This is a genomic window from Candidatus Poribacteria bacterium (assembly GCA_028820845.1).
Classification (GTDB): domain Bacteria; phylum Poribacteria; class WGA-4E; order WGA-4E; family WGA-3G; genus WGA-3G.
Map to the genome: position 1 here is coordinate 1 of JAPPII010000123.1, position 57,671 is coordinate 57,671.

General features: G+C 48.3%; 47 protein-coding genes and 1 pseudogene (1 of these 48 running past the window's edge). 26 read left to right on the top strand and 22 right to left on the bottom strand.

The window, feature by feature from the left end:
- The first annotated feature begins 233 nt into the window (after positions 1–233).
- Together OXN25_23550 and OXN25_23555 are read left to right on the top strand one after the other, a co-directional pair.
- Positions 234–437: a type II toxin-antitoxin system HicB family antitoxin gene (locus tag OXN25_23550; GenBank protein ID MDE0427844.1), complete on the top strand. Its 204-nt coding sequence runs from the start codon at positions 234–236 to the stop codon at positions 435–437.
- Positions 434–640 carry a type II toxin-antitoxin system HicA family toxin gene (locus OXN25_23555; protein MDE0427845.1) on the top strand — a complete coding sequence of 69 codons (207 nt, stop codon included), beginning with the start codon at positions 434–436 and terminating at the stop codon, positions 638–640. The genes OXN25_23550 and OXN25_23555 overlap by 4 nt, the downstream gene beginning before the upstream one ends.
- Before the next feature lie 81 nt (positions 641–721).
- Here OXN25_23555 and OXN25_23560 read toward each other — a convergent pair whose 3' ends face one another.
- The 3 genes from OXN25_23560 to OXN25_23570 all read right to left on the bottom strand — a co-directional run bounded on the left by OXN25_23560 (position 722) and on the right by OXN25_23570 (position 3,819).
- Positions 722–1,513, bottom strand: a complete 792-nt coding sequence (locus OXN25_23560; GenBank protein MDE0427846.1) for a LamG domain-containing protein — start codon at positions 1,511–1,513, stop codon at positions 722–724.
- A 13-nt stretch (positions 1,514–1,526) separates the two neighbouring features.
- The gene (locus tag OXN25_23565) at positions 1,527–2,231 is read right to left on the bottom strand and encodes a Uma2 family endonuclease (GenBank protein ID MDE0427847.1); all 705 of its coding nucleotides are present in this window, start codon (positions 2,229–2,231) and stop codon (positions 1,527–1,529) included.
- A 127-nt stretch (positions 2,232–2,358) separates the two neighbouring features.
- Positions 2,359–3,819: a M81 family metallopeptidase gene (locus OXN25_23570; protein MDE0427848.1), complete on the bottom strand. Its 1,461-nt coding sequence runs from the start codon at positions 3,817–3,819 to the stop codon at positions 2,359–2,361.
- 335 nt (positions 3,820–4,154) lie between these two features.
- Between OXN25_23570 and OXN25_23575 the strand changes: the two genes are divergently transcribed.
- The 12 genes from OXN25_23575 to OXN25_23630 all read left to right on the top strand — a co-directional run bounded on the left by OXN25_23575 (position 4,155) and on the right by OXN25_23630 (position 24,391).
- The gene (locus OXN25_23575; protein ID MDE0427849.1) at positions 4,155–4,871 is read left to right on the top strand and encodes an HD domain-containing protein; all 717 of its coding nucleotides are present in this window, start codon (positions 4,155–4,157) and stop codon (positions 4,869–4,871) included.
- On the top strand, positions 4,868–5,767 hold the full coding sequence (locus OXN25_23580; GenBank protein ID MDE0427850.1) for a sugar phosphate isomerase/epimerase: 900 nt from the start codon (positions 4,868–4,870) through the stop codon (positions 5,765–5,767). Before OXN25_23575 ends, OXN25_23580 begins: the two co-directional genes overlap by 4 nt.
- 60 nt (positions 5,768–5,827) lie before the next feature.
- A complete protein-coding gene (selD, locus tag OXN25_23585; protein ID MDE0427851.1) occupies positions 5,828–6,811 on the top strand; it encodes a selenide, water dikinase SelD in 984 nt (327 codons plus the stop codon).
- A gap of 483 nt (positions 6,812–7,294) precedes the next feature.
- Positions 7,295–8,380: a transposase gene (locus OXN25_23590; protein MDE0427852.1), complete on the top strand. Its 1,086-nt coding sequence runs from the start codon at positions 7,295–7,297 to the stop codon at positions 8,378–8,380.
- Between the two features lie 47 nt (positions 8,381–8,427).
- Positions 8,428–9,015, top strand: a complete 588-nt coding sequence (pyrE, locus tag OXN25_23595; GenBank protein ID MDE0427853.1) for an orotate phosphoribosyltransferase — start codon at positions 8,428–8,430, stop codon at positions 9,013–9,015.
- 38 nt (positions 9,016–9,053) lie between these two features.
- Positions 9,054–9,830 carry a TIGR00282 family metallophosphoesterase gene (locus tag OXN25_23600; protein ID MDE0427854.1) on the top strand — a complete coding sequence of 259 codons (777 nt, stop codon included), beginning with the start codon at positions 9,054–9,056 and terminating at the stop codon, positions 9,828–9,830.
- Between the two features lie 203 nt (positions 9,831–10,033).
- Positions 10,034–11,257, top strand: a complete 1,224-nt coding sequence (gene xseA, locus OXN25_23605) for an exodeoxyribonuclease VII large subunit (GenBank protein MDE0427855.1) — start codon at positions 10,034–10,036, stop codon at positions 11,255–11,257.
- A gap of 149 nt (positions 11,258–11,406) precedes the next feature.
- Positions 11,407–11,613 (top strand): exodeoxyribonuclease VII small subunit, encoded by a 207-nt coding sequence (gene xseB, locus OXN25_23610; GenBank protein ID MDE0427856.1) that lies wholly within the window; start codon positions 11,407–11,409, stop codon positions 11,611–11,613.
- Positions 11,614–11,636: 23 nt separating this feature from the next.
- A complete protein-coding gene (gene dxs, locus OXN25_23615; GenBank protein ID MDE0427857.1) occupies positions 11,637–13,490 on the top strand; it encodes a 1-deoxy-D-xylulose-5-phosphate synthase in 1,854 nt (617 codons plus the stop codon).
- Between the two features lies 1 nt (position 13,491).
- Positions 13,492–14,445 (top strand): TlyA family RNA methyltransferase, encoded by a 954-nt coding sequence (locus OXN25_23620; protein ID MDE0427858.1) that lies wholly within the window; start codon positions 13,492–13,494, stop codon positions 14,443–14,445.
- A gap of 135 nt (positions 14,446–14,580) precedes the next feature.
- Positions 14,581–21,180, top strand: a complete 6,600-nt coding sequence (locus OXN25_23625) for a translocation/assembly module TamB domain-containing protein (GenBank protein ID MDE0427859.1) — start codon at positions 14,581–14,583, stop codon at positions 21,178–21,180.
- Positions 21,181–21,307: 127 nt separating this feature from the next.
- Positions 21,308–24,391, top strand: a complete 3,084-nt coding sequence (locus OXN25_23630) for a BamA/TamA family outer membrane protein (protein ID MDE0427860.1) — start codon at positions 21,308–21,310, stop codon at positions 24,389–24,391.
- Between the two features lie 67 nt (positions 24,392–24,458).
- Here OXN25_23630 and OXN25_23635 read toward each other — a convergent pair whose 3' ends face one another.
- The 6 genes from OXN25_23635 to OXN25_23660 all read right to left on the bottom strand — a co-directional run bounded on the left by OXN25_23635 (position 24,459) and on the right by OXN25_23660 (position 30,783).
- Complete coding sequence (locus OXN25_23635) at positions 24,459–25,388, bottom strand: ABC transporter permease (GenBank protein MDE0427861.1); 930 nt, start codon at positions 25,386–25,388, stop codon at positions 24,459–24,461.
- A 4-nt stretch (positions 25,389–25,392) separates the two neighbouring features.
- On the bottom strand, positions 25,393–26,211 hold the full coding sequence (locus tag OXN25_23640) for a Uma2 family endonuclease (GenBank protein ID MDE0427862.1): 819 nt from the start codon (positions 26,209–26,211) through the stop codon (positions 25,393–25,395).
- A 316-nt stretch (positions 26,212–26,527) separates the two neighbouring features.
- On the bottom strand, positions 26,528–27,598 hold the full coding sequence (locus OXN25_23645; protein MDE0427863.1) for an ABC transporter permease: 1,071 nt from the start codon (positions 27,596–27,598) through the stop codon (positions 26,528–26,530).
- Positions 27,595–29,199 carry an ABC transporter ATP-binding protein gene (locus OXN25_23650; protein MDE0427864.1) on the bottom strand — a complete coding sequence of 535 codons (1,605 nt, stop codon included), beginning with the start codon at positions 29,197–29,199 and terminating at the stop codon, positions 27,595–27,597. Before OXN25_23650 ends, OXN25_23645 begins: the two co-directional genes overlap by 4 nt.
- Before the next feature lie 261 nt (positions 29,200–29,460).
- On the bottom strand, positions 29,461–30,315 hold the full coding sequence (locus tag OXN25_23655) for a PmoA family protein (GenBank protein ID MDE0427865.1): 855 nt from the start codon (positions 30,313–30,315) through the stop codon (positions 29,461–29,463).
- A 207-nt stretch (positions 30,316–30,522) separates the two neighbouring features.
- Positions 30,523–30,783, bottom strand: coding sequence for a hypothetical protein (locus tag OXN25_23660; protein MDE0427866.1), 261 nt, complete (start codon positions 30,781–30,783; stop codon positions 30,523–30,525).
- Between the two features lie 270 nt (positions 30,784–31,053).
- On the opposite strand from OXN25_23660, the gene OXN25_23665 reads away from it, so the two are divergent.
- From OXN25_23665 to OXN25_23695, 7 genes and pseudogenes are all read left to right on the top strand, one after another.
- On the top strand, positions 31,054–32,049 hold the full coding sequence (locus OXN25_23665; GenBank protein MDE0427867.1) for a BMP family protein: 996 nt from the start codon (positions 31,054–31,056) through the stop codon (positions 32,047–32,049).
- A gap of 6 nt (positions 32,050–32,055) precedes the next feature.
- Positions 32,056–33,123, top strand: coding sequence for a BMP family protein (locus OXN25_23670; GenBank protein ID MDE0427868.1), 1,068 nt, complete (start codon positions 32,056–32,058; stop codon positions 33,121–33,123).
- A 50-nt stretch (positions 33,124–33,173) separates the two neighbouring features.
- Positions 33,174–33,992 (top strand): annotated as a pseudogene (locus OXN25_23675) (2Fe-2S iron-sulfur cluster-binding protein).
- Complete coding sequence (gene fdhF / locus OXN25_23680) at positions 33,972–35,873, top strand: formate dehydrogenase subunit alpha (protein ID MDE0427869.1); 1,902 nt, start codon at positions 33,972–33,974, stop codon at positions 35,871–35,873. The pseudogene OXN25_23675 and the gene fdhF overlap by 21 nt, the downstream one beginning before the upstream one ends.
- Before the next feature lie 171 nt (positions 35,874–36,044).
- Positions 36,045–36,350, top strand: a complete 306-nt coding sequence (locus OXN25_23685) for a cupin domain-containing protein (GenBank protein ID MDE0427870.1) — start codon at positions 36,045–36,047, stop codon at positions 36,348–36,350.
- 53 nt (positions 36,351–36,403) lie between these two features.
- On the top strand, positions 36,404–36,973 hold the full coding sequence (locus OXN25_23690; protein ID MDE0427871.1) for a Uma2 family endonuclease: 570 nt from the start codon (positions 36,404–36,406) through the stop codon (positions 36,971–36,973).
- A 139-nt stretch (positions 36,974–37,112) separates the two neighbouring features.
- Positions 37,113–38,600, top strand: a complete 1,488-nt coding sequence (locus tag OXN25_23695; protein MDE0427872.1) for a leucyl aminopeptidase — start codon at positions 37,113–37,115, stop codon at positions 38,598–38,600.
- Between the two features lie 55 nt (positions 38,601–38,655).
- Here OXN25_23695 and OXN25_23700 read toward each other — a convergent pair whose 3' ends face one another.
- Both OXN25_23700 and aroF read right to left on the bottom strand, forming a co-directional pair.
- A complete protein-coding gene (locus OXN25_23700; GenBank protein MDE0427873.1) occupies positions 38,656–40,209 on the bottom strand; it encodes a 2-isopropylmalate synthase in 1,554 nt (517 codons plus the stop codon).
- Positions 40,210–40,276: 67 nt separating this feature from the next.
- A complete protein-coding gene (gene aroF, locus OXN25_23705) occupies positions 40,277–41,296 on the bottom strand; it encodes a 3-deoxy-7-phosphoheptulonate synthase (GenBank protein ID MDE0427874.1) in 1,020 nt (339 codons plus the stop codon).
- A gap of 678 nt (positions 41,297–41,974) precedes the next feature.
- Between aroF and OXN25_23710 the strand changes: the two genes are divergently transcribed.
- The 3 genes from OXN25_23710 (at position 41,975) to OXN25_23720 (ending at position 43,955) form a co-directional block, all read left to right on the top strand.
- Positions 41,975–42,628 (top strand): AAA family ATPase, encoded by a 654-nt coding sequence (locus tag OXN25_23710; GenBank protein MDE0427875.1) that lies wholly within the window; start codon positions 41,975–41,977, stop codon positions 42,626–42,628.
- Positions 42,629–42,963: 335 nt separating this feature from the next.
- Positions 42,964–43,419 (top strand): Hsp20/alpha crystallin family protein, encoded by a 456-nt coding sequence (locus tag OXN25_23715; protein ID MDE0427876.1) that lies wholly within the window; start codon positions 42,964–42,966, stop codon positions 43,417–43,419.
- A gap of 104 nt (positions 43,420–43,523) precedes the next feature.
- The gene (locus OXN25_23720; protein ID MDE0427877.1) at positions 43,524–43,955 is read left to right on the top strand and encodes an Hsp20/alpha crystallin family protein; all 432 of its coding nucleotides are present in this window, start codon (positions 43,524–43,526) and stop codon (positions 43,953–43,955) included.
- Between the two features lie 76 nt (positions 43,956–44,031).
- Here OXN25_23720 and OXN25_23725 read toward each other — a convergent pair whose 3' ends face one another.
- A complete protein-coding gene (locus OXN25_23725; protein MDE0427878.1) occupies positions 44,032–44,679 on the bottom strand; it encodes an aquaporin in 648 nt (215 codons plus the stop codon).
- Positions 44,680–45,115: 436 nt separating this feature from the next.
- On the opposite strand from OXN25_23725, the gene OXN25_23730 reads away from it, so the two are divergent.
- Together OXN25_23730 and OXN25_23735 are read left to right on the top strand one after the other, a co-directional pair.
- Complete coding sequence (locus OXN25_23730) at positions 45,116–46,270, top strand: transposase (GenBank protein MDE0427879.1); 1,155 nt, start codon at positions 45,116–45,118, stop codon at positions 46,268–46,270.
- A 145-nt stretch (positions 46,271–46,415) separates the two neighbouring features.
- Entirely contained in the window at positions 46,416–46,721 is a 306-nt protein-coding gene (locus OXN25_23735; protein ID MDE0427880.1) for a cupin domain-containing protein, read from the top strand.
- Positions 46,722–46,767: 46 nt separating this feature from the next.
- Here the strand turns inward: OXN25_23735 and OXN25_23740 are convergent, their stop codons facing one another.
- The 10 genes from OXN25_23740 to OXN25_23785 form a co-directional block, all read right to left on the bottom strand.
- Positions 46,768–47,205, bottom strand: coding sequence for a hypothetical protein (locus tag OXN25_23740; GenBank protein MDE0427881.1), 438 nt, complete (start codon positions 47,203–47,205; stop codon positions 46,768–46,770).
- An 11-nt stretch (positions 47,206–47,216) separates the two neighbouring features.
- A complete protein-coding gene (locus OXN25_23745; GenBank protein MDE0427882.1) occupies positions 47,217–48,197 on the bottom strand; it encodes an ABC transporter permease in 981 nt (326 codons plus the stop codon).
- Positions 48,198–48,247: 50 nt separating this feature from the next.
- The gene (locus OXN25_23750; GenBank protein MDE0427883.1) at positions 48,248–50,371 is read right to left on the bottom strand and encodes an ABC transporter substrate-binding protein; all 2,124 of its coding nucleotides are present in this window, start codon (positions 50,369–50,371) and stop codon (positions 48,248–48,250) included.
- A 192-nt stretch (positions 50,372–50,563) separates the two neighbouring features.
- On the bottom strand, positions 50,564–51,499 hold the full coding sequence (locus tag OXN25_23755) for a hypothetical protein (protein MDE0427884.1): 936 nt from the start codon (positions 51,497–51,499) through the stop codon (positions 50,564–50,566).
- Between the two features lie 146 nt (positions 51,500–51,645).
- Positions 51,646–52,596, bottom strand: a complete 951-nt coding sequence (locus OXN25_23760) for an aldo/keto reductase (GenBank protein ID MDE0427885.1) — start codon at positions 52,594–52,596, stop codon at positions 51,646–51,648.
- 554 nt (positions 52,597–53,150) lie between these two features.
- A complete protein-coding gene (locus OXN25_23765) occupies positions 53,151–53,987 on the bottom strand; it encodes a phytanoyl-CoA dioxygenase family protein (protein MDE0427886.1) in 837 nt (278 codons plus the stop codon).
- A gap of 32 nt (positions 53,988–54,019) precedes the next feature.
- Entirely contained in the window at positions 54,020–54,697 is a 678-nt protein-coding gene (locus tag OXN25_23770) for a hypothetical protein (GenBank protein MDE0427887.1), read from the bottom strand.
- A 58-nt stretch (positions 54,698–54,755) separates the two neighbouring features.
- Entirely contained in the window at positions 54,756–56,228 is a 1,473-nt protein-coding gene (locus tag OXN25_23775) for an arylsulfatase (protein ID MDE0427888.1), read from the bottom strand.
- A gap of 41 nt (positions 56,229–56,269) precedes the next feature.
- Positions 56,270–57,349: a PspA/IM30 family protein gene (locus OXN25_23780; GenBank protein ID MDE0427889.1), complete on the bottom strand. Its 1,080-nt coding sequence runs from the start codon at positions 57,347–57,349 to the stop codon at positions 56,270–56,272.
- 101 nt (positions 57,350–57,450) lie between these two features.
- A protein-coding gene (locus OXN25_23785; protein MDE0427890.1) for a hypothetical protein crosses the window boundary here: on the bottom strand, positions 57,451–57,671 show its final stretch. It continues 385 nt past the right edge of the window; only the last 221 of its 606 coding nucleotides appear in the window; its start codon lies off the right edge, out of view — the gene reads right to left on this strand; the stop codon is at positions 57,451–57,453.

Below are 57,671 nucleotides of genomic sequence, written 5' to 3' on the forward strand. Positions count from 1 at the left end.
GCCCCTGCCTTTTGACGAGGCAGCATAACTTTACAATACAGTCCAAACTTTAGTACGGAACTTAGTAATCTTGACAAAAAAGGCTTCTAATCCGCAATATTTACATGCATGATGGACTGGAAAGGTTTGACATACATATTCAACGATGCTATAATTTTAAAAGTTAATAGACACGTAAGGATGGACATAGTCCCTTATTTTTTCGCACATGAGTAAGGAGAAAGCCTGAAATCATGAAATTAAAGATTATCATTCACGATGCTGAAGAAGGCGGATATTGGGCAGAAGTGCCTGCGATCGCGGGGTGTGCGACACAGGGTGATACGTTTGAAGAGCTGCTTGAAAATATCTATGAAGCGATTGAAGGTTGTTTATCTGTGGATGTTGATGCCATAGAAGTCACTGGAAAAGATAGAGTGATGGAGATAGCGGTTTGAAAGCGTTGACGGGGAAAGCCTTCTGCCGTTTATTGGAGAAACGAAGTTGGCAGCTGAAGCGCATTAGAGGTAGCCACCACATTTATGCTAAAGAAGGAATTCCGGTTCGACTCTCTGTGCCTGTCCATGGGAATAAGACCCTCAAACGTGGATTGCAAAGACACTTTATGAAAATCAGTGGAATTGAGGAAAATGAATTGTAGCAGTTAGGAAAAGGCGAGGTTCCTCAACCTCGCCAACGGCGGGTGTATGGGATTGGATATATTCTCTGAATTCGACAATCACTAACGATAAGATTGTGCGGCTTTAATCCGTCCCCAAGTAAGACTCAACTTTCCGGTGGGTTGGACGGGCAAGCCTTGTGATTCAAAGTTCTGTTCGACTTCTTCTAACGTTAATGCCTTCTTATAGATGCGCACTTCGTCGACCGCGCCGATCAAGTACTCAGCAGTATTGCCGTTTTGGGCGATGTACCAGTTCGTTCCACCGCCGCCTATATCGCCAGCCATCGCTTCTTCCTCTTTGACGAGAGCGCCATCGACGTACAACTTCGCCACATCGGCTTCGCGGGTCGCTATCACATGATGCCATTCGCCATCGGCATAGTCATCATCGGTTACCCACGCTTTCCTGACGTTGTTCGCTTGTTCGGTATAGTATCGGAGTTGCCCGGTGTTCTGATTGAAGCCGAGTCGAAAGAAATGATCGTTGAAATCCGTCTTATTTGTTAGGAGATATTGCCAACCGATGCGACTGTTAGGTTGTTTAAAAAACCAGGCTTCATACGATGCCGGACTTTCCGCGATGTTGAAAATACTTGGTAACTCCACACACTCGGGTTGTCCACCAAACTCGAGTGCTTCACCGAGATGGCCTTCAATAGACTTCGGTTGACCGAGGATTGTGCCATCCTTGCCACCCGCAACATCTTTAACTGTATCACCGGCGATGTCGTCTTCGTCAAGTCTGTAATAACTCACTAACCCATCTGTGACGTAAGCCTCCACCGTCATAATTGTGATGAGAGTAAAGGCAAGCATCATACCCGTTTGAGCGATTAGATGTTGGGATTTCATGATTTTCTCCTTGTTATTCGGTATTGGCTCGCAAGCGGGCGAGTTCTTCTCGGAGCCGTTCGACTTCAGTTTCTGCCTTCTGTCGTGCGGCGGCTTCTTGCTCAACGCGTGCTTCAGCAGCTTCAGCGGCGGTTTGAAGCCACTTCTTTGCAACCGGATCATAAATCTCGAAATGCTCACCCCGTAAATGAAAATCTAATCCGAGTGCACCGGAATGAAGACCCTCATCAACACTGGGTTGAATCTCTACATACACGCCATCAACTAACGTAAAACCCATCAGTGGTGATGGCAGATACTGACGTTCAGCATCGTAGAGGAAATAGTCCTGAATCCCCATTCTGGCATAGTGCTCCATCTTAGTAGTTAGGTCGTTTTCGTAGGTGCTTGCGCTGGAGAGTTCCATCACGAAGTCGGGAGACTTACCTTCTTCCCAGACTTTGTAAGTCCGCCGCTGCTTCCGACCAAGCCCGAAAGCGATAAGGACATCCGGCGAGATTGCTGTCCGACGGGGACCCTCTATATCATACATCATAATATCCCCGGAAATATAGACATCTGGATATTGTTCAAAATGTGCTTCGAGTGTCTGCAGTATTCGTATTAGTATCTCTCTGTGCATGTCACTGGCTGCCATAGGTTTTCCATCCGTTTCGGGGTAAAGTTCCGTGTCCGTAGGCGCATAGGGGATCGGAGGACCCTTTAGATAAGTTTGCATTGGTGTTTCTCCTTTTGGGTAAAATGCATAAAGAACACGTTTTAAGGCTGTGTACCGATATCTGAATTACCTGTTAAGTATAACCGAAAATAAGGGTTGCGTCAAGAAGTTTTCAGGTAATACCCCTTCAATCTAACGGAAATAGGGGGCGGCGGACGTTGTGGTATTCAAAGTGCAACGGATTCACGGCAGTTAATCCGGGTGTATCTACCTCAATAATGTTTCCTGCTATCGGTTCGTACGCTGCGCGATAGGCGACGGCGGCTTTGACGACGATCATCCGCATTGACTTCGGATCAATGCCGAGACTATATAACTGCTGTAGGCTAAACGGGGTCTGCCGTCTACTCGTCAACGCGACCAACGACCCTCCAAGGTCAATCACAGTCGTCAATCCCTGATTGTGGTATCGGGCGCCGCCGTGTCGGGGTTCCGTCTCGATGTATTGACCGTCGTGGATAAGTCGTACCTTCCCATTAATTGCGACTGGATCGCCGTGCAGATTGTCCATCTTCCCACCGACTTGGAGCGAGACTGCTTCTCCGACACCTGCCTGAATGCACGCTTGCACGCCTTCCGGATCGTAGAGGACAACGACGAATCCCGACGCGCCTTGTGCTATCAATTCCGCTAAGATGAAGGTGCTGTCCCCGGGTGAACCGCCGCCGATGTTATCCCCCATCTCGACGAGAATCACAGGTTGTTGGGCGGCGTCAAGAGAGATGGCTTGCTGCACGGCTTGTGCTGCGTCGGGTAAATCGAGGGTGAGCTGCCCGCGGCTTTCCCATAACATGTCGGATAAGCGGTGGGCTTCTGCTTGTGCGAGCTGCGGGTTGTTGTCAGTAACAACGACGAAGGCAGGACCTGCTTCATAGACATCGGCATACGGGTAGCCTACGGAGGCGTTGGTGACAAGGACGTTGGGATCTTGCTCTATCTGTTTTGCGGCGTTCAGAATGGTGCGCATGGGTTCGGCATTCGTGACGTGATACCGGATATTGAGGAGCATCGGCGGTTTGGCGAGTGCTTGGGTTGGATTCACCTCGTCCTTGAGTATCCGCATCATCAGTTCTGCGGCTTGTAGCCCGCGTTGCCGCTGATCGATGTGTGGGGTCGTCTTATAGATGACGAGTGCTGTCGATTCGGCGACCATCTGTTCAGAAACATTGGCGTGTTGGTCGAGGGTAACAACAATGGGTAGGTCTCGACCGAGGGCATCTCGCAGTCGGCGTAGGACTTCACCGTCCCCGTCAGGATAACTTTCGGCGACCATTGCGCCGTGGAGTGCGAGCAAAACGCCTTCATATTGCGGGACGGCTTTGAGGTGCTGGATGAGCATATCGGTAAGTCGGTCGAAAGCGTCGTCCGTCACGGGTCCTGCGGGTGTTGCGGAAGCCATCATCATCGGATACGCTGTGTAATTGTAGTCCGTCGCGCCTTGAATAAAGCCGCCTATTTCGTGATGTGATTCTCCCCACGTTTTAATTATATTGCTGGCGTAGGTATGGGAGAACGCTGCGTAATCGGTGGGTGTGTCGCTGAAGGTATTCGATTCGTGCATGATGCCGCCGATGGCGATTGTGGTCATGGGTGTTTACCTCAATTGGGCTGTCAGCAGTCAGGGCGTTCCGTTCCGCTACGCTCCACTTCACTCTCAGCAGTCAGAAGTCAAAAGTTTGGTGCGGTAAAGTTTAAAAGTGTTCTAAAGTGTAACTAAAGTTGTTGGGTCGTCAAGCATAACTTTGAACTTGCAAACTTTTAAACTTGGTTTCCGTCCTGATTGCTGAAAGCGTAGCGACCTGATCGCTGATGGCTAATAAAAAATCTATTGACGGGTACACTGAAAATAGTGTATCATTTAACCACATTTAGAGTAAAGTTGATAATTGTTTATAGGCACGCATTGGAATCGGAACGCGGAGTATGTCGGAGAACAGGACTCGGAAGAATCAGATTGAAGAAGCTATAGAGGTCGCTGCCGAAGCCCATCAGGGTCAGTATCGGAAAGGGACACGTACGCCTTATATTACACACCCTTATGCGGTTGGACTCATTTTAATGGAGGCGGGGTGCTCGGAAGCGGTAGTCGTTGCGGGTATTTTGCACGACACAGTTGAAGATACCGATCTGACCTTGGAATTTATTCAGGAACACTTTGGTGAGTATGTCGCAGGCATTGTTGATGGTTGTTCGGAGAACAAGGCATTGCGGTGGCGGGCACGCAAGACGGAACGTATTGAAGCACTCCGGTGGGCGAGTCCAGAAGTCTGCACTGTAACCTGTGCTGATAAACTTCATAACCTACGGACGATTATATCCGAGTATGATGTGATTGGCGATGCTGTCTGGGAACGGTTTCACGGCGGTGTTGAAGATCAGGCGTGGTATTATCGGAGTGTTCTTGATGCGATTTCCGAACGAGATGCGTCTTTACAAAATGGACTTATACATGTGAAACTATCTGAACCTAACAGCGGTGTGTCCCCCCACTCCGATGTGAAAGATCCTATACCTCAACACCATGCTTCTGATGGCGATAACGTTCAGAAGCTGTCGGAGACAATAGATGTTGTAAATCCTCAACTTTTTCAACAGTTTCAGCAAGCTGTAGCCTATCTATTTCAAGGAGAATCTCAATGAAGATTGCGTACGCTTTTAGACGATGTTCATTATATCCCTACAACGGTGCAGGATTCCCTACCGGTGCCGCAGATCGAAAACAATTTTTGAGTAAAGTTAAAGAGATTGGCTTTGACGGAATTGAACTTCCGGCGATGAACCTACCTGATACTGAAGTTGCAAATCTCCGCTCCGAATTGGAAGGTGCGGGTGTGCCGTGTGTTGCGATCCGCGGCGGTGGTGGTGCAGCGCATCCGCGTGTTGCTGCTGCGAACAAGCGGAGCATGATAAACGCTGTCGAGTTTGCTGCAAAGGTCGGTGCGGGTGTTGTTAATTCCACGGTTACCACGCCACCTCGCGACCCGAATGGGAAAGGCACATACCGTGGTGAATCCGTTTCGCAAGGTTCAAGTCGTCTGGCGACGAACGCCGACTATGAACGGACGGCGGGTGCTGTAAGCGAAGTTGCTGGTGTTGCGGCGGATCTCGGCGTTGAGCTCTCCATTGAGATTCATCAGAACTCGATTGCTGATAACAGTTGGTCGGCATTGCATCTGCTTGAATTAATCGATGCCCCGAACGTGGGTATAAATCCGGACTTAGGCAATATTTATTGGACTTACGATATTCCAGAGGAATCGTGTGAAGATGCGATTGCTGTGCTTGCCCCACACGTTAACTACTGGCACTGCAAGAGTCTCTATCGGGTGCATCTTCCGGATCAGGAACTGGCTATCTACGTCCAAGTCCCACTGCCTGATGGTGAAATCGACTACCGCTTTGCAATCTCGGCGTTGGTAGAGGCAAACTACAGCGGCTATTGTGCGATTGAAGGTGTTCGCTACGGCGACCAGTTTCTCCAAGATGGTCGGAGTGTGGCGTACGTCAAGTCCGTGTTGGCGGATTTGGGGGAGTAGATGACCAAACAGAAGATTCGACTCACAGCGACAGTGAAATGTGCGGGATGAGCGTCAAAGCTGGCTCCGGGTGAGCTTGCGCACATTTTAGATAAGATTCCGAAGTCCACGGATCCGAACCTCCTTGTCGGGACCGAAACTTCCGATGATGCCGGGATTTATCGTATCTCCGACGAATTTGCTCTCGTCAATACCGTGGACTACTTCACGCCTATTGTGGACGATCCCTATACATTCGGTGCGATCGCTGCGACGAACTCACTCAGCGATGTCTACAGCATGGGTGGCGTTCCGAAAACGGCGTTGAACATTACTTGTTGGCCGAAAGCAGATTTGGATTTGTCGATTCTTGGCGATATTGTTCAAGGCGGCACCGAAAAGGCGATTGAAGCGGGCGCTGCACTTGTCGGGGGTCATACGGTAGATGCGCCGGAACTGATGTATGGACTTTCGGTGACGGGTCTTGTGCATCCCGAAAAGTTTGTCAAGAACTACGGGGCGCGTCCAGGGGATGTCCTCATTCTGACCAAAAATCTCGGCATTGGTATCCTTACCACAGGACTGAAGTTTGATAAAATCAGCGATGCGGTCCTGCCACAAGTCGTTGAATCGATGACCCGACTCAATGCATCGGCATCGAAGGTGATGTTGAAGCACGGTGTGAGTGCTTGTACGGATGTTACTGGGTACGGCTTGTTGGGACACGCTTCGGAGATGGCAGCGGGAAACAATGTTCGGCTAAAGATTGACAGCGGTGCTGTTCCTTATTTCCCCGATGCCCCCGGACTCGTTGCGCAGGATACCTATACGCAAGCCTATCTTGCGAATATGGCGTTCCTTGCGGATAAGGTTACGTTCCACACGGATAACGAGGCAGTGCGTCATATCTTGATGGAGGCGGAAACATCGGGTGGTTTGCTGTTCTCGCTACCGGCTGAGAATGCTGATGCAGCGTTAGCAGAGCTCCACGCTGCTGATTGTCCAGAGGCTGCTGTTGTTGGAGAGGTCATGGCAACGGACACGGCACATATTGAGGTGTTTTAATGGTTAGTGGTTGATAGTTTTTAGTTAATGGTATAGTTTGGACACTTGTAGCATAGGAAACTGTTAGCCTGTGCATCCATATCTTCGATTTTTCTGAGGGTTCCTTACACAGGCCTAACTCACAGAAAAGTAAATTCGGATGCACCAGGGGGTAGCCCCAGCGGGGCGAAATGTTTATAGAAACGCCGTATCCGCAAGACATAAGCCCCAGCGGGGCGAAATGTGTGTAAAAACTAATTTAACCAATTCCAAAACTACTAATTGCGAAAAAAAATAAAGGATAAACTTAACAGGTTTCCCAATGCTTTAGCATTGGGTCCAACCCGCGTGTTTCGTGCGTTAGTAGCAAAAAAGATTTACTTTTAAGTCTGTTTTGTGATATGATACTCGTATCAGGTTAGCGGACATACAGAGCGTGACTGCAAAGTTACGTGTCCGCTTCCCACTCTGTAGAGGATAAACGTCTGATACCTGATAGTCTCCATGATAAAAACACACAAAATCACATTAAGACCGAATAGCGAGCAAGTTGCATGGTTTTATCAGCAATGCGGATATGCGAAGTTTGCCTACAATGCTGCATTGTTTGATTTTAAGACAGCACTTGCCTCAGACACCTTTTTATCAAACAATCGTCTTGCGAATCGATTTAATGAAAAAAAGAAATCTTTTGATTGGACGCAAGCACAAGATCAACGTGCTGCAAAATATGCTATAGATAACCTCGGACGTGCGATAGAAAACTGGGTTACCAAGCGAGCAAAATTTCCAAAGTTTAAGAAACGCGGTTGTAAACATGCCTACACGACGGACGAGCAATCTGTCAAGTTTGATAACAAACGTATCAAGCTACCTAAAATCGGTTGGATACGCACTTTTGAGCAGTTGCGATTTATCGGTAAAATCGTATCTGTCACCATCTCGAGGACAGCACACCGTTGGTTTGCGTCTGTATCGGTAGAAGTGGAGAACAGCGAAGTCGTTGATATATCAACACACCCCACGATCGGTATAGACGTAGGTATCAACACTTTAGCAACCCTTGATGATGGGACGAAATACGAGAACCCGAAACCCCTTAAGCGATATGAGCGCAAACTCAAACGCGAACAACGCAAGTTAAGCCGAAAGGTGTTCTTAAGTCAGAATTGGTATAAGCAGAAGCGGAAAGTGGAGCGTATCCATTATCGCATTGCTTGTATCCGAAAAGACGCACACCATAAGGCAACGACGGCTATTGTGAAATGTACCAGTCGTATCGGTATTGAGACGCTTCAGGTTACCAACTTACTGAAAAATAAGAAGCTCGCGAGGGCATTATCAGACGCTGCACTGGGAGGCTTTCTTGAGAAACTGCGGACGAAAGCTGAAACGCTTGGTATTCCGATTGTCCAAGCGGACAGGTTTTTCGCAAGTAGCAAGAATTGTAGTCACTGTGGAGACAAGAAAGATGCCTTAACACTTTCGGATAGGCAGTATCACTGTAGCACTTGCGGAACGTCCATAGACAGAGACGTAAACGCAGCAATGAACTTAAAGCATGTCGCGGTGGGATACACCGAGACGTAAAACGCTTGTGGAGTTTCTGTAAGCCCTCCACTTGCGGGAGGCACGAAATGACGAAACAAGAAGCCCATGACTTTAGGCATGGGAGTATCACAAAAGCAGAACTTGCAAAACAGATTCGTGTTGCTTCATATCTCACGGGTGAATTCAGGCTCCGTTCTGGAAATATTAGTAATTTCTATTGGGATAAATACCGATTTGAGAGTGATCCGGCACTGTTGATGGCAATTGCTAAAGAGATGGCGAAACTCCTACCATCGCGTTGTGACGGTTTGGCAGGCTTGGAGTTAGGCGGGATCCCGCTTGCGACTGCGGTCTCGCTGCAGACAGGCATTCCGTGTTTCTATGTGCGCAAAGCGGCGAAAACCTACGGCACTTGTAACCTTATAGAAGGCGGTGCTGCGGCTGGGAGCAATCTGGTCGTGATAGAGGATGTGATTACGACTGCTGGGCAGGTCTGTACATCTATTGAACAGATACGTGCTGTGGGCTACACAGTGGAACACGTCGTTGCAGTTATTGATCGTCAGGCAGGGGGTGCGGAGAAAATCCATGCGCTTGGGTGTTCATTTGCGTCGGTTTTTACGCTTGAGGCGTTGGAGGCAAATAGCGGACCGCGAACTGCGAACCGCGAATAGCGAACTGAGATTAGTTATACAGAAAGTGATAAGAGAAAATGAAGATACTGTTTATCGGAGATATTGTTGGAAACCCGGGGAGAACGGCGACAACGCAATTTCTCAACGAACATCGAGATAAGTATGATTTTATTGTTGCAAACGGAGAGAACGCAGCAGGCGGTAAAGGGTTGACGTTTGAAATTGTGGATCAACTTTTGGCATCGGGTGTTTCCGTTATTACGACAGGCAACCACGTCTGGGATAAGAAAGAGATTTTAGACTTTATAGACACAACCCCGCAGCTGATACGCCCGGCAAACTACCCTGCAGAAGTGCCAGGACGCGGCGTAGCGATTGCCACGTCAAGTGATGAACAGACCCAACTCGGTGTCATCAATCTCGCCGGTCAGATTTTCATGAATAGGTACACCAACCCGTTTCATGCCCTTAATACAATTCTCCTTGAAATGAAATCAGTGACACCGTATATCCTCCTCGACTTCCATGCAGAGGCGACCTCCGAGAAGATCGCAATGGGATGGCACGCCGACGGTAGGGTCAGTGCGGTGGTTGGGACGCATACACATGTGCAGACAGCGGATGCGCGTATCCTGCCCGAAGGCACGGCTTACATTACCGATGTCGGTATGACGGGACCGCATGACTCCGTTATCGGTACACGGGTCAAGGAAGTAATTGACGGGTTTCTGACAATGATGCCTACACGGTTTTCTGTCGCGAAAGACAACGTCAAACTTTGTGCCGTTGAAATAGAACTCGACGAAGGGACAGGGATGGCGGTGAGTATTGTGCCGCGTCAATATCAATATTAATTAGCGGTCAGCAATCAGAAATCAACGGTATGAATGCCTTAGGGCATTCCCCGGCTGCGCTTTCAGCAGTCAGCAAAGACGCAAGCTTACCGAACACGGCTTTTCTTCTCTGACCACTGAGAGGGTTGTATAGCAACCCGCCCCGACTTCTGACAGCCACTATTGAGAGGTTTCGTTAGACAAATATGCAGATGCAACTGGAGATGTCAGTACCAACAAAGACTGTCCACAGTGTCAGTGAAATAACGGGTCTGCTGAAAAGCCTGATAGAACAACATCGCCCGTTTCAAAATGTATGGGTTCGCGGTCAGGTGTCAAATTGCAGTTTCCCTCGTTCTGGGCATATCTATTTCACGCTCAAAGATGAGAACACCCAAATAAGTTGTGTCCTTTGGCGGAGCAGTGCATCTCGGTTTCGTTCTTTCCTCCGCGACGGTGAAGAGGTGGAGCTACAAGGCAAAGTTACGGTTTATGGGCCGCAAGGCAAATATCAGATAACGGTGAGTCAGGTGAAGCCGCTGGGAGTAGGAGCGTTACAAAGGGCGTTTGAAGCATTGAAGCAGCAACTCACTGAGGAGGGTTTATTTGATCCGGCGCACAAAAAACCGTTACCGAGTTTTCCGAAGAAGATTGGCGTTGTTACATCAGCGTCCGGTGCAGCGATTCAAGACATCTACCAACAGTTGCACAAACGGTATCGACTGGCTGAAGCCGTGCTACATCCAACGCTTGTCCAAGGTGAGGGTGCAGCAGAGGGTATAGTTCATGCGATTCGGGTGCTGAATATGCACGATGATATAGATGTGTTAATCGTCGGTCGCGGTGGTGGCTCAGTCGAAGACCTTTGGGCATTTAATGAGGAGATTGTTGCGCGTGCGATTTTTGCTTCCAGAATACCGGTGGTGTCTGCAGTAGGACATGAAACGGATTTCACCATCTCTGATATGGTAGCCGATCATCGGGCACCGACACCTTCTGCGGCAGTCGAACACATCGTTCCAGATCAATACGAACTTTTCGAGAGATTGGAGGGTACTGGCGCGTGGCTCCGGAAAATAATATCAGATCGGTTAACGGCACACAAAACGCAGCTTCAGGAGTTTGAGACGCGTCTCTCTCCAACGCGTCGCATGGAGGCTATCCATCAACTCGCTCAGAGAATAGACGACTTAGAAACCGCGAGTCGGAATGCGATGGAACGGCGGCTTTCTGATGGTAAACGCGATCTCCAAGCATTTGCGCACCGTCTCAACGCACTGAGTCCGTTGGCGACTTTAGAACGCGGCTATAGCATCAGTCGAAAAGTGAGTGGTGAAGTACTGACCTCAACGCAACAGGTGTCGGTGGGCGATAAAATCGAGGTGCAGTTGGCACACGGACATCTTGCGTGTCGCGTTGAAGAGGTTCGGGATGCAGAGAATGATTGAGAAGGTGGTTATGGGTTGTGGGTTATAAGTTATAAGTTAAGAGGTTTCTCTGTAACAATCTCGCTGTTCTTGACGGTTCCAAGATGGTATTGAAATATCTATTTATTTTTGGAAGGCACTATATAATTCATCACAAATTGAGGTAAGGCATGACTTTTGAAGAAAAACTCACTAAATTATCACAAATTGTTGAAAAATTGGAGGAAGGTAGCGACTTGCCTCTTGAGAGTTCCCTGAAACTTTTTGAAGAAGGTATCGGCTTGGTCGTATCTTGCAGGGAGATGCTCGAAACTGCGGAGCAGCGGGTAACGAACCTCCTTGAAACAGATGAACCGCAAACCGCAAACCGCAAATAGCGAAAAAACAGGAATTCATAAATATGTTCTTAGAAAAAATCAACAGCCCCGCGGATCTCAAAACACTTGAAATTGATGAACTGAAAACGCTTGCTGAGGAGATGCGTGCTTACCTACTGGAAGTGCTTTCTGAACATCCGGGTCACTTCGCTCCGAACTTCGGCACGATTGAGTTAGCAATAGCACTGCATACCATCTACGATACACCGCGCGATAAACTAATTTGGGATATTGGGCATCAAGCCTATCCACATAAACTGCTTACGGGTAGAAGAGAAGCGTTTCCAACGATCCGCCAAAGTGGTGGGATTAGCGGATTTCTCAGCAGAGCCGAGAGTGAGTACGACGTTTTTGGTGCCGGACATTCGAGCACCTCTATCGCTGCTGCGTTAGGGATTGCGACAGCACGCGATCTTATCAATGAAACTTACAAAGTCGTTGCTATCATCGGCGACGGTGGATTAACAGGTGGGATGGCGTTTGAAGCCCTCAACGCCGCTGGCGACTTCAGAAACGATATGCTTGTGATCCTCAACGACAATAACATGTCGATTTCCGCGACTGTCGGTGCGTTCTCAAAACATTTTCATAAAGTCACAAGTTCACCACAATACAATTTTCTTCGCTCAAGAGCGAAAGAGTTCATGAACCTGATTTCGGAGGATGCCAAGCAGATAGCCCGTAAAATCGAGGCATCGCTGAAGTTAGGGACGCTCTTTGAGGAGTTTGGGTTCCGCTACTTCGGTCCGCTTGATGGCAACGATTTAGAGGCACTGATACCCGTATTGACAGGGATCCGTAACCTAACCGGTCCAATTCTGCTGCATGTTGTGACGGAAAAGGGACGGGGTTATGCGCCAGCGGAGGCGGATCCGGTCGGTTTCTATAGTGTCAGTGGTCCTTTCAACCTTGAAACAGGGAAAACGACCAAGCCAAAACCTGCGACGCCTTCCTATACAGAGGTATTCAGCCAAACGCTGATTGAGTTAGCGAAACGTGATACTCGTATCGTGGGTGTAACGGCAGCGATGCCGGGTGGAACCGGACTTGATAAGTTCGCTGAAGTGTTTCCGAGTCGGTGTTTCGATATCGGATTAGCGGAGCAGTGTGCGGTTACGTTTGCTGGGGGGCTCGCTGCGCAGGGAATGCGTCCGGTTGCTGCCATCTATTCGACATTCCTCCAACGGAGTTATGACCAAGTTTTACACGATGTGTGTATCCAAAACCTTCCCGTCATTTTTGCGTTGGACAGAGCCGGACTTGTCGGTGCAGACGGTCCGACGCACCACGGCGTTTTCGATCTGGCGTATCTCCGTTCTCTTCCGAATATGGTGGTGATGGCACCGAAAGATGAAGACGAGTTGCAGTCGATGGTGAAAACGTCGCTTGTTTATGAAGGTGGTCCGATTGCGTTTCGCTATCCACGTGGGACGGGTGTCGGTGTAAAGATGGCATTGGAACTCCAGCCACTCCCGATTGGTAAGAGCGAGATTATCCGGGAAGGCGAGGACGTGTTGGTCATCGCTATTGGCAACCGCGTCTATCCTGCATTGGAAGCGGCGCAAACTTTGGCGGATTCGGGCATCTCGGCAACGGTTATTAATGCTCGATTTGTGAAACCGCTGGACACTGAGACGATAGTTCCGCTTGCAGAAAGTATCGGCAAGGTGATTACAGTTGAAGATGGTGTGGTGATGGGTGGTTTTGGTAGTGCTGTCTTGGAAGCACTTGCTGCAGCCGATGTTACGAACGTGCAAGTCACGAACCTCGGCATCCCAGATGAATTTATTGAGCACGGTGATGTCCAACATCTTTATGCGTTGTGTCAGTGTGATGCGAACGGAATCGCCCGCGCTGCGAAGATGATGGCTGGTTAATATGCAACGGATAGATACCTTCTTAGTAGCACATCAACTTGCGGAGAGTCGGGAGCAGGCGAAACGTCTCATTCTTGCTGGTGCGGTGACTGTCAATGGCGACTCCATGATTAAGCCGGGGCAACAGGTTCCTGCTGATGCGAAAGTCGTTGTGCAGGCGCAGCAGAAGTACGTAAGTCGCGGCGGTTTCAAACTGGAAAAGGCGTTATCTATTTTTGGCGTGGACGTGCGGGATCGGGTTGCGCTTGATGTTGGTGCATCAACGGGCGGTTTCACGGATTGTCTTCTCCAACACGGTGCCAAGTTTGTCTACGCTGTTGATGTCGGTTACGGGCAGCTCGCTTGGAAGTTGCGCACCCATCCACAGGTCCTACCCATTGAGAAAACGAACATCCGGCATCTAACGGTGTCACATTTAGAAAACCACGAACCGCGAACCGCGAACCGCGAAGAACAGCAGGGAATGGAAGATAGGAAGCAGGGAAGGAAGGGTGTCCCCCAATCTTCCAATCTTCCAATCTTCCAATCTTCCGTTAAAAAAATTTCTGTTGCTGTAATTGATGTGTCCTTCATTTCTTTGCGGACAGTGCTACCGAGCGTCGTTAATCTTTTAACACAGCAAAACCGCGAACCGCGAACCGCGAACCGCGAACCGCTTGATATTATCGCCCTCCTCAAGCCTCAGTTTGAAGCGGGGAAAGCACACGTCAAAAAGGGTGGCGTTGTGTCTGATAAATGGGTGCATATTGAGACGATAGACAACCTGAGTGCTTTTGTTAACCAGAAACTCAACGCAACCCTGATGGGACTCACCTATTCACCGATTCACAAGGACATCGCGAATATTGAGTATTTGCTTTGGTTCAGGGTTGATCGGAATGCTCAAGCGGATGCGCTCGTACCCAATCAGACAACAGCAGAGATTGTAGACGCTGCATTTGAACGGTTTGGTTAATGGTTGATAGTTAATAGTTGTTGGTTAAGAGTGTTTCTGTAACAATTACCCCTTCTTGGCATACGCCAATTATAGGCAAACTTGTTACCCCAAAGTGATGAGTTTTGTGACACTTGCGTAACTGGGAACTGAAAAATGGAAAAAGCCGATAGCAAGATTAGGCGGTTTTGGAGACCTGCCACCCTTATCAAAATGTTCGTTTTCCTGAGCATAGCATTTATCTGCGGTGCATTTTTCTTTATCCGTTCAGGCACCTTCTTGGAGTGGGTAGAAGGGAGGCTTGAGGTCGAACTCAGAAATCGGATAACAAACGACTATACTGTGGACATTGGTGAGATAAAGGGGAATATTTTAGGGAGCGTTACAATTGGTAGTGTTTCAATTTCAAAGAGGGGAGAACCAACCCCAACAGTAGTCGCCACAAGGAAAGTTGTTCTCAAATACAATTTGCTCGGGCTCCTAAGCCGCAGATTTGAGGTGAAGAATCTGGAGGTATTTGAACCACAGATTCACGTCGTGCGGGATTTCGACGGTAGTCTCAATCTTACACATATTCTTGAACCGCGAACCGCGAACCGCGAACCGCGAACCGCGACTTTTGATTTTGCCGCTGGTTCGATTAGACTGAATCGTGGCAAAATTACTTACCTTGATACACAGCAAGATATCCATGTAGCAATCAACGACATTTCTATTCGGATAAATGGGGAGCTTAACACGTGGGACCATGATGGAGAATTGCGGATTGGGAAGGGAAGTCTAACCTTCAACGGTGCTGAGAAAGCGATTAATAACTTTGATGCCGACTTTGTGCTATTGGCGGATGGCAGTCGGTTAGAGGACTTTTATTTCACGTTTGGCGATTCGGAACTGAGAGTCAAAGGTGGATTTAGGCGGGGAGAGAGCGGCACCGCGAAGAGCAAAGACCGTGTGGGCTTTGCCTGGGATGCGGTTCTCAATCTCAGATTGGATGTCTCGGATGTCCAGCAATTTCTTGGGGAAGATATAGAAATTGAAGGTCTACTAAAAGCGAAATTGGAAGCCGAAGGCACAGACTCCGCTTTAGATATTAAGGCGTTTTCTGTGAGTATGCCGACGTTTTCTATGGTCCAAGCAGATAGTGGTCGAAAAATAGCATTGGCAGAATTAGCGGTTGAAGGGCATGTTAAACACGCCCCCATCCCAACGCTAACACTGACAACCCTCAGCACACAAATTGCCGATGGTACCTTAGCCGGTGATGGAAGCATCGCATTAGAAACCGCGCCAGAAGGTACACTCCTGAAGCAATACCAACAGTTAACAACCTCTCCATTTAATTACACTGGACAATGGCATGCCACAGAAGTCCAACTCATCCCACTTTTGTCAATGTTTGTTCAACTTCCCGAATACCTCTCAGACAGCGTGGGACACCTCTCAAGCACAGCAAAATTCAGTGGAACCAGTACTAACCTCTCAAATCTCAAGCTCGCCGGTGAAATAGCGTTGACCGAAACGACGCTCAATGAAGTTGGAATTGAAGATTCAAGGTTCAATTGCACGATTGCAGCCGGGGAATTGAAGGTGCATGGCAGTTTTGATGGTGCCGCGATTGACGTTACAGGCTCTTTTCCGTTGGAGCAGCCGGACGTTTTGGACATTCAGGCAACGGGTATCAATTTTGACACATTGACAAAGATTGCCAACACTGCGGATATCGGAGGTATAGGAACATCGTCTGCGACCTTGTCATCGGATGGTATACTCAAAGGGGTTTTGGAAGTGCCGGACGCAACCTTCAACGACATCCCGCTCGGCGTTCTAACGGGAAATTATCGGTATCAAGAGGGTCGGGTATTTATTGAAGATGGATTGCTAAGGGGTAGCAGTCAGCAGTCAGTAATCAGCAGTCAGCAAGAGGACTTTAGGACAGACACAGAGGTTTTGGAGTCCGCAATGACTGATAGTCGATCGCCGATAGCCGACCGCCGATATGAAAGTCGTGCCACGATTAACGGGACTGTGGACGTTAGCGGCGAGTTTCCAGCGGCGTTCAGTATCATCGCAAATCCTGTCTACGTTCAGCACTATCCAAAGTTGTTATTGGGTGCGGAATATCCTGTAGAGGGTGAACTCAGAGGCGAACTCAAATTAGATGGGACACTCGTCAATCTGGATGGTCGAGCAGACTTTAGCGTCATTGATGGTGTGGCGTGGGGAGTCTATTTGGATCCGCTGACGCTTCCCCTGAGAATTGAGGATTACAACATCAGTATTTCCGATTTTAAGATAACCACGCGTGGGCAGCGGCTTACGATGAACGTTGCCGTGGCTTCTAACGCAGATCTTGATCTCTTAGTGGAAAGCGACGCGCCTGTTCGCTTTGAAGAGATTGCTAAAGCCGCAAATATAGCCGATTTTCCTTTTGAAGGCGAGTTCGATGTTCGGTTCATCGGGATACTCAGGAAGTCAGAGGATGCTGATTTTCGGGTTGAATTGGACTGCTCGGATATAACCTATTTAGACACCGGACGCGGTGTTAAGCATCTTCTCGGCGATGCGTATCTGTTCGGTAAACTTGTGGAGAGTGGCAATCAGCCGTCAGCAATCAGCCGTCAGCAAGAGAACCTTGGGACAGGTGAAGACGTTTTTACCGCCACAAAGGGGTTACTGACTGCTGAGAGTGGAGCGGAGCGGAACGCCCTGATGGCTGATAGCCGGTATGATTTTCAGGGACACGGCTTTGATGGAACAAGTCGGATTAGAGGGACTGTGAGTGTGGTGGAGGGTAATCCGTACCGTTTCACTGTAGAGAGTAAGGGGATAGATGTTGCTCCGTTTCTACGTATCTTGCACCCAACGCTTGCGGCAGTTACGGGAACCGCTGATGGACGGGTTTCTGTAAGTGGGACGATAGCCGACTTGGCACCTGCACCTGCATCTACTGAATCCCAAGAAAAGAGGGTGTATCCTTACGATGTTGGCATTCACATTGCCGCGAGTCAACTCCATTACGAGAACTCGGCAGGACACAGGATGCCGTTCACAAACGCAGAACCGATTCGCTTACACCTCAAAGACGATAAATGGACGATTGAGACGCTCGCGCTGGTGACCGGGAACCGCGAACCGCGGACCGCTTTAATAGACGAAAATCCTTTTATTCAACTGACAGGCACCTTTGACGCGAAAACCGAAGCGATGAATTTTCAGGGCGGGGCTGACGGTTTTACACTGGTACCCTTTCTTCGAGTGTTCGGGCTGCCTGATGCGGTATCACAGAATGGCACGGGTGGATATACTATAGACATAACAGGGACACCAGCACTTCCCGTGTTGGCATTAGAATGGACACTTCCAAGGTTAACATTGAAAACCGAGGTCAGTGATGTCATTATGAGCGATGCGGGTGGTAAGGTTATGTATCAAGACGAAGTCCTGCGTTTTGAGGGTTGTGCTTTCAAATTTTTCGGCAACACTATAAACGTCGGAGGTACCATTGACGTTCAACCTGAAACAGTTGACAATTCCGAACTGCATCTCCGTGTTGACACCATCGCGCTGGATCTCGCTACATTGCCGATGGGGGTTACCGATAGTGAAATAACAGGGATGTTAGAGGTTTCCATGGAGATTGGCGGCACACTCGCTAAACCGCATATACTACTCTATGCTGAAACAGCAGTTCAACGTCCGATTAATTTTACAACTTATGTTCCGTCTATCACATTGGAAAAACTGCGTGTTGATATCGATTTCGGTTCAGAATCTATACGTATCGAAACAGTGGAGGCAAACGGGCAGATGGGTATTGGGACCTATCGCGCGCAAGGAACAGCGGAGTTCTCACGCCGAGATACCGACGCGATACAGTTCGCTATTGATGTATCGGCATCGCAGGTGGAAATTGCGGATTATGGTGTCGCTTCAGGACACGTCAGACTTAGCGGGACGGGTTTAGCCCCAAAAGATATAACCGTCATTGGTGAAATCAATGAACTTGTTCTTGATGGCTATGATTTCCATCTCGTGAATAGCGCGCCACTCCTATTCCGTTCGGATCCAGCGTCGGTATCTACTAACGGGAAAGCGGAGCCTCTCTCCGTAGAGATTCCGCTACAAATTACGTCTCCCACAATGCGTGCATCGGTACACATCAGCGTAGGCGGTACGCTTGAGGCACCTACTATCGCAGGCGTATGGCAGGGGACCCTGAATGAAAAGGTTTGGACAGGAAACCTCCAGTACAGCAACAATCAGATAACGATTGAAGATGTTTCGCTAAAAGATGGTGCTGATACACTAATACTTAGCGGCGTTGTTCCGTTTAATTTGGCGTTTGTGTCGATGGACCTCTCTGAACGCCATCTCGAAGCACCGATCAATCTGCGCATCAGAGGAGGTGAACTACCGTTGGATTTTTTCCCCGGTATCAACACGCTTTTTTCTCAAACAGATGGCACTGTTGATATAGATGTCGCACTGCAAGGTACGACGCAATCCCCTTATCTGGTAGGGAATGTATCTCTTGAGGCGTTGCAACTTGTTTTAAAGAATTTCCACGAACCGATCCGAAACATGAAGGTCCGGCTGACTGCCCAGGAAGATAGGGTGGATGTCCCGAATTTTGAGTTTGAAATGGGGTCGGGTTCCTGTAGACTTCAAGGTGGACGCTTGGTATTAGATGGATTGGTTCCTAAAGGGATAAGATTAGTGGGCCTGCGGTTTGAAGAATTTCCGATCGGTTCAACGGTGCGAGAGATTGTACCCGTGGAGGTTATGGAAGATATTGAAGGCCATCTAACAGTCTCACTCAGAGAACTCAGCGTGCCTCTTGACAGGTTTTTTGCGGCTGGAGAGACGCTACCGGTTCCGCAGCTTCAAGAGATGCCTTCGCTTGTGGATCTTGTGGCTGTTTCAAATGGAATTTTATCGATTAATAGCGTCCGACTCGCTTTCAAGTCACTCAATCGGCACTACGATTTCCAAGACCCGCAACCCGTCCTTATCGCCATCAGTGATGGTGCTGTTACGCTAACCGAGGCGTTCAGCCTTGAAAATCAAGATACGTTCTCAATCAAACAGACCTTTAGCGACGAAGACAGGAAGCCGGAAGGGCTCCTCGGCGATGATCGGACGATCTCAGGTAAAACAACATTGCGCATTGATGCTGGGGACATCTGGCAGACAAACGGTGAATTTGATGTAGCACTACGGGTGGCGAATTTCGATGTCTCGGCATTGACAGATACTTGGCCTCTGTCTTATAGGGTTACAGGTGCGCTGTCTGGGACTTTACAGTTGAATGGAACAAGTGAGAACCCGAAGATAACAATCCGGCGACATACAAGCGATCCTGCTGAACTTTATCTGCACGATGTGCCGATTGATCTGCGATGGCGGGTTCGGTATCAAAATGGGGTGTGGGAAATTTCAAAAAAACGGTATGTTGAAGTTACCTTCGGTGAAAATTTGCTGACTTTCTCATGGAGGATGCCTTATCAACTGGAGCTCATTCCTTTTATTACGAGGTTTCAACAGGCACCAGAAGCGATCTGGCAGGAATTTCAACAGACCCCGATGGACGGTATTCTGGATGTTATCGTAACAGACCTTGACATGCTACCATTTGTGGTGCCTGGACTCGGCTCTGCAACGGGGGGAGGTAATATTCACGTTGAGTTGACAGGCACGATTGAAGCACCGCAAGCGATAGGCAGCGTGTCTTTTGACGCTGTAGGGCTTGAATTTCCAGATACTGGCATTGATGTTAAGGAGGCTGTGGGTGAAATTCGGTTATCTGAAAAAGGGGCGAGCATTACAGCGTTCGATGGTGTATTGAATGGCGGTAATTTTTCGATTCGAGGTTCAATTACCGCACCGCCAGATAGACGGATATGGCAAACGCCGCCGGTGCTGGATGTTTCTGCTAATGTCGCGGATGTGGTCTTTGAACAGTCAGAAGCGTATCGGGCGAACCTGAATTCTGCCGAATTCCGTCTGCATGGCGAATTGCTGCAGCCATACCTAACAGGGAGTTTGAACATAGATAGTGGCTACTATCAGCAAAATTGGGAAATTGTGAGAGATTGGCTCACGGGGGTTTCAATAAAAGAAGCCGACGTTGCGTTAGATTATCCAATCCTACGGGATTTATATTTGGATCTGGATATCAATATCCCATCCGATTTCCGAGTTCTCTCGTCGATTACCGGACCGACAGACTTTGAAATTGCGTGCTTAGGGAAACTCATCGGTCCGATCAATCAACCGGTTTTCACAGGGGATGTGTTGATACGTGATGGAAAAATAGGTCTTGTTTTACAGCCTTTTGAATTTATAGAGGGTTCGACGATTAGTAATCGGGATTCCTTTAATTTTGATCCGACCTTGAATATCCTTCTCCGAACCCCAAACCGTATTCGCGGGGTCCTGCCGAGAGATGAGAGTATTATAGATATCCAGGTTTATGCGACGTTCACCGGCACCTTAAATAATCCAAATTTTACACTGAGTGCGCCGACTGCGACAACAGCCGAGGTCCTGACACATGAAGATATCATAGCGTTTCTGCTCCGTAGTACTTCAATCTCAAGAACGTTTGGTAGATTTACGTTTAGCGTTCAGCGTCCATTTGAGGAAGATGCGCGTTATCAGGCAGAGTACCCACTTGGCGAAAATATGTCCATCAAAATTGAGACTAACGATCAAGGAGAACATGGGGTCGATATCGAGTTTAAGGGGCGGTTTTAATTTGTTTTAGGTTATAAGTTATAAGTTAAGAGGGCTCTGGTGCCAATTTAACTTAACTTGGTGTGCGCTGATGAAGGGGTAAATTGTAGTGGGAACCTCTTAACCAAAATCCAAAAACTAACAACCAATGACTTATTTTATCCTATTCTTGTGCTGCTTTTTTTTTAGCTCTGTGTATGCGGACGCACCCATAGAAATCACAAGCACGCGCGTTGCAGAGATAGAATATCAGATTGATAAGCAACCTGTAACGTCAACTACAGAACAACTCAACATTCTCAGAAACCAGACAGCGGTAGGAATTGGTGATGCGTTCTCTCGGTACGCTATTCAACAAAGCGTTAAGGCACTCTACGCGACACAGCAGTATGCTCAAATCCATGTCTATGCCCAAGATGGTATTGATGGGGTTACGCTAACCTATCAACTGACCCCTTTCGCACGTATCGAAGAAATCATGATCCTCGGTGTTTCGGACAGTGAATTTAGAGTCGCCATCGACGAGGTATTGACATCGAAACCGGAAGGTACATATATCCCTGAAATCATCAAGACCGATATTAGCCGTATTAAGCGGGTGTGCGAAGATTATGGGTATTTTGGCGCAAGTGTCGCAGTTTCAGATATCCCATCCGAAGTTGAATCGCAGGAATCAGGGAACCATCGTCCCGCCAGCGTCAGGTTAATCTATGAGATAACCTTGGGCGATGCCTCGTCTATTAAGGAGTTGCAAATTCAGGGAAATTCTGCTATTCCCACGTACCGACTTGAAGCCGCTTGCACCTTCAGCCGGCAGCATCCGGTTTATAACAAATCCGGTGTGGATGCCGATGTAGCATTGATGCAAGCGATTTATCGAGAAAATAACTATCCGACTGCTACTATCGCACCGACCTTTTTCCGTGAAACCGGTGTGCTGCGATTTGAGGTGAGTGAAGGCAAGCGCGTGAATTTTAAGTTCGTTACGGATGACGGTGAAGTTCCCTTATCGCTTCAAGATACGTTCAGGGCAGATATAGTTCCGCTAATAACTACTTCCACAACTGCTGTGTGGGAACGGCGGATAAAATCTTATTTTAAAGCGGCGGGTTATCATGACACAACTGTGGACGAGGAAGTCGTGGATGCTTCAGAAATCATGCTTACGATTAACCCTGGGATGCAATATGTGGTCAGTCGTGTCAGTTTTGCGGGGAATCGTGCGTTTTCGGATGTAGAACTCCTCCGGGAAATGACGATAAAACCGATTATAGGTTTTATACCGAATCTGCAAGCCCGCATCACCAAAGGGCTGTTCCGACGAGAACAGCGGCAGTTTTTTTTTGAACAAGAACTTGATACAGATGTGCATAAGTTGAGTCTTTTATATGGGAGAGCGGGTTATCCGAATGCGGCTATCAGAGCGACCCTCGATAAACAGAAATCAGAAGGTCAGACCGTCGGTGAAATCGGCATACGTATTATCATTGTTGAGGAACATAAGGAGATGATCCACCGGTGGGACATCGGTGGGAATTGGGCATTGGATACTGCTACGCTTCTCGAACGCTTGCAAGACGAACTTCCACTTCCACAACCGAATACATCCCTCAAGCGGAATGTCTACCAAGATGCGATTCTGAAAGCCTATCGTGAACTCGGATACATTGATGCCGTCGTCATTGGCACCTACCTGCCAGAGACGGAAACACCCGTTTTTCAAACAGCAGGTGATTTTTCGGCATCCCTCACAGAAGGCAAACTCCCCTTAGAAGTTCGGAATACCTTTAGAAAGCATAACCTTGGACTTGAAGGCGTTTTCGTAGCTACCAATGTTGGTGAACGCTGGAGCCTCCAAGACTTTGAGGGTAACCCTCGCTATACACTGATACAACGGGCAACGCACCTTGAAGTTTTTGAACACGGTATTCTCCGCCTTACTGTGGTTACAGAAGGTGAACAGGTGGCGTTTGGAAGATTCTATTTTGAAGGTGATACGGATGTGGTAATGCAGCATGTGCTTGAACGGGAGGTCCGACATCTTGAAGGAACGCTTTGGACATCGGCGAAGTTAAGCCGTGCGCAACAAAGCCTCTACAGTTTGGGACTTTTTCGTGGTGTCCAGGCGGAGCGTCTCAGAATCGAACAACTCACGGGTCAAAATGAGGTCGGAGAAAATCTTAAAACCAATTCCGTTTCGATAAGAGTAGAGAAACATGAGTCGCGAGCGTATAGTATCGGTGGTGGCTATAGTTTGGCAGAGGGTCCTCGCTTGACAGGTGAGTTGACGGACAGCAATTTTCTGTTTAAGAGGAACATCCGAGGACGCTTGCGTGCGGGGATCGGATGGCGGAATGAGTTAGGGTATCTCTTGAATGCAACGCTCACCAAGCCGTGGCTTATCGGACGCACGCGTGGCAGTCTACAGTTATCTGCGAGGAAATTGGAGATAGACGATTACGTGCGGGCACTGCAAGGGAGTTTCATCCTCAGTAGGCGACTATCGCAATTTGACTACGTTGATTTACGATATAGCTACCGAGACTTGAGCCAACCGGTTCCACCCCTGATGCAAGACGACCAGCCGGTGTCTGCCCTATTGCAAGAATGGGATCCGTATCAGACGACTGTCAGTAGTTTGCGTTTCTCTTGGACCTATGATAGCCGTGTGCGATACCTAAACCCTACAGACGGTATGTATAATGCACTTACACTTGAATATGCGGGTGGTTTTTTGCAAGGGGAAACAGGTTTCGTCAAAACAACAACCGACACACGTTATTATCAGAAGCTTGTGGGTGGTCTTGTGTTAGCGACGGCCCTTCGACTGGGTGTTACGAGTGGCTTGCGTTCCAATCGACGGGCGGAACTCATCTCTTTTGAGCGGTTTTGGGCGGGCGGTAGTACGACGGTGCGAGGCTATGCGGAACGTTCTCTGGGTCCAGCAGACAGGACGGGTATTCATCGTGGCGATGTGCAGTTCATTTTTAATACAGAGCTGCGGTTTCCGATCTATTCTGCGCTCCGCGGTGCTGTCTTTTTTGATACGGGAAATGTCTGGGGTTCGTTGGAGGATGCTAACACCTCAACGCGTCTGCCATCTTCCGTCGGTACTGGAGTTTATGTGGATTTAGGTGCTTTGACTGCTGGCATCGATTATGCGATTCCGTTTGGATACGCTCCAGCCACTGTTACGAATAGGCTTCACCTGCGTCTTGGGAGTACGTTTTAATTAGCAGATAGCGGACCGCATACCGCGAATCGCGAAGAACGGTACGCGATAAGCGAACAACGCTTAACTACTCTGATTGTTCGTAGGGTCTTCCTAACGCGAGGGGTGCTTCGGCACGCCCGACAAAACCTGCTAAAACTGCTAAGCAGAGGACGTAAGGTAGCATTAAGAATACCTGATACGGAATACCCCATCCCAGTGCTTGAAACCGTGCATCGAGGGCTGTACCGAGTCCGAAAAGCAACGCTGCACCGCACGCCTTCACAGGATGCCACTTCCCAAAGATGACAATCGCTAAAGCAATAAACCCACGACCGACTGTCATGCCGGGTGTAAAATACGGGACATCGGCGAGGGAGAGATAGCCGCCAGCGATACCTGCCATCGCTCCGGCGAATAATAAACACATTGTTCTCAGACGGAGGACGTTAGCACCGGCAGCGGCGATTGCTCTTGGATGCTCACCGCAGGCGCGTATGCGGAGTCCCGGTTGCGTATGGTAGAGGAAGAAATAGACACAAGGCACCGACAAGAATGCAATGTAGACGAGAACATTGTGTGCAAACAGCGCACTCCCGATAAAAGGGACCTGTGAGAGCAGAGGAATATCTATTTGCTGAAACGCTGGTACGCCTTGTGCCATTCCTGTTTCGCCAAAGAGCTGCTGATAGATAACCTCAGTCAATCCTAATGCCAAGAGTGTCATTGCTGTGCCGATGATGACTTGGTCGCCACGCAGTCTTATTGCGAATAGCGCAAAGAGTGCGGCGGCGAGAAGCCCGCTGAGTCCTGCCATCAAAAGCCCGAACCACGGTGCAATCATAACGAGTTCTGCTGTGTAGAACGAGCCAACCATCCCGAAAAATGCCCCGAAGAGCATCATCCCTTCGATACCGATGTTCAGCACACCGGCGCGCTGGGAGATGACCTCACCTGATGCGGCGAGTAGGAGTGGGGTTGCTCCCCGAATTGTTGCTGAAAGAATATCTTCAAACATTTTTTCAACTATTACTTCTGGTGCCTCGTAATCGGGCGAGTTCGGCGCGGAGGCGTGCGTTTTCCGACTCTGCCTCAGCGCGAGCCATCGCCTCCTGACGGGCGAGCGACTCCGCAGCTTGCGCACGGACGGTCGCCTCCTGGCGGGCGAGCGACTCCGCCTCAGCACGGGCAGTCGCCTCCTCAGCACGGACAGTCGCTTCCTCAGCACGGGTTTCTGCTACCACTTCGGGCAGCTGAAGCCATTCATCTTTGACAGGATCATAAAACTGTAAATCCCCGTCCACACAATGCACATCTAAACCCAGACTCAACGCGTGAATGCTACCAGCCGCATCCGGCGACACTGCCTGATACTGACCGGCTACTAACCGAAAACCCATCAAAGGCGAAGGTAGATACAGACCTTCTATATCCGCCAAGAAATACTCCGAAACCCCTAACTCAGCGTAAAGATCTAACTTCTCCGTCAAGTCTCCTTGATATGTGGTTTTGCTCGACAACTCCATCACGAAATCTGGGGGTTTGCCTTCTACCCAGACCTGATACGTCCGACGCGCCTTCCGACCTATCCCGAAAGTGACAAGTACATCCGGCGATACGACGCGACGCGGGTCCCCTTGAACATAATACATCAGGATATCCCCAGAGACATACACATCTGGGGTGTCACGAAAAAACGACTCAAGTCCTCGGAGGATCCCTATCAACACACGTCTATGCTCGTCACTTGCTGCCATCGGTTTACCGTCAGTTTCTGGATAGAGGCTGTGTTCTTCGGTCGGGACATAGCCGAGACATCCTTCCTTTTCAAACATCGCCATCCTTGTTCTCCTTATTATGTCTGTATCAAGATCAAAAAAAGCGCGATACCCTTGAAAAATCGATTTGCATGCAACGCGAATTATCCAAACTTTAGTATAATACCAATTCTAATTGATAATTCCTCTTAAAAGGTTGGCTATTTTTCAGCACTGCTCGGTGCGGTTAGAAACCGCACCTACTGGGTGTGACGTGAGTGGGTTCGGTTAATGCGAGATAAACTTTTAGAAATGGTACAATATAATTGTAATGGACGGTAAGTATTTTGTCAAGATTTCCTGAAAATCAACGCAATAATTGAGTTTACCGATCCTCTGCTCATGCCTCTTCTTTTTTCACCTCAGAATGCGAGGAGGCACGCTTGCGGAACAATTGAACAGAACTATAACCGATAACGAAAAGTAGGATTGTCGCTTGCATCACCAGCGTTACTTTGTCAGAGATACCGACCTCCCGCTGCATACTATACGAACCCGTCGTCAAAGCACCGAATAGAAGGGCAGCAGCGACCGTTACCAACGGATTCAGTTTCGCTAACAGTGCGACAGCAATTGCCGTGTAACCGTATCCGGGTGAGAAGTTGAGAAAGAGTCGGCGGGTCAATGCAGTGAGTTCAATTGCGCCGCCGAGTCCTGCAAGTGCGCCGCTGATGAAAAAGACGCGGAGGGTGTTGTGAACAATCGAGATTCCTGCGGCTTCTGCTGCAGCTGCGCCTTCTCCTACGGCGCGGAGTTGAAATCCGAATGCCGTCCGAAAGAGGACAAACGTAAGGATAATCGCCAGTACCACAGCGAGAATAATGCCGAGGTGGACCCGATGCGGTGGAATAATGCGAGGCAAGAACACCCATTCGGCTATTCGGTCGCTCTGTGGACCGCGTTGCGCCGCTTCCTGCAATGGCCCTCCGTCTATCATCATACCCACCAGATGAAGGGCGACGTAGTTCAACATAATCGTACTGATAACTTCGTTGACCCCGCGCGTCACCTTGAGAACTGCGGGAATGAGTCCCCAGATTCCACCTGCGAATGCCGCGAAGCAGAGACAAATTGGCACGGCAATCCACGGGGTTTGCGGGAAAATTGGAGCGAGTTTTGTTCCGAACCACGTCGCTGTGAGTGCACCTATCAGAAATTGCCCCTCGGCACCGATATTCCAGATTCCACATCGGAATGCCATCGCGACCGAAAGCCCAGCCATCAAAAACGGTGTGCTTTTCACGAGTGTCTCTCCGAACTTGCGTCCGTTGCCGAAAGCGCCACTTACGGCTGCCTGATAGGCTTCCAGCGGGTTATAGTGGGATAACAACATTATGATGGCGTTTGTAACAAACGCACTTACGAGGATTATGGCAGGTGTTAGAGCCCAGCGAAGGTTGATTCTTTTCATAACCCTTCCCCCGTCATTAATAATCCGAGTGCCTCAATGTCATTGCGCTGTTCAGTGGCTTCGATGAGTGTGCCTCTGGACATAACGTAGAGCCGGTCGCTCAATAGTAAAACCTCGTCAAGTTCTGTTGAAATTAATAAAACGGATTTTTTTTTCTCGCGTTGTGCCAATAGATTCTCATGGACGTAGTGCGCGGCGTTGACATCTAAACCGCGTGTCGGGTTAACGGCAATAAGGAGATCGGGTTGCAGCGAGATTTCTCGGGCAAGGACGATTTTCTGTTGGTTGCCCCCGGAGAGAGATGATGCAGGAATATCAGCGATAGGTGGACGGATGTCGTAATCGGCGATCAGCTGCACCGCTATTTCTTGTTTTTGCTTTTGGTTGAGGATATTATAGTGTGCGAGGTTTCTGAGGTGTGTTACGTTTAGCAGGAGGTTCTCCGTGACTGAGAAGGCTGCAATGACACCTGTTGTTTGTCTATCTTCAGGGATATAGCCGACCCCGCGCTGTCGCACAGCTTTTGTGCCTTTAGGGTTAGCACCTAAAATGTTTATCGTTCCAGATGCGGTGTGTCGTAAACCTATGATTGCCTCGGCGAGTTCGCGCTGCCCGTTGCCATCAACGCCAGCGATACCGACGATTTCGCCGCGGTGGGTCTCCATAGAGACATCAGAAACTGCGACCTCATTGCGATCACCGAGGACTGTCAGATTTGTAAGTTGGAGTACGGTTTCCGGCGGCTCGTTTTCATGTTCTGAATTGGCTGAACGTTGGACATCCTCGATGTCTTCTCCAACCATCTCCCTTGCGAGTTCCCGTGCAGTCAGTTCTCCGGTCGGACCAAGATAGACCTTTTTACCGCGCCTTAAAACGGTTATCCTATCGCTAATCTCTAAAACCTCTTTCATTTTGTGGCTAATGAAGATGATGGCGCGACCGTCTGCTTGGAGTTTGCGAAGGACCGTGAAGAAACCTTCGACCTCTTGTGGGCTGAGGACGGCTGTGGGTTCGTCAAGGATTAGGATACGCGCATCAACAGCGAGTGCTTTTAGGATCTCTACGCGTTGCTTTAAGCCCACGGATAGACTGCGGACCAGCGCACTTGGATCAACACTCAAGCCGAACTGTTCGGAGAGTGCTTCAGTGATATGAATAGCCTCCTCCTTCTTGAACCAAAGGGAGTGGAAGAATGGAAGCGTGGAAGCGTCGAAAAGAGATTTCAACCCCTCCTTCCTATCTGTCCGCAGTTGTCCAAGAGCCAAGGCGATATTTTCGGCGACTGTGAGGTTTTCAATCAGCATGAAATGTTGATGCACCATACCGATACCGTTGGCGATCGCATCGCGTGGTGACTTGGCGTGTAATCTATACCGCCAGTTTTCGCGATCCGTGACATAAATGCGTCCTGCTGATGGTTGGTAGAGTCCATAGATGAGATTCATCAGCGTGGACTTACCGGCACCGTTCTCGCCTAAGATGGCGTGGATCTCACCGGCTTGTAATTCAAAATCAACGCTATCAACTGCGACGATGTCGCCGAAGGTTTTTGTGATACTCCGAAGTTCAAGGATACTTTTTAAACTATTTAATCTGGTCATCGTTCCACTTCGTTTCACGATGGTTTTTGGTTAAGTCTAACTATACTCTAGTGTTCTGTCAACTTTCAAATGATGGGAACCCCAGTTCGTAGTAGTGCGATTTATCGCACGTCAGAAACGGGCAATGAATTGCCCTACTACGAACGACCTGTCAGTTTAGATGTGACAGACTACTAGGGATGAAAAGCTTTTTAACAATTGAAATACTGGCAGCAACTCCGAATTGATTCTAAAAAAACGCTAACCGCGGATGGTTTCTATTCATGGGGACACCCACTTTTCTGTTCTTGCTGGTGTCAGTTCGTCATCATAAGCGATAACTCGAAGTGCGATTTTCCAACGTTCACCTGCTGATGTAGATATTGCACCCGTCCACGTTGGATTATAGAGTGCCATTCCGTAATCCCGAATGAACCAGGGGCCACGAACACCTTGATCGAGTATGCTCATTAAGACCCCGAACTGCCCGTGTCCGGTTAGCATGTTCTGGTAGGCAACGAAATCTGATTCGCCTTCGTGAACGACTTCAACACCGCCTTTGCGTCCGTCGTCTCCGAGTACGATCCCCCCCATAACAGGCAAGAGTCTCGGTTCAACACGGATGCCGATGCTCCCAAATTTTGTCTGTGGATAGGTAACCGCGCCGTAAGATGCAATTTTTTCACTCGTCATATCACAGACTGTGGCATCACTGAGGGCATAAAGATTAACCGTCCGAATTTCGTCGATTAACGGTTCTTCGTGTTCATCCCGCCAGATAACGTTTTGAACGAACTGAACACCGGTCTCATGGGGAGTGATGTCAATGTCTTTCTGCGTGTCCATCCGTCCTAATTTCTCAAAGACTTTGTCTGTAAAGGAACGGCGGGGTGGTGATGCCCAAAAACCTGCTTCCCTATCGCCGACCTGTACGGGTCCTTGTCCGACGAAAATACCGTTGTGGAAGGGATGATCAAAGGCGAATTCTTGGACGACAGTATGTCCTGCAGGTGTGTAGAACGGAAAGACGAAGGGTCGGTAAAAATTCGCGCCAACGCCGCCTAAGCAGCGTCCTGTCTCGCTTTGGAAGACCAAATGCGTTTTGGCATTTATTTTAACTTCAAAATTGTTTTTCATGGGATGCGGCACGTAGGCGTTCCCTCCTTATAGAAAAGCACCAATGGTATTCCGACGATGGGAGGCTTCTTTTGTGCCTGTGGGAGGCTTGAAAGTAAAAGGCTGAACAGAAAAGATTATAACAGATAGATGTTCGATTTGCATAGGATCTACGCAAAAATGTCTAATTAATTCTAATATCTACTATAAACGTGAAACAGTATTAGATTAGGAAAGGAACGCCTTGAGTGCCCCGCCGACCCCTATCACCGCGGCGATCCGGAATAGCCAGTCGACCAGCTGTTTCTGATACGTAGCGACGGCTTTTGTTCCGGCGACAGTTTCTTCAACTCTCCGAAGCCGATCATCTAAAGCCTGTATGTCTGATCGGACACCTGAAATATCGGATGCGACCTGCGTCTTGAGTTCCGAAATATCGGATCGCAATATCTCGAACATATCTTTTGTCGTCAGTTGGTTGTCGTTCACTGCCTTTCCCCTTTCTGACTTCACGTCCTATTTTCTTTGTTATTAACCTAAACTGCTGACTCGTGCTAAAGACATTATAGCACATTTTTTGGAAATATGTCAAAGATTTTTTCCCGAGCCGACAATATTAGCACTTTACTTTTTCCACGTAAACGTGCTATACTTGTATCAAACATTTCTACAAAGAAGGGAAATTTTGACGTGATACAAATATTTTATAAGTTACGAAATAACATTGCATATTCTGCTTTATGTGTATGCCTTTTTATAGTGGGATTCGTATTAATCGGGAACGTACGTCTTGACGCAAAAGAGCATGAGAAATTTAAGGTCGCTATGCTGCTTCCGGGTTCAATTAGTGACGCAGGCTGGAATGCTTTGGCGTATGAAGGACTTAAAGCGATTGAAAAAGAATTAGGCGCAGAGATCAGCCACGCTGAGACTCGGACCCCTACGGATCAGGAAGAACAGTTCCGCGCTTATGCCCTTGATGGTTACAATATGGTGTTTGGACACGGGTATGAGTTTCAGGACCCGGCGAAAGCAGTCGCACCAGATTTTCCTGAGACGATTTTCATTACCTCTTCGGGTGGCACGATTACCGATAACATCTCGGCAGCAAACTTTCGTGTTGAGCAGCCCGCCTATCTGTTAGGGATAATTGCTGGCATGATGACCCAGACGAATAAGCTTGGTGTTATGGGTGGACAGAATATCCCGTCTGTGAATAGCACATTTATGGCGTTTGAAGGCGGTGCGAAGCGCGTGAACCCTGATGCAGAAGTATCTTGGGTATACGTGGGGAATTGGGAAAACATCGGCAAAGGCAAGGAGCTTGCACTCGCGCAAATTAGCGAAGGCGTTGACTTTATTTTTCCAAATGCTGACGCAGCTGGACTTGGTGCATACGAGGCGGCTGAGATTTTTAACAAATCTGAAACTGCCGAAAAAGAGGGAAGGATGGTATACACGTTCGGCGCGAACCGGGATAAGAGCGATATATCCCCAACTGTGATTGCGAACGCAGTAATTACACCCGACGCGTTTGTGCAGATTGCCAAGATCATTAAAGAAGGCAAATTCAAGCCACAGATTTATACCTTTAACATGCTAACAGACGAAGCGATTACGCTTACCTATAGTCCGGCATTGAAGGATAAGGTGCCGGAAGATGTGCAAAGAGCCGTTGAGGATGCCAAAGCGAAAATCCTTGCTGGCGAATTGAAAGTGCCGCAGATTGATTTCAGTGAAAGCGCAGAGGAATAGTCGTAAATGAAAAAGAATTGCTGGAAATTGCGAGATAGGATCGTAAATCCTACGCTTATTGTATGTTTCTTGGCAATCGGTTTCATATTAGGGTGTGAGAGGGTTCCGGATAGTGGCAAAATTGTCTCTCCGCCTGCGCCTGAAACGCTCAAAGTCGGTATGCTGCTTCCGGGTGCCATCACTGACGAAGGGTGGAATGCTTTAGCACACGATGGATTGAAAGCTATTGAAACCGAACTCGGTGCCGAAATAGACTATGTTGAGAGTTTAACGCCATCTGTCTGGGAAGCAGATTTTCGTGCTTATGCTATGGATGGCTATCACCTTATCTTCGGGCATGGTTACGAGTATCAGGAAGCAGCCATAGCCGTTGCACAAGATTACCCTGAAATCGTCTTTATTACGTCTGCCGGAGCAAGCGGTGCTGTTCGTGAGAATGTCGCGCCGATTGTCTTTCGGCTTGAACAAGCCACCTACCTCTTGGGTATGATAGCAGGTATGATGACCCAAACAGACAAGATCGGTATTGTTGGCGGGCAGGAGCTTCCATCTGGTAGCAGCACGTTTATGGCGTTTGAAGGGGGCGTAAAAAGCGTTAATCCTGACGCGGTTGTGCAACGTGCCTACGTAGGAGACTGGGAAAACATCGCGAAGGCAAAGGAATTGGCACTTGCCCAGATACAAGAAGGCGTTGATTTTATTTTTCATAACGCCAACGAAGCGGGAATTGGTGTGTTTGAAGCCGTCGTCTTGGCGCAGGATTCTGGGAAAACCGTTTATTCCTTCGGTGCTAACCGAGATCAAAGTGCTGTTTCCCCGCGTGCAGTGCTTGCGAATGCCGTCATTACACCGAGAGCCTATGTACAACTCGCGACGGCAGTCAAAGAGGGGACTTTTGAATCCAAACTCTATGTCTTCACAATGACAACCGGTGGCGCAATCGCTTTGACTTATAACCCAGAACTGAGGGATCAGGTACCTGAAGAAGTTCAGCAAAAGGTTGAGGAAGCGAGAGAGCAAATTTTAGCTGGCACATTAGAGGTTCCACAAATCGATTTTAGTGGAGAGGAATAGCCTGTTCGGTAGAAGCGGCCTCAGGTCGCGACACTTTGAGGTTTATCGCGATGAGACATACAATAGAAATTGATGGTGTTGAAGTCTCTTTCTCTGAGGATGAAACCATCCTTGAGGTTGCACAACGTCATCAGAAAGAAATTCCAACGCTTTGCTACGATCCGAGGCTTGAACCCTTTGGAGGATGTCGCCTCTGTATTGTTGAATTAGAAGGTGCGCGAAATCCTGTTGCATCCTGTACAACCAAAGCCACGCCTGGTATGGTTGTTCGCACTTCAACCGATACAATAGAGGCGTATCGGAAGACGTTGCTTGAAATGGTTGTCGGTGAGAATCGCGAAGTTGATGTCTCTCCATTGCGCGGCTACGCCTCAGCGGAACTTGCTGACCTCCGCGACAGGTACGAAATTAACGGCGGACGTATCACGGGTGCAATATCCGGCACAAGTAAAGCCGATGATGACAATCCGTTTATTCTCAGAGATTATGAACTTTGTATCTCGTGTTATCGGTGTGTCCGCGTCTGTGCTGAGCAAGAGGGTGACCACGCCATTAACGTCATGAATCGCGGCTTCCATACCCAGATTACGACCGAATTTAATGGACTTCTCAAAGACTCTGCCTGTACGTTTTGTGGGCAGTGTATTCAGACCTGTCCGACCGGTGCACTCGCTGACAAAAAGGCATTCCGTGCCGTTGATGAAGTTGCGGAGGCTGTTCCTGAGAAGACGCGCACGATTTGTCCGTATTGCGGGGTCGGGTGTTCCGTTGATATGCTGACGCAAAACGAAAAGATTGTCGGTATCCACCCCGCTATGGACGGACCTGCGAATCAGGGTGCGCTCTGTGTGAAAGGGCAGTTCGCTTACGACTTCGTTCAACATCCCGATCGGTTGAAAACGCCTCTTGTTCGCGGTGATGACGGTGAACTCCACGAAACTACATGGGATGACGCACTTGATAGTGCCGCCGAAGGCTTCCGAAAGGTCAATGTTGAACACGGTAGACATAGCGTCTACGGTGTTGCTTCTGGGCGCGCACCGAGCGAAGCGGCGTATCTCATGCAGAAGTTTATCCGTGCGGGGTTTGGGACGAACTATATCGACAATTGTAGCCGTGCCTGACACGCCCCGACCGTTGCCGGTCTGGCAGCGACAATCGGACGTGGGGCGATGTCTAATCCGCTCGTGGATATGGAGAAACCGGATGTTATCTTCTGTATCGGTACGAATATGACCGAGTGTCACCCGGTTGCAGCGACGGGACTTAAGAAGGCGGTCGCCCGCGGTGCGAAGTTGATCGTGGCGGATCCGAGACGCATCGGATTGGCGGAGATGTCGCATCTTTACTTGCCTCTCCGCGTCGGTTCAGATACAGCCCTACTTCTCGGCATGGCACACGTTATCGCTCGTGAAGGCTTGATTGACGAAGACTTCATCAAAAATCGCACGACCGGATTTGATGCGTTCTTTGAACATATCAGTCAATGGACACCCGAATGGGCGGAAACAATTACGGGTGTGCCTGCAAAGGATATTGAGACAGCAGCGATGTGGTATGGCAGCGCGAACAAGGGTGCTATCTATTACACATTAGGAATCACAGAACATATTTGTGGTGTTGAGAATGTCCAAAGCCTGTGCAATCTTGCCTTGATGACCGGTCATGTTGGACGAGAGGGAACGGGTATCAACCCGATGCGTGGGCAAAACAACATCCAAGGGGCAGGGGATAGTGGGGCATTACCAAATAACTATCCCGGCTTCCAAGCTGTCACAGATCCAGCACATCAAGCGAAGTTTAAAGCGGAATACGGCAGAGAGATTGACTTAGAGAAGGGTATCACGAAAGTGACGGCGTTAGAACTGTGCGGTGATAGCATTCATGCGATGCTGATTGATGGTGAGAACACGCTAATTTCTGACCCGGATCGAGAGCATTGCGAACACGCGCTGCGTTCATTAGCACATCTTGTTGTCATTGACATCTTTCTGACTGAGACTGCTGAGCTTGCTGATGTTATCCTACCAGCAACGGCATGGGGTGAAACAGATGGTGTATGTACGAATACAGAGCGTCGCGTCCAACGGATGCGTGCTGCAGTACCGCCCGCAGGTGATGCTAAACCGGACTGGTGGATTATCTGTCAGATTGCCCAACGTCTTGGGTTTATAGGTTTTGACTTCGATACGCCAAAACCGATTTTCAACGAACTCTGTCGAGTCTCGCCTATCTATGCTGGATTGGATTGGGACCGCATTGAGAGAGGTGAGTATCAATGGCCCGTCCCGCATAAAGAACATCCGGGGACACCGAGGCTTCACGAGGAGACGTTTGTCAATGGACGCGGTATCTTCTCGAATGTCCATTACCGAGATCCTGCTGAGACGATTAGCGAAGAATTCCCGGTATGGCTCACAACAGGGAGACGTCTACAGTCCTATCACACGCGAACGCAAACAGGGAGAGCGGAAGGGATTGATTACCTCTTACCGGAAGAATCCTTGGAGGTCAATCCCGTTGATCTTGAGAGATGGCAATTAGCAGACGGGGAGTGGTGTCGGATGAGCAGCGCGCGGGGGAGTATCAACATCAAAGTCAAAGCGACGGCTCGTTCGCCGCGTGGCACGGTTTTCGCCAGTTTCAGTTTTGCGGATGTGCCGGTCAATATGTTGACGGGTTCTGGCTACGACCCGGTTACTCACACGGCTGAATTGAAGGTGTGTCCAGTGCGGTTGGAACCGCTTTAGTTGGTTATTAATTTTCAGTTATCGGTTAAGAGGGGTTTGTGCCACGAGAGTGTAATATAACCCATGTTGCTATCCTTGTATCATAATCTTTTAGATTGTGTCTATGCGTCTGCAAACTAAAAGTTTGCGCTACAAAATACTGCTAAATAAACGGAGTCAAGGAGAGACGCTGTGGATTGGAAATCACGCTGGACTGAACAGTACGCGAATGTGGACGCTTTAAAACAGGAGTTACAATCTGAGGGTTTCAGTGCTTATGAATGGAGTGGCCGTCCGGGGGGTGCGTATCTCGACTACATCCATACCCAAGATGAAGTCGTTTGCGTCCTGTCTGGCACAGCAGATGTGAAAGTTGCCGAGGCAACTGGGACTGTTGAAGCCGGGGATCGGATGGATGTTCCTGCGAATACCTATCATTCAATTACTGTTACGAGCGAGGAACCTCTGGTCGTTTTGACAGGAATGCGAAAGACTTAGGCGTATAGAATTACTTAGATCATTCTAAAATCTACCATAATAGGAGCGCAAAAATGGACACCCAAGAGGTTCGTCAATTCCCGCCTGAGCGTCTTCCGCATGAGAGTCCCAAAATGACGTTAGCGGAATTCCTCGAAAGCGATTTAGAAGGATATGAATACATTGAAGGAGAATTAGTGTCGATGCCACCAACCTCATTGGAACATGGGTACATTAGCGTGAACCTAAGTTCGCCGTTACACTTGTACGTCCGCGAAAACCAACTTGGGCGTGTCCTTATATCAGATACAGGTTTCCGTGTTGGCGAACGGATGCTGGTCCCTGATATCGCCTTTATTTCAAATGCCCGGCTTCCTGACGATCAGCGCAAAACATCTCCAGTCCCGCCAGACCTTGCCGTGGAAGTTGTTTCGCCTTCGGACAAGTTGTACCAAGTTGAAGAAAAGGCTTTCGCTTACCTTGAGGCAGGCACACAGTTAGTATGGGTGATTAAACCTCCTTCTAAAACAGTGACTGTTTACCGTTCAGAAACAGACATCACAGTACTCACGCGGGATGACACACTTAGCGGAGAAGAAGTCGTCAAAGGATTCTCTTGCGAGGTGGCCGCGCTTTTTGAATAGTTAATAGTTATCCGTGAAGAGGGTTCCCTGTGAAGGCAGACTCTTAACTCATAACCCGGGGAATGCTATTAAGACATTCATACCGTTGATTGAACCATCAACTATCAACCAACAACCATAAACATAGAAAGGAGCATTTATGAATATTACTGTCAAAACAGGCGGATTTAGTCAAGAGCAGAGCGATGTTATTGCTATAGGTGTGCTGGAAAACCCGGATTTCTATAGTGCGCCACTTCAAAATATAGAACAGGCACTCGGTGGTCGGATTCGCGAACTCATGAACCTCGGAGACTTCACAGGTAAGCATAAAACGACGAGTTGGCTGTATACAAACGGGGCTATCAGTACGCCGCGTATACTATTGGTGGGTTTGGGTGAATACCATGACCTCACACCTGAGAGGGTACGCCAAGCAGCGGGACAGGCTGCACGGGCGATACGGGACATGGGTTTAAGGACGGTTAGCATTCCCATCCCGATAGAAGCCACACCAGAAATAATCCAAGGGGCTACGGAGGCGTGTCTCCTTTCGCTCTATCAGTTCGATGCGCATAAAACCGAAAGTGGCGATGATGATGAGAAGAAACAAATTGAATCCCTGACATTCTTAGCTGAAAACGAACAGAGCCGGGCAATGGTGGAAGATGCTGTCCAACGCGGAAAAGTGATAGCCAATGGAACGCTTCTTGCCCGTGATTTGAGTAATCAACCGAGCAATCACCTCACACCGATACAACTCGCTGATAAGGCGGTGGCGGTAGCGGAGACCGTCGGACTCGGTTGCGAAATTTTTGACAAAGCGGCGTTGGAAGAAAAAGGGTTCCGAACCCTTCTCGCTGTTGCACAAGGGAGTGCTGAAGAACCACGCTTTATTATCCTCGAATACGTTCCAGACGGTGAAGGGCAGGATACTGTCGTGCTTGTCGGAAAAGGTATCACCTTTGATACAGGCGGTATTTCCCTGAAATCTGGCGGCGGTATGCACGAGATGAAGCACGATATGTCGGGTGCTGCTGCTGTGATTGGTGCGATGCAGGTCATTGGGCAGCTCAAACCGAATGTGCGCGTGATTGGTGTCGTTGCTGCGACTGAGAATATGCCCAGTGGAACGGCTATTAAACCGGGTGATGTTATTACCTCCTACGGTGGGAAAACGATTGAGATTCTCAACACAGACGCAGAAGGTCGATTGGTGTTAGCGGATGCCCTCGGTTGGTCGGCGCAGTATAATCCGAAAGGCGTTATCGACTTAGCCACGCTCACGGGTGCTGTGATTACCTGTTTAGGGCATATCGCCGCTGGCGCGATGACCACGGATCCAGAACTGATGGCAAAGGTGAAGTCGGCTGCGGTCAAGACACATGAGCGCGTCTGGGAATTACCCCTTTGGGACGATTACGATGAAGGCGTTAAAAGCAAGGTTGCGGATGTCCAAAACATCGGGGATGGTGGTGCGGGCACGATTGCGGGTGGTGCGTTCTTGAAGAAGTTCGCCGAAGGCTATCCGTGGGTTCACCTCGACATCGCCGGGACTGCCTGGGGTATGAAAGGCTCTACGTATATTCCTGAAGGCGCGTCGGGTTATGGGGTTAGGTTGCTCGTGCAACTGGTTGAGGATTGGTAGGTAGTTATTAGTTGTTGGTTATAAATTATAACTTATAACCAACAACTAACGAATACTATCCTTCAGATCGGATCTGAATGAGTTTGTTAACAGCATGGATATATGCGCGTGCACTCGCTTCAATGATGTCTGTGCTGGCACCGTGTCCGGTAATGATATTTCCGTTGTCCTGCACCTTCAACGAGACTTCACCGATAGCGTCTTCACCTTCAGTTACAGATCGTATCTGGTAGTCGATGAGGTTCAGTTGAATGTCAACAACTTTACTGATGGCTTTGAACGCTGCATCAACGGGTCCATCTCCGGTTGATGCCATTTCAATAACTTTACCTTCCGTCCGAATTCCGACCGTTGTTGTCGGTGAGATTTTTGTTCCGCTGACCACCTGAATATAGTCGAGTTCAAAGACAGAGGGGATTGCGCGAATCTCATCGCTCATAATCGCTTCAAGGTCGGCATCCTGTATTGACTTTTTCTTATCAGCGACGCTGAGAAATCTTTCATAAACCTTTTCCAATTCTTCGGGGTTCACCTCGTAACCGAGTTCGCTGAGGCGGTGCCGAAGTGCGTTGCGTCCAGAACGGGGACTCAGAATGAGTTGGCTCTCTTTCCATCCAATCTCTTTCGGATCGATGATTTCAAAAGTTACGCGCGATTTGATGATCCCGTCTTGGTGAATGCCAGAACTGTGTGCGAAGGCATTCGCGCCAACGATTGCCTTGTTCGGCTGCACCATAATACCCATCGTTCGGCTGACTCGCCGACTAATCGGGACGATTTCCTTAGCATTAATGTCCGTGTAATACGCTTTGAAGTAATCACGCCGTGTGCGGATTGCCATGACGACCTCTTCGAGTGAGGTATTCCCTGCACGCTCGCCAAGTCCGTTGATTGTGCATTCCACCTGCCGTGCGCCCTGCTCAATTGCGATGAGACTGTTTGCGACGGCTAATCCAAGATCGTTGTGGCAGTGGACACTAATAATAGCATCATTAACGTTTGGGACGTTTTCCATGATGCCTTTAATTAATTCGCCGAACTCAGTCGGTACCGTCCATCCGACGGTTTCCGGTATGTTGACGACGGTTGCGCCAGCAGCGATAGTGGCTTCAACGACTTCATAAAGGAACGCTAATTCCGTGCGTCCAGCGTCCATCGGTGAAAACTCGACGTTTGCATCAGCGTGGTTTTCACAGAGGCTTTTTGCGTAGGCGACGGCATCGGTTGCCATGCGAAGTGTATCTTCGGGAGTTGTACGTGTGATCCGCCCCATGTGGATCGGAGAGGTTCCGACAAACGTGTGGATACGGGCGCGCGGTGCATCTTCAATCGCCTGCCACGCAGCAGTGATGTCCTTCTCCACAACACGCGAAAGCGCGCAGATTTCGGGACCTTCCACTTCGTTTGCGATCTGTTTGACGGCATCGAAATCACCGGGTGACGAAATTGGGAATCCGGCTTCAATGACATCAACATTTAATCTGGCAAGATGTTTAGCAATCTCGAGTTTTTCCTGGATACCGAGTGCGGCTCCGGGGGTCTGTTCTGCATCGCGGAGTGTTGTATCAAAGATGTAGACTTTTTGCTGATTGGCTTCAAAATCGTCCACGGGTGTGTTCCTCCAAATATTTTTAACGATTAAATCTGGTCGCTTCTCCATTTCATTACGAAAAGGTTTAAATTTCACGTCCGACAGCAACAGCAATAGGCTTGAGTTCCTGCATTAGTGCCTCGAATTGGTCTGGGAACAGCGACTGCGCCCCGTCCCCTGTCATCGAGTGATCTGGATCGTGATGTACCTCAAGTAAGAGTCCATCTGCCCCGGCAGCTACAGATGCTTTCGTCATATCACAGACCAAACTCCTGATGCCTGTGCCGTGGCTTGGATCGACAACAATAGGTAAGTGGCTCAATTCGTGAACGACTGGAACCGCATTCAGGTCGAGTGTGTTGCGGGTGTGCGTTTCAAATGTTCGGATCCCGCGTTCGCATAGAATGACCTCCTTATTACCTTCTGAGAGGATATACTCAGCGGCGAGTAGCCATTCCTCGATTGTTGAGGACATGCCGCGCTTGAGGATAACGGGTTTCCGTGCGCGTCCAACTTCACGCAACAGATAGAAATTTGTCATATTCCGTGTGCCGAGTTGGAACATATCCGTATATTCCCCGACGAGTTCGACTTCGTGTGGGGTCATCACTTCGGTGACGATGCCGAGTCCTGTTTCATCTTTCGCCTCTTGTAGCATTTTGAGTGCTTCTTCGCCGTAACCTTGGAAGCTATAGGGACCGGTTCTCGGCTTAAAAGCACCGCCTCTGATGAAACTCGCCCCAGCCTTTTGAACCAGTTGGGCGATGGTTACGATCTGCTCTGTGCTCTCGACAGCACAGGGACCCGCAATAACAGGTATCTCCCTTCCGCCGATCTTTGTGCCGTTGACGACAATAACAGTGGGCTCATCGCCTCGGAATTCACGGGATGCCAACTTGAATGGTGCTGTAATTGCCATTGTTCGCTCCACACCGGACATTGACTCTATGGGAATATCACCAAGCAACGTTTTATCTCCAATTACACCGATAACTGTATGGCGTTCGCCGGTTGAGATTTGTGCCTTCAACCCGACGCTCTCAATCCGTTTAACAACAGCATCTATATCTGCCTGTGTTGCATCGGTTTTGGTCACGATTACCATGCTTTTCAACTACCTCCGCCTTCTTAATAGTAAGTTTTCAGTTTGCAAGCTGCCCTAAAAAGGAACTCTGTTGGAAATCAAGTTTAGTTAAAAAAAATACCCAACATTGAATTTTTCTTCAACGCTGGGTGGTGATAACGAAATCGGTTAAAAATAGCATCGCTTACGGCGCTTCACCACCTGGCGTAGCTGTACAGATAAAGGTACAGGTATAGATACAATCCGAGGCCGGCTTTTAAGAGCACGTTTTCGCCTTCAAATTGCACAAAAGGCGTAAAGATAGCCCAAGCGTAAAGAGAACCGTTCTGTAAAGAAATTGGCGCGATCTGTAGCCGAGGGATTTGTACTGTAGTGGTATTGCTTTGAAGCGTCCGCATTGTCAAGTTCCTATTAAACCCAAATACGAAAGGATTCTGCCCCTATGTCCACAAGTAAATTGCACTATTAAAGTGAATATTATGTAACCTTAAGACGTTATTTACGAAAAAGCGTTTATATTTTTTCTAAGGCATAGCACTTTAATAAAAGACACACGCTGTCATCTCCATTGAAATAACAGATTTTATTATATAATAACACACTTTTTAACACAAGTCAAATTTCTTTTTACGCAAAAGAGCGTTGACGCACAAATCGATGTGTGCTAAGATAGAAAAAGAACGAGGTTATGAGAAAACTATGAAAAAAGAAGAACATTTTACACCAATCACCATCGGAATCATGGGCGGTTCCGCCTCTGGAAAGACAACGTTCGCCAAGGCTTTGGAAGAACAACTCTCGGAATTCTCACCCGTCGTCCTGAACCAAGACTCTTATTTCCGTAACTGGTCGGAATACTCGGAGGCGGAACGCGAGCGCGTGATTACGGCAAATCATCCGGACGCTGTGTTGTGGGATGCCCTTATTACAGACATCAAGAAACTTCGTGAACGCGTTCCTATTGAATTCCCTACTCCGGGGACACGTGCTGCTCAGCGGGATAACGAAAAAACGAGCGTGCAACCGAGCGATGTCGTTATTGTAGAGGGACACCTCATTTTCTGGAGTGAAGACCTACGCGACTTGATGGACATCAAATTGTTCCTCGATGTAGATGCCCACGAGCGTGTTCTCCGGCGGATGCTCCGTGATGTCGCGCAACGCGGCGGCGACTTGGAGTGGGCTATCAATTGGTACCGCCGCGATGTCCTTCCGAATTTTCCTGTCTATACGGAACCCTGCAAACAGTACGCCGACCTAATCATCCCCTTCCAGAATCAAAATCCCGTTGCATTGCACACGCTTGTTGCGGGCATCCGGAGGCGGATTCAAGAAAATAGAACGTCTTCGTAAAAAATGCGCGCTGAAAGCACGCCTCTATCCGTCAAAGTCATTTTGACATCACGCTCTGCCACACTGGCAACGGTGGTGTCAATTTGGCAAACCTAAATTGTCAGCCATTTCTCCACAAATTTCTCTATATAGATATCCTTCCTAAACGGATAGGCACAAAGCATCCCATGTACAGCGGGCTGATACGCTTGCCTAAAACTGAAAACCAACTTTGGCACGCAATTTGCTTATATGCAAGCAGTGAGGCGAATATGTCTGAAATGCCTCTGAAACGATTGGCACAAAACTTGCTTATAACATTTACATACACACCCAAAACTTAAAAGGAGAAAAAAATGAATTACTTAACGACACGCAGACCGATGAGAAATCTGTTCAACCTCCACAACGAAATGGGACGCGCTTTCGGAGACCTCTTTGGCTCACAGGAAAGCGGAACGGATACGGAAGAGACCTATTGGATGCCCACGGTGGATATTTCTGAAACTGAAAACAATTTTGAGATTCGCGCAGAACTTCCAGGGGTTTCCGAGAGTGATGTCAATATCTCAGTAACCGATAACCGTCTGACTGTGAAAGGTGAAAAACGGCAGGAAGCGGAAACGGAAGGTAAAAATTATCACCGCGTGGAAAGGCGGTACGGTAACTTCCAGCGGAGCTTCACGCTACCGAGGAACGTTGAGACTTCTAACATTAAAGCGGGATATGCAGATGGCGTGCTGACGCTTACAATTCCGAAGGCAGAAGAAGCGAGGCCGACTGAGATCCCGATTATGACAAACGCTTCTTAATTCAGTGATCCGGGGATGCCTCATCTGCTGGACAGCAAATGGGGCTGCCCCAACTACAAAAAACGGACGAGGCAGGAAAACTTTACACAAAAGGAGAATGAAAAATGACTTATTTGACTTTGCACAGACCGCCAGGAAAGTTGTTCAAATCTTACAATCCATTCTATGGAAGGTTATGGACCAAAGTCGACACAGATGGATACAAATGGACACCTTCAGTTGATATTTCTGAAACAAAAGATAATTTTGAAGTCCGTGCGGAACTCCCAGGGATAGCGAAGGACGATCTTCATATCTCCGTCAAGGACAGCCTCTTAACCCTCAGCGGCGAAAAGCGGCAAGAACAGGTAGATGATACCCAAAACTATCGCCGAGTCGAACGACGCTACGGGAACTTTGAACGGAAATTCGCACTCCCACGGGAAGTGACAGCCGACGACATCAAAGCCGAATACACCGATGGTGTTCTGACGGTCTCAATCCCGAAACCTGAAGCGGCAAAACCGGCTGAAATTCCAATTACCACTGCAGCTTAATGAACTGTGATTAGAACGAAGTAAAAAGGCTGGCGCGTGAATGTGCCAGCCTTTCTTTTTGTCTGCAATGCGTGGACTACGCCTCGCCTTTGTCCTTTAGAACACCGATGTAGAGAAGTGCTGCGAGGATTGCCCCCACGCAGGGTCCTACAAAGTAGAGCCAGATGTCGGCGTAGTTGCCGCTGACAATAGCGGGTCCCAATGTGCGCGCTGGGTTGAGAGATGCGCGTGTCAACGGTCCGCCCATTAGGATACAAAGTGCCAGTGTCAGCCCGATAGCGAGTCCCGCGAAGTTTCCGGCTTTTCCACTGACAGCCGTATTGAAAATTGTATTGACGAGGAAGAAGGTGAGCACGAGTTCGACGACGAGTCCTTGACCTACGCCGACGTTTTCACTTAAAATCGTTACGCCGAGATCGCCTGGATTCGGTAACACTGCATTAAGTACAACTGCCCCCAAAATTCCACCGAGGAATTGGACAATCCAGTAACCGATGGCTGCAACGAATTGGATTTCTCCGGCTATTAGGAGACCGAGCGTCACGGCCGGGTTGATATGCGTGCCAGAGATGTGTCCATACGCGTAAGCAAACACCACAATGACTAAGCCGTGGGCGAGTGCAACACCTACTAAACCGCCTTCGCCAATTGCTAACGCGCCCGCCCCAATAAAAATCAACGCAAAGGTACCAATAAATTCGGCGATTAAGTTTTTTGTATTCATGAAACTCCCCTTTAGGTTAAAATTGAACGGTCGAACGAATGTTAATCTGTCAAGAAAGTGCCTTGTAATCCCTAATAGTAGAAGTATAGCAGCCTCTTAATTTTGCGTCAATAGTGAGGATTGCTCAACATTCGGCGTTTTTGCCGATTTTGGTGGAAAAATCGCGATCATGAAGAAATCCGCATTCATTTTGAAGTTGACAATTCCTGGTGTTGGTGTTAAATTAATTTGAAGGGCATTGTCTAACAATCCCACTGCTTTAGCTTTGGGTCCAACCCGCGTGTCTCGCGCGTTGGCAGCAAAAAACATTTGACGAAAAGGTGCATTTTGTGGTATAATTACTATATCAAGTTGGCAGATATTACCAGCGTCATCGCAAGGTGACGTATCTGCCTACCCACTGGTAAGGGGTTAAAGACTTGATGCTTGAGACACCATGATAAAGACACATAAAATAGCATTACGCCCGAATCGCGAGCAGATTGCGTGGTTTTATCAACAATGCGGTTATGCGAAGTTTGCCTATAATTCTGCGTTGTCTGATTTTAAGGCGGAACTTGGTAAAGCTAACGTCATATCCATGTATGACCTAAACAAACGCTTTAATCAGGAGAAGAAAGCGTTTGCTTGGACGCAGGCACAAGACCAACGTGCTGCGATGTACGCTGTCCACAATCTCGGCAAGGCAATAGAGAATTGGAAAGCGAAACGTGCGGCGTTTCCAAGATTCAAGAAACGTGGTTGCAAGCATGCCTACACAACGGATGAGCAAGCTGTGCGTGTGGAAGGCAAACGTATCAAGTTGCCGAAAATCGGTTGGATACGCACTTTTGAGAAGTTGCGGTTTGTGGGTAAGATCGTATCTGTGACGCTCTCAAGAACAGCACATCGTTGGTTTGCGTCTGTATCTGTAGAAGTGCCACTGCCTATAGATCGGTGTGGGGTTTCGTCCGAGTTTGTAGATTATTTTGCGTCAACTGTTGATATTGGAACACCTTATCAGATAGAACGTTCTATCTACCCCAGTATCGGTATAGACGTAGGTATCAGCACACTCGCAACGCTTGACGATGGCACGAAATACGAGAACCCGAAAGCACTCAAGGGGTATGAGCGAAAACTCAAACGTGAGCAACGCAAGTTAAGCCGCAAGGTATTTTTAAGCGAGAACTGGTATAAGCAGAAACGGATTGTGGAGCGTATCCACTACCGCATCGCTTGTATCCGAAAAGACGCCCACGATAAAGCAACGACGGCACTTGTAAAGTGTGCGGGTCGTATTGGGATAGAAACACTTTTGGTTGCCAACTTACTTAAGAACAGAAAACTTGCCAAGGCGTTATCAGACGCAGCACTTGGTGGTTTTCTTGAGAAGTTAAGAACCAAAGCCGAATCGTTTGGAATACCCGTTGTCCAAGCAGATAGGTTCTTTGCGAGTTCTAAGACCTGTAGCACTTGTGGGGATAAGAAAGACGACTTAACGCTTTCAGATAGAGAATATCAGTGTAACCGTTGCGGAACGTCCATAGACAGGGACCTAAACGCAGCAATCAATTTAAAGAACGTCGCGGTGGGGCACACCGAGACATAAAACACTTGTGGAGTTTCTGTAAGTCCTCCACTTGTGGGAGGCACGAAATGACGAAGCAAGAATCCCACGCCTTTAGGTGTGGGAGTGTCAAACGGAACTTATAGAGGCACTTTGTTTAAGAAATAATGTTGAGAGGAGAATTCTCATGGAAAGAGAAATCAGAAGCGATGTTAAAGGGATTGATCGGTTCATTTTTGAAACCGGAGCGGATCAGGAACAACTTCATCTTCATATTTCTGAAGTCGGACCTGGGCAACGCGCGCATCCACCGCATACACACGAGGGACAAGAAATTTTCTACGTATTTTCTGGAGAGGGCGAGGTGCTATTTGGTGAAGAGACGCATCGTGTCAGAGACAATGAAGCCGTTCACGTCGATTGCCAAGTTCTACACGGGATACGTAATGTCGGTGAGACGCCACTCCGTTACGCTGTGATTATTGCTAAGTGAGAGGGGTTGGAAAATCCGGCATTTAACCGTGTTACGCTAAAGTTCTCTACTCTGGTGGGTCCTCTATCCATTGCTCCGTGTATAAATGATAAATGCCGTAGATACCTGCCGCAATCAGCACAATCCCGACCCCTGCTAACCCGCGCCGCACCCAAATCGGTTGTAAAAAGGTTGGTAAATTAATAGTCGTCCAACGCGGTTGCAGCAATTTTGACATAGCGATACTGAAATAGAGTACCCCGTATGCAATGAGACCAATGTTGCTTGCGAACGCCTGTTTTCGCGGCGTGACCGGCAATTTAAAAGGGTTAATAAGGTAATCTCCTGAAAAAATCAAAGTAAGCCCTACTATCAAAAAGGTGGAGAGTATCACGCTGGGATAGCCTGAATGTCGGAGCGTTACCAGTAAGCAGATGCTGATACTCCCGAGTAGAAGACTCATTATGCCTTGTAGAATCTGATAATTTCTGTTCTGTGAAACCATTTCCCACCTTCTTATTCAAATCGGACCCGTGGATCGACCAAAGTGTAACTGATGTCTGTCAGGAGTAAGCTGATAATATATAGGACGGATCCGAGATAGACCATGCTTCGGACAATTGCGAAATCTTGCGCCTGAATGGCTTCGATGATAAAACTGCCTAATCCGGGGATTGCAAAAAACGCCTCTATGAGTAAACTTCCGAGAAAAAGATACGGGATTGTTGATACCACACTCGTTAAAATCGGAATCATGGCGTTTTTAAGTGCGTGTTTAAAGAGGATTATCGCTTCACTCAATCCCTTTGCCCGTGCTGTCCGGACGTAGTCCTGATTGACTTCCTCAAGAAATATCGTCCGATAGAAACGGATCCCTCCACCAATCCCACTCATAATACCTATCACGACGGGGAGTGCTACAAACTTGAACATATTGGGTCCCGCATCGTATCCAGAAATCGGGAAAAGCCGCAATATCTTACCGAACACCCACTGTCCACCAATAATGTAGAAGAGCGCAGAAACAGACATAAGGATAACCGCGAGGATTGTGCCCCAAAAATCGACGTAGGTCGCCCGATAGTAAGCCACAATCATTGAAAAGACAATATTTGCAGAGAGTCCCAGTAGAAATGTTGGCAGTGCGATAGCAAAACTTGCCCACATTCGTTGTGAAATTTGCAATGTAATGTCAATGTTGTTCCGATCAGAAGTACCGAAATCGAAGACGAAAAGTTTAATCGACTTCTGGAAAAAGATTGTCTCCGTAAACTGCTTGCTTCCAGATGCCGCCGTATTGAACCAGAGGGGTAGGTGATAGTTGTTCTGTTTCTTCCAGTTATCGACATCCTCTTGGGTAATGTTTTTTTCCCCAAGTATCTTGCGCGCCATTTGGTCTGGTGAGTTGACGACAAAAAAGAGCAGAAAGACGAGGATATTCACACCGATTAAAATTGGAATGGCATAAAGGGTTCGACGGATAATATACGTGAGCATTTGTTAATAATTTGCCCCAATCGCTTTTGATTAGGAGAAACAGTGAAAATCTACTGCGTGCCTCGTTCGCGTTTCCAAATTGTGATGATTGCCGGAATTGTACACAGAATGAGAAATGCAGCACAGACCCATAGGGGCCAGAGAATTGGCTGATTCCATTCTTGACGACTTTCGGATCGTTGTTCCCCATCAATGCGGCGATATTTAAGTGTGTTGTACCCTGTGGAAGTCGGCTTGTTATTTTTCAGCCATTGATGCGATAGACCAAAATTAACAGGGTGGAAGACGAAGACCCAAGGTGCATCGCGTTGTAGCAGACGGTTCATCTCACCGATTATCTCCAAGCGTTCTGGTGAATTTGCCATATTTTTCATCTTTTCAAAGCGCTCGTTGAATTCTGGATTATCGTAGTTGGCAGCGTTTTCACCGTCGTGCAGTGTCTTACTATTGGGTCCGTAGAGCAGAAACATGAAGTTTTCTGGATCCGGATAGTCGGCATGCCATCCCCAACGGATGATTTGGAAGTTTCCGTTCTTAACTTTATCTCGAAAACGGTTGTAATCGGTGGTGCGGCTTTCCATAGTGATACCGAGTTGTTCTAACTGTTTCCGCATCCATGTTAAAGCGGCTGAGGCACCCGCGGATGTCCATGTGTTGTCAAAGGAGATAATGAGCGGGTTTCCGTTACTATCCTGTCCACCCGGATAGCCTGCTTCTGCGAGGAGTCGCCGAGCTTCCTCAATAGACTTGCGACTCGGTCGGTTGGACTGTGGATCCCAATCGTGTGTATACGGGTTTATACCGTCTGGACCTTCCAGATAGCCGAAGATACCGGGTGGAAGTGGACTGTGTGCGGAAACGCCGCGTCCGTTGAGGAAAATTTCAATGTATTCCTCGTTATCCAATGCTATCGAAATCGCTTGCCGAAGTTTCCGTTTTTCTGCAGTGTATCCACCGACAGTATCATCAAGCATATTGAAGGCGAAGTAAACGGATGTCGGTTCTACGCTGATACGTAGGGCTATCTGCTTTGATTTCAATACATCACTTGCCGCAGGATCACCCGTACTATCGAAGGCGACCGCCCTATCAAACGTATCCGAAGGGATGCCGGAATTGTCGTAGTAACCTTGTAAGAACTTGTTCCAACGCGGGATGGACTCTTTTTCTAATTTGTAGACGGCTTTTGGTATAAAGGGAATGATTTTCGCTGCGTCATCCAAAAGTCCCGTTTCTCTATCGCTGGGTTCGCCACTTGATGGGTAGTGTTCAACCCTAAAGTTTTCGTTCTTAACGAGAACTATTTCCTTATGTGCAATGAGGGTCTCTATCCTGTAGGGGCCCGTTCCGACAGGAAATCTATCAATTGTGATGTTTCGTTCTGTCATAACGGGTTGTCCATAAAAGTCAATTGCCTCGCGAGGCATCGGTGAAAAGAACGGCATCGCTAACCAGTACACAAACTGCGGATATTTCGCTTTGAGGGTGACTCTATAGGTGTAGCGATCAACAACTTCCACCCCAGGGAAAGACGGATCTATTTGTCCATCGGAGAGAGCATCAGAGTAGGCTTCCATACCGAGAATATAATCTTCTAACGTGCTCGAAATAGGACACGTGACTTTGGGATCCGCCATGCGTTTAATCTGGTAGACGTAATCCGCTGCGATAAGCTCGCGCGTCCCGGTCATTGGAAAATCTTTAACTTGTGTAAATCCTTTTACATCTGCCTTTGTTAAATTGTGGTAACGCCATTCGCCCGCTTCAGTTTTAGCGAAACAGGGGTGTGGTTGGTACATGATACCCGGACGGATGCGCACCTCATACACAGCGCGCGCGACAGACGCTGCGGGCGTGTTTTGTGGCAAGGGTTCGCCGTCGGTATCGAAATAGCGAGGTTGTGGGACCGCCTCTGCTGTCAGTGGGATCAACTCGTACGGACGTTTCAAGTAGTGATATTGTAACGGGGGTTCGTAAATCTGCTGGATGAATCTGTATTCGTCGGAACTATATGACATTGCCGGATCGAAGTGTTTTGGCTCCGCACTGAACGTGTTGTAGTAGATTGCCTCATCGTGTTCAGACTTCGGATATGGATTGTTGGGAACACCACAGCCGATGCCGAAAACAATTAGCATTAGGAGTGTGCAATATTGGCTTGAAAATTTTGGCAATTTAATTCTCATCAATTTTCTTTAACGAACAACCGGGTATTATAGTAATGTTTAGAATTAATTAGACGCTCCACACCGGCGAGGTTAGAAACCTCGCCTACCAAGGGCGGGGTGAATGTCTCTTTATTTTTTAGGTTTTACTATAGATGCGATTGTTCAGGCACAGAGACCTGAACAAACGGATAAGTATTGCTAAAACGCATACAAGACGGTTAGGGATACCAAAGGACCGAATTCAAAGGCATCCTTCTCTTCATATACACCGTCTAACAATGCCCCACTGTCGTCATAGAGCGTCTCTTGGGTCAAGGGCAACATAAGTGCCACAGATAGTGGAATGTTATAGGGCGTTAAAATCGAGGCACCGACAGATGCCATGCTGAACCGGAGTCCAGAGTTGATGTCGAGTTCCGCAGCCCAATAGGCGTAGGATTGATAGAAACCGAAGTAACTCGTCTGAAGTGAAAGCCAATCGTTGAAGCGATAGTTTAGACCGGCTGTGTAGGAAATCTCTCTGGATCCGCGATACGTCTTGCTATTTTCATACAACGGGAGTTTCCCGCGGAGACTTGCATTGGCACCTAATCCCTTGTAAAGTGGGAAACTGTAATGCAGGTCTGCGATTGGATTGAAGGTTCCGGTACCGAACTGGATATGAAGATGTTCGAGTCCAGCGTCCCCTAATTTCCACGGATCTTCTTCAGTCTTGCCAAAGGGGACGGTTGTTCCGATACGTCCTATTAAGAAATCGTTTTCCATCAAGAAACCTGTCGTCCGGTATCCCAACAAAACGTCTGTGTCTCTGGGGCCCGTGTAGGTCTCGTTTCGATGATGGTTATTCCGATTGCGGACAATCGCTTCGAGTTCTGCTTGAGAAACCGGTTCAATCTCCTCAATAGTTGCCTCTTGGACTTTGGCTTCGTAAGGGATATTCGCTTCGAGTGTCCACTGTGGGTTAAATTGGTATTGCAACCCGACATCCACGCGATAAATATTGAGTGTAACGTGGTGTCGATGTAGGGGGACGTTTATTACTTTTCCATCAGGCGAAATCCCTTTCGTTTCTAAGTGTCCACCTTGTGCATCGAACCATCGCATCATACTGACAGTTCCCTGGAATCGCTTCATCTCTTCTGAAGTCAAACTGACTTCACTTAACCGAATCCCGCTACGCGGGATTGTGGGGTTGCTTCACGCCCCTCAGCTTTCTTGTACGAAACCGAGAGGTAGCAAGATAAATTGGAAGCAGATCAGTAGCAAAAGAATCCGAGTCATCATAGAGGATTTCCGTCCGTTTCCAAGTTGAGCCACTGGACTTCGGCGTCGGAGAGTTCCAGTGCTACGGCTCCGAGCGAGGAGTCCAATTCTGCTATAGTTAGCGGTCCGACAACCGGCAAAACCGGGAAAGAAAGATTGAGGCAATATGCAAGGGACACCTGAATAGGGGAGCAGCCGGATTTTGCGCTTAATTCCTTTGCGCGTTCGAGCCTTTCAAAGTTATCGTCGTTGTAATAGACGCGCACCATATCTCGGTTTTCGCGGTTCTCCGGTGTAAATGCGCCGCTGAAGAAGCCACGTGCCTGTGAGGACCACGGCATCAACGGGAACTGGCTTTCGTTATGCCACTTGCGTGCGGCATCATCCACACAAACACAGCCTGCCCACATCGGTTCCATCGGGACTGCCAGGCTGATGTTGTTGCTGCAAGACACAAATCCGGCGAGTCCATTTTCAGCGGCGTAGGTGTTGGCATCAATGATGCGTTGTGGCTCCCAGTTAGAAGCGGCGATGGCGCGGATACGTCCTGCACCTATCTCCTCATTCAGATAGTCAATAATTGTGCTAACCGGAATCACAGGGTCATCGCGATGGAGCATGTAGAGATCAATAGAGTCAGTGCGGAGCCGAGCGATACTCTCATCAAGATCGGCTTTGAGTTCTTCGGGGGAAAGACGGGGACGTGGCACTCTACCTTGTGGGTGTCCCCCTTTATCAATGAGGAACACGTCGTCGCGGTTGTTGCGTTGGCGCGTCCAGAGTCCGATGAGCATTTCGCTATCACCACCGCCATAGCCGTGTGCGGTGTCAAGTGCGTTTCCACCTGCCTCAAAGAATGCGTCCAGCATTTCGACGCTGTAGTCAAATTTCAGCGGCGAAAACATCATAGTCCCCAGAATCAGTTGTGAAATCTCTTTGTTGACTCCAGGAATTTTTATTTGCTTCATTCCAAACGGTTTCCTTTTTATTTCAGCGTTCGGGTCGAGCCCTTTGTAATTAGGATATTGTGTGAATACGAAAGAATTATAGCATATTCTCAATCTAAAATCCAGCAGGAAGCAGCAAATCAGTAAATGCCACAAACTATGGTAAACCTGAAAAATAAATAGACATTGGCCCCTCACTTGGTAGGCGAGGTTTCTAACCTCGCCGGTGTAAAGTGTCCAATTAATTCTAAGGTTTACGATAAATGAAGTTAAAAAAAATAATTCGGTAATGTCCGGTGCGGTTACAAACCGCACCTACTAATACCATTTCTAAAAGTTTATCTCGCATTAACCGAACCCACTCACGTCACACCCAGTAGGTGCGGTTTCTAACCGCACCGAGCAGTGCTGAAAAATAGCCAACCTTTTAAGAGGAATTATCAATTAGAATTGGTATAAATTTAGGGAAAACTAAGTTTAGGGAAAATTGGAATTACCGATTTAAATTCTTAATGTTCATAAAGTTTGTGCTACAAGCGAGCCGAGGGGCAGGTATTTCCACTGACAGTGTTGTATTAGCTCCAACATCCTTCCGTGTATGCTTCACGATCGAATAATTTCCGACGGAACGGGGTCGCGTTCGCCATCCATTCATCCGGGATCTCTTGGGTGTAGCGGTGGGGAGGACCGGCTTCCTTGAAAATGTCGATGGCGAAAATGCGATAAGGTTGCGGAGAATTTATCGGTTTCTCCTCAACGGCGTGGAAGATACGAGCATTGATGTAAACCATACTTCCAGGCGGCAGGTCAAGCCTTTTTTCTTTTAATTTGCGTCCTATCTCGTGGTCAAAGTCGCCTGCGAGCATTCGTTCTGGGGTTGCTTCTTTCGTCGGTGCGACCTTATGGCTACCGGGTATCACTTTGAGGTTTCGATCGCCACGTGTGAAGCCATTTGGGTAGTACAAAATCTGAATGTAATAGTTATCGCGCTCGGCGAGGTTAACAGGATTCTCATGTTTCCAATGATGGTGATCTTGATGGTATCCGAGTGGACCGACCCCACGGGGTGCAATGTTAAGGGCGGAATGGCAGAAGTGGTATGCATCTCCGATAGTGGCGCGTATCAGTGCTGTAATGAAAGGGTCGTCAATGAGTCGGTCGCTGTATTCACCGCGATCGTTCCATGGACGAATGAAATAGGGATGCCGTTGGTCCTCACCGTTATTCAACGCTTCAAGGTACTGACGTACCGGGTCAAAACGTTGCGTAATCTCCTCAATTAATCCCTCTCGTCCATCGTCTGTGAATACGTCTGGATAAACGATATAACCGTCGTTATGAAAAGCGTCAATATCTGCCTGTGAAGGCTCGGATAGTCGGAAAAGTGAATCAAATGTAGTCGTGGTTTTCATGGTTTAACTCTTTTACATTTTTAGCAACCAATTTATAATTGCTCAGCAACAATAGCTTTTAAAATTTGCAGGACGCGTTCGGCTTCAAAAATCTCATTATAGACTCGCGAAAATTCAACAGTGAATGTCGGCTTTTCTGTTTCAATACCATCAACGCTTCCTCGAACAAAAGTCCAACTTTCAGAAACGGTGTAGCACCCGAAAATTTCTTGGGGGCCTTTAGGTATTACTTCTGATTGTCCCTCTACTTGACTTTTCCAATTAAGCCACGCGGCAGCGAGCATTTCACCGTAGAGTTGAATCTGAGGGTCGGAAGAATGAACACCGCGTTTTGCTTCATGGACAATGAGATAGGGCGTTTGCGGTTTTCCCGCGGCAGCCGGAGCAAGCGCACCATCTGCCTCACCTTCGAGTTGAAAAGTAGGATAAGTCGCTTTCAGAGGAATACCGGTCCATGCTTGAACGTAAGCCTGCTCGGCGAGTACCAACAGTGGATAGATTGCCCGCGCCCAAAGCGTTGCTTCATTCATGACTACCAAATCCCGTTCTCGCAAAATTGATTTGAGGTAAGCAATTTGAGCACCCTCCGCTGGGGTCAATTCGCTTTTTGGCATGTTTTCCCACCGATCAGACACACCAACTTGTATACGGATGGTTACGAGTGCCCTAAGCGTTTCTTCGGATAATTGCGCCAAACTATAGGATTCCATATTTTAAAACCTCCTACTTTGACGGGGCAGAACATCGCACCTATCAGCGCGACTATTCTTACATCCGGCTGTGTCCCTCTTCCTCAAACTTCTGCAGGAGTGCTGTGAGTCTTCCCACGATCTCTGGATATGTATCCCACACATTGTTCATTTCCCCTGGATCATCGTAAATATGATAGAGTTGTCCGGGTGTATTAGGATTGGGACGACCATCGCGAGGTGGGGGCCATCCGCCTGAACCTTGCGTCCCCAAAATCAGTTTCCAATCGCCGTGTCGGATAGAAAAAACACCCGTGCTGGAGTGATGCACGATAGCGGAGCGTAATGGATATTCCGTCTCTTCTCCCAATAACGCGGGTAAGACATTACAACTGTCGTGACCTGCGTCGTCAGGGACTTCTGTTCCGACAATCGCGGCGCACGTCGCCATAAGGTCTGTGAGGCAGGTTAGGGCATCGGTTTCAGTGTTCGGTGCGATGACACCAGGCCAACGCGCAATCAGCGGCTCACGGTGTCCACCCTCCCAGATATGCGCTTTGTACCCGCGCCAGTCACCGCAGGACTTGTGGTCGTAGAGATGATACGGCATCGGACTATCATCGCCTTGGATTCGGTCACCGGGTAAGGCACCGTTATCGCTCGTAACAAAGATGAGCGTGTCGTCCGTTTTACCCGTGTGCTCTAATGCATCCATAACCTCGCCGACCATCCAATCGACAAGCCAGACAAGATCACCGCGTGGACCGGCACTGCTCTTACCGCGTGCAAAGTCAGGCACAACTGCTTCCGTGCAGGGTTCGTGTGGGGCAGAAGGGGTGAGATAAAAGAAAAAGGGAGCATCGGTATCGGCTTGTCCTTCAATGTATTCGACCGCTTTCTGCGCGATAATAGGGTCGGCATCCTTGTGCTCCCATCCGGGGACCATCATGCCACGGCGACTTGTAAATTCTGCCACGTCATGATAGGTACTTGGAATTTCGACAAAGGTATCGTTCGCAATAAAACCGTAAGGCGGTTGGCATGTCGGACAACCCGCATTTCCGTAGAAATAGTCAAAGCCGATATCTATAGGACCCCCAGTTAAAGGTGCAGTGAAATCAATATGTTCTTCCAATTCGCGCTCGGCATTTTGCCAAGGGAGCGGTGCATTGAAATCAAAATCGTAGCCGGGGACTGTTGAGAATTCGAGTCCCAGATGCCATTTACCGACACAGGCGGTGTTGTAGCCAGCATCTTTCAGGAGTCCAGCGACCGTCAAACGTTCGCGTTCAATAAGCGGTGGTTCGTATCCGTAAAGCACGCCGTGTTTGAGTCGGCTCCGCCAGCAGTAGCGTCCGGTGAGGACACCATATCGTGTGGGTGTACAAACAGCAGAAGGGGAGTGGGCATCGGTGAAGCGGATTCCTTCTTGGGCGAGTTTATCCATGTTCGGGGTGGGAATCTTTGACTCAGGGTTATAGCAGCCGACATCGCCGTATCCCATATCGTCTGCCATGATAAAAACAATATTGGGCAAGTTATGTGTATCCATTGCAGGCTCCAGATTGGCGTTGTGGCGATGAGGTATCGCGCCTATGATAATTTCGCCTTTAGCTCAGCGAGGTCCTTGTCAATTGAAGCTTCTTTAGCATAACTCGAAAATTCGCGTTCTGATCTCGTATCTTGATATGCGACATCCATTTCAGCGGCAGCTTTTGCCAGCGTCGCTGCCTCAGTTGCGTCTTGTTCCATCTTCGTAAGCGTCTTAAATGCCTCATTGTCTTGTATCTCATTTAGCATCTCACGGAGGTGTGCTTCGGCATCAACATTCCTGTGTTGTGCGACAACGACAGCCTTTTTCCCTTCCACCTGCGTCATCTGCTGTTGAAGATGTTCAAGGAGATCACTGAGTGCTCGAACCACCTGTTTTTGATCTTCCCACTGTGCTTTATATTTATCTGATAATCGCCGATATTCGTTTCGTTTTTCAAGGTCTTCGCGAGCCAAGTCTTCACGTCCAGCGTTAAGGTTAATAACAGCCCGTTCCTGCCACCTTTCCACTTGGGTGACAGCTCCTTCGTAAGCGTCCTGAAACTGCTTTTCAACGCCGATAGAGGCGTCAACTTTCTGGCGTGCCGCTGAGAGTTTACTTTTCATCTCAGCGATTGCAGCCTCTAAAACCCTTTCAGGTTCTTCGGTTTCGGTGTGTTCCAACTCCGGTTCAAATTCCACAACGACCGTCTCAGCGAATTTATCTCCGAGGCGTTGCCGTTTCTTTCCGAATGACCAGAAGAAGTCCAGTGGTTGAAGAATACCTGCAAATCGCCGAAGGAAGGCATCTTTGAAGGTGCAAGGTTTACCGTCTTTTAGCCGGACGACCTGTAGAGACAGTAATTTTTTTCCGATGCCCTGACCGTTTCTGAAACCGTCTATGAAAAATAGACCGAATGCCCATAAAGCAGCACTGATAAGGGCATAGACGCTGAATGTAACACTCGCTTTCAACATATTAGAGAATCCTGTGTCGAAAAACAAAATTGCTCCCACCGCAAAAAGAAACCCGAAAACCGATTGCGCGGCACCTATGAGTGCGATGTCTATAAAGAGAGCGTATAACCGCTTCATTCGGGGTGCTAATTTGAATTCTTTTCTTGCGATTTTAATAGACCTCATTCTAAGATAGCCTCCTTGCTATTAACATAGAGTACACAAGAAGAAAAAAGGATAGGGAAATTTAGAACACCTCGTAACGCGGTATGTCTATATTTCTTTTTTTAGGCTTTCTGATCTACCATACTTGAGAGAATCCCGAGGATCTTATCGCATTGCGCGATTGTATAGACTGTCATATCAATATGCAGCTTCTGTCCCTCTAATTTAAGGAATTGCCACTCTGTTCCTGTCGTGCTAGCCCCATAAACAGAGGGTATACTGTTCTTTTTCTCGTGATTAAAGTGCTGTGCTGCGATCATCTCAGCAACACATTGTCCAAATC

What these genes read in the sequence shown, in the direction of transcription:
- OXN25_23550 (MDE0427844.1), top strand. Translation starts at nt 234, where the DNA reads ATGAAATTAAAGATTATCATTCACGATGCTGAAGAAGGCGGATATTGG.
- OXN25_23560 (MDE0427846.1), bottom strand. Translation starts at nt 1,513, where the DNA reads ATGAAATCCCAACATCTAATCGCTCAAACGGGTATGATGCTTGCCTTT.
- OXN25_23565 (MDE0427847.1), bottom strand. Translation starts at nt 2,231, where the DNA reads ATGCAAACTTATCTAAAGGGTCCTCCGATCCCCTATGCGCCTACGGAC.
- OXN25_23570 (MDE0427848.1), bottom strand. Translation starts at nt 3,819, where the DNA reads ATGACCACAATCGCCATCGGCGGCATCATGCACGAATCGAATACCTTC.
- OXN25_23575 (MDE0427849.1), top strand. Translation starts at nt 4,155, where the DNA reads ATGTCGGAGAACAGGACTCGGAAGAATCAGATTGAAGAAGCTATAGAG.
- OXN25_23580 (MDE0427850.1), top strand. Translation starts at nt 4,868, where the DNA reads ATGAAGATTGCGTACGCTTTTAGACGATGTTCATTATATCCCTACAAC.
- OXN25_23590 (MDE0427852.1), top strand. Translation starts at nt 7,295, where the DNA reads ATGATAAAAACACACAAAATCACATTAAGACCGAATAGCGAGCAAGTT.
- pyrE (MDE0427853.1), top strand. Translation starts at nt 8,428, where the DNA reads ATGACGAAACAAGAAGCCCATGACTTTAGGCATGGGAGTATCACAAAA.
- OXN25_23600 (MDE0427854.1), top strand. Translation starts at nt 9,054, where the DNA reads ATGAAGATACTGTTTATCGGAGATATTGTTGGAAACCCGGGGAGAACG.
- xseA (MDE0427855.1), top strand. Translation starts at nt 10,034, where the DNA reads ATGTCAGTACCAACAAAGACTGTCCACAGTGTCAGTGAAATAACGGGT.
- xseB (MDE0427856.1), top strand. Translation starts at nt 11,407, where the DNA reads ATGACTTTTGAAGAAAAACTCACTAAATTATCACAAATTGTTGAAAAA.
- dxs (MDE0427857.1), top strand. Translation starts at nt 11,637, where the DNA reads ATGTTCTTAGAAAAAATCAACAGCCCCGCGGATCTCAAAACACTTGAA.
- OXN25_23620 (MDE0427858.1), top strand. Translation starts at nt 13,492, where the DNA reads ATGCAACGGATAGATACCTTCTTAGTAGCACATCAACTTGCGGAGAGT.
- OXN25_23625 (MDE0427859.1), top strand. Translation starts at nt 14,581, where the DNA reads ATGGAAAAAGCCGATAGCAAGATTAGGCGGTTTTGGAGACCTGCCACC.
- OXN25_23630 (MDE0427860.1), top strand. Translation starts at nt 21,308, where the DNA reads ATGACTTATTTTATCCTATTCTTGTGCTGCTTTTTTTTTAGCTCTGTG.
- OXN25_23635 (MDE0427861.1), bottom strand. Translation starts at nt 25,388, where the DNA reads ATGTTTGAAGATATTCTTTCAGCAACAATTCGGGGAGCAACCCCACTC.
- OXN25_23640 (MDE0427862.1), bottom strand. Translation starts at nt 26,211, where the DNA reads ATGGCGATGTTTGAAAAGGAAGGATGTCTCGGCTATGTCCCGACCGAA.
- OXN25_23645 (MDE0427863.1), bottom strand. Translation starts at nt 27,598, where the DNA reads ATGAAAAGAATCAACCTTCGCTGGGCTCTAACACCTGCCATAATCCTC.
- OXN25_23650 (MDE0427864.1), bottom strand. Translation starts at nt 29,199, where the DNA reads ATGACCAGATTAAATAGTTTAAAAAGTATCCTTGAACTTCGGAGTATC.
- OXN25_23655 (MDE0427865.1), bottom strand. Translation starts at nt 30,315, where the DNA reads ATGAAAAACAATTTTGAAGTTAAAATAAATGCCAAAACGCATTTGGTC.
- OXN25_23670 (MDE0427868.1), top strand. Translation starts at nt 32,056, where the DNA reads ATGAAAAAGAATTGCTGGAAATTGCGAGATAGGATCGTAAATCCTACG.
- OXN25_23690 (MDE0427871.1), top strand. Translation starts at nt 36,404, where the DNA reads ATGGACACCCAAGAGGTTCGTCAATTCCCGCCTGAGCGTCTTCCGCAT.
- OXN25_23695 (MDE0427872.1), top strand. Translation starts at nt 37,113, where the DNA reads ATGAATATTACTGTCAAAACAGGCGGATTTAGTCAAGAGCAGAGCGAT.
- aroF (MDE0427874.1), bottom strand. Translation starts at nt 41,296, where the DNA reads ATGGTAATCGTGACCAAAACCGATGCAACACAGGCAGATATAGATGCT.
- OXN25_23710 (MDE0427875.1), top strand. Translation starts at nt 41,975, where the DNA reads ATGAAAAAAGAAGAACATTTTACACCAATCACCATCGGAATCATGGGC.
- OXN25_23715 (MDE0427876.1), top strand. Translation starts at nt 42,964, where the DNA reads ATGAATTACTTAACGACACGCAGACCGATGAGAAATCTGTTCAACCTC.
- OXN25_23720 (MDE0427877.1), top strand. Translation starts at nt 43,524, where the DNA reads ATGACTTATTTGACTTTGCACAGACCGCCAGGAAAGTTGTTCAAATCT.
- OXN25_23725 (MDE0427878.1), bottom strand. Translation starts at nt 44,679, where the DNA reads ATGAATACAAAAAACTTAATCGCCGAATTTATTGGTACCTTTGCGTTG.
- OXN25_23730 (MDE0427879.1), top strand. Translation starts at nt 45,116, where the DNA reads ATGATAAAGACACATAAAATAGCATTACGCCCGAATCGCGAGCAGATT.
- OXN25_23735 (MDE0427880.1), top strand. Translation starts at nt 46,416, where the DNA reads ATGGAAAGAGAAATCAGAAGCGATGTTAAAGGGATTGATCGGTTCATT.
- OXN25_23740 (MDE0427881.1), bottom strand. Translation starts at nt 47,205, where the DNA reads ATGGTTTCACAGAACAGAAATTATCAGATTCTACAAGGCATAATGAGT.
- OXN25_23745 (MDE0427882.1), bottom strand. Translation starts at nt 48,197, where the DNA reads ATGCTCACGTATATTATCCGTCGAACCCTTTATGCCATTCCAATTTTA.
- OXN25_23755 (MDE0427884.1), bottom strand. Translation starts at nt 51,499, where the DNA reads ATGAAGCGATTCCAGGGAACTGTCAGTATGATGCGATGGTTCGATGCA.
- OXN25_23760 (MDE0427885.1), bottom strand. Translation starts at nt 52,596, where the DNA reads ATGAAGCAAATAAAAATTCCTGGAGTCAACAAAGAGATTTCACAACTG.
- OXN25_23765 (MDE0427886.1), bottom strand. Translation starts at nt 53,987, where the DNA reads ATGAAAACCACGACTACATTTGATTCACTTTTCCGACTATCCGAGCCT.
- OXN25_23770 (MDE0427887.1), bottom strand. Translation starts at nt 54,697, where the DNA reads ATGGAATCCTATAGTTTGGCGCAATTATCCGAAGAAACGCTTAGGGCA.
- OXN25_23775 (MDE0427888.1), bottom strand. Translation starts at nt 56,228, where the DNA reads ATGGATACACATAACTTGCCCAATATTGTTTTTATCATGGCAGACGAT.
- OXN25_23780 (MDE0427889.1), bottom strand. Translation starts at nt 57,349, where the DNA reads ATGAGGTCTATTAAAATCGCAAGAAAAGAATTCAAATTAGCACCCCGA.